Source organism: Streptomyces sp. NPDC027962, from assembly GCF_055566095.1.
This window is the reverse complement of record NZ_JBVHTA010000035.1, coordinates 1-56,734: the sequence shown is the minus strand read 5'-3', so window position 1 is coordinate 56,734 and position 56,734 is coordinate 1. Positions and strand designations below refer to the sequence as shown.

50 protein-coding genes and 2 pseudogenes (1 of these 52 cut by a window edge) are annotated in these 56,734 nt (G+C 70.9%); 20 read left to right on the top strand and 32 right to left on the bottom strand.

All coding sequences use genetic code 11. The features are described from left to right. Together ACZ4SA_RS27435 and ACZ4SA_RS27430 are read right to left on the bottom strand one after the other, a co-directional pair. Positions 1-311, bottom strand: partial view of a hypothetical protein gene (locus ACZ4SA_RS27435; protein ID WP_468279583.1) — the 5' end (the start) only. The gene continues 475 nt to the left of window position 1, outside the view; the window shows 311 of its 786 coding nt (coding positions 1-311); its start codon is at positions 309-311; the stop codon falls past the left edge of the window. 12 nt (positions 312-323) lie between these two features. Next, complete coding sequence (locus tag ACZ4SA_RS27430) at positions 324-2,711, bottom strand: ABC transporter ATP-binding protein/permease (protein ID WP_468279581.1); 2,388 nt, start codon at positions 2,709-2,711, stop codon at positions 324-326. A gap of 214 nt (positions 2,712-2,925) precedes the next feature. Between ACZ4SA_RS27430 and ACZ4SA_RS27425 the strand changes: the two genes are divergently transcribed. Then, positions 2,926-3,438, top strand: a complete 513-nt coding sequence (locus ACZ4SA_RS27425; RefSeq protein WP_468279579.1) for an ATP-binding protein — start codon at positions 2,926-2,928, stop codon at positions 3,436-3,438. A gap of 724 nt (positions 3,439-4,162) precedes the next feature. Here ACZ4SA_RS27425 and ACZ4SA_RS27420 read toward each other — a convergent pair. Further along, a complete protein-coding gene (locus tag ACZ4SA_RS27420; RefSeq protein ID WP_468279577.1) occupies positions 4,163-4,396 on the bottom strand; it encodes a hypothetical protein in 234 nt (77 codons plus the stop codon). Positions 4,397-4,523: 127 nt separating this feature from the next. Continuing rightward, positions 4,524-5,441, bottom strand: coding sequence for a S1 family peptidase (locus ACZ4SA_RS27415; protein WP_468279574.1), 918 nt, complete (start codon positions 5,439-5,441; stop codon positions 4,524-4,526). 718 nt (positions 5,442-6,159) lie between these two features. On the opposite strand from ACZ4SA_RS27415, the pseudogene ACZ4SA_RS27410 reads away from it, so the two are divergent. The 9 genes and pseudogenes from ACZ4SA_RS27410 to ACZ4SA_RS27370 all read left to right on the top strand — a co-directional run. Continuing rightward, positions 6,160-6,285, top strand: a pseudogene (locus tag ACZ4SA_RS27410) (DUF6629 family protein); the annotation flags it as partial. A 29-nt stretch (positions 6,286-6,314) separates the two neighbouring features. Next, complete coding sequence (locus ACZ4SA_RS27405; RefSeq protein ID WP_468279571.1) at positions 6,315-6,809, top strand: DUF6629 family protein; 495 nt, start codon at positions 6,315-6,317, stop codon at positions 6,807-6,809. A 301-nt stretch (positions 6,810-7,110) separates the two neighbouring features. Continuing rightward, positions 7,111-7,497 carry a hypothetical protein gene (locus tag ACZ4SA_RS27400; protein ID WP_468279569.1) on the top strand — a complete coding sequence of 129 codons (387 nt, stop codon included), beginning with the start codon at positions 7,111-7,113 and terminating at the stop codon, positions 7,495-7,497. A gap of 98 nt (positions 7,498-7,595) precedes the next feature. Beyond that, positions 7,596-8,999: an NADP-dependent succinic semialdehyde dehydrogenase gene (locus ACZ4SA_RS27395; RefSeq protein ID WP_468279566.1), complete on the top strand. Its 1,404-nt coding sequence runs from the start codon at positions 7,596-7,598 to the stop codon at positions 8,997-8,999. 2 nt (positions 9,000-9,001) lie between these two features. Then, the gene (locus ACZ4SA_RS27390) at positions 9,002-9,967 is read left to right on the top strand and encodes an LLM class F420-dependent oxidoreductase (RefSeq protein ID WP_468279564.1); all 966 of its coding nucleotides are present in this window, start codon (positions 9,002-9,004) and stop codon (positions 9,965-9,967) included. 9 nt (positions 9,968-9,976) lie between these two features. Continuing rightward, on the top strand, positions 9,977-10,513 hold the full coding sequence (locus ACZ4SA_RS27385; RefSeq protein ID WP_468279561.1) for a cysteine hydrolase family protein: 537 nt from the start codon (positions 9,977-9,979) through the stop codon (positions 10,511-10,513). Between the two features lie 200 nt (positions 10,514-10,713). Then, positions 10,714-10,995, top strand: a complete 282-nt coding sequence (locus ACZ4SA_RS27380) for an STAS domain-containing protein (protein WP_468279558.1) — start codon at positions 10,714-10,716, stop codon at positions 10,993-10,995. Continuing rightward, positions 10,992-11,915 (top strand): anti-sigma factor RsbA family regulatory protein, encoded by a 924-nt coding sequence (locus ACZ4SA_RS27375; RefSeq protein WP_468279555.1) that lies wholly within the window; start codon positions 10,992-10,994, stop codon positions 11,913-11,915. Before ACZ4SA_RS27380 ends, ACZ4SA_RS27375 begins: the two co-directional genes overlap by 4 nt. A gap of 170 nt (positions 11,916-12,085) precedes the next feature. Continuing rightward, positions 12,086-12,442 (top strand): hypothetical protein, encoded by a 357-nt coding sequence (locus tag ACZ4SA_RS27370; RefSeq protein WP_468279554.1) that lies wholly within the window; start codon positions 12,086-12,088, stop codon positions 12,440-12,442. A 99-nt stretch (positions 12,443-12,541) separates the two neighbouring features. On the opposite strand, the gene ACZ4SA_RS27365 is transcribed toward ACZ4SA_RS27370, so the two are convergent. The 26 genes and pseudogenes from ACZ4SA_RS27365 to nagB form a co-directional block, all read right to left on the bottom strand. After that, positions 12,542-13,414 carry a peptidoglycan-binding protein gene (locus ACZ4SA_RS27365; protein WP_468279551.1) on the bottom strand — a complete coding sequence of 291 codons (873 nt, stop codon included), beginning with the start codon at positions 13,412-13,414 and terminating at the stop codon, positions 12,542-12,544. A 25-nt stretch (positions 13,415-13,439) separates the two neighbouring features. Beyond that, positions 13,440-15,005: a DUF6519 domain-containing protein gene (locus ACZ4SA_RS27360; RefSeq protein WP_468279549.1), complete on the bottom strand. Its 1,566-nt coding sequence runs from the start codon at positions 15,003-15,005 to the stop codon at positions 13,440-13,442. A gap of 48 nt (positions 15,006-15,053) precedes the next feature. Next, on the bottom strand, positions 15,054-17,222 hold the full coding sequence (locus ACZ4SA_RS27355; protein ID WP_468279547.1) for a hypothetical protein: 2,169 nt from the start codon (positions 17,220-17,222) through the stop codon (positions 15,054-15,056). Beyond that, positions 17,219-21,010, bottom strand: coding sequence for a putative baseplate assembly protein (locus ACZ4SA_RS27350; RefSeq protein WP_468279544.1), 3,792 nt, complete (start codon positions 21,008-21,010; stop codon positions 17,219-17,221). The genes ACZ4SA_RS27355 and ACZ4SA_RS27350 overlap by 4 nt, the downstream gene beginning before the upstream one ends. Further along, entirely contained in the window at positions 21,007-24,273 is a 3,267-nt protein-coding gene (locus ACZ4SA_RS27345; protein WP_468279541.1) for a putative baseplate assembly protein, read from the bottom strand. Before ACZ4SA_RS27345 ends, ACZ4SA_RS27350 begins: the two co-directional genes overlap by 4 nt. Then, positions 24,270-24,647 carry a GPW/gp25 family protein gene (locus tag ACZ4SA_RS27340; RefSeq protein ID WP_468279539.1) on the bottom strand — a complete coding sequence of 126 codons (378 nt, stop codon included), beginning with the start codon at positions 24,645-24,647 and terminating at the stop codon, positions 24,270-24,272. Before ACZ4SA_RS27340 ends, ACZ4SA_RS27345 begins: the two co-directional genes overlap by 4 nt. Continuing rightward, positions 24,644-24,994, bottom strand: coding sequence for a hypothetical protein (locus ACZ4SA_RS27335; protein ID WP_468279537.1), 351 nt, complete (start codon positions 24,992-24,994; stop codon positions 24,644-24,646). The genes ACZ4SA_RS27340 and ACZ4SA_RS27335 overlap by 4 nt, the downstream gene beginning before the upstream one ends. Positions 24,995-25,015: 21 nt before the next feature. Then, entirely contained in the window at positions 25,016-25,543 is a 528-nt protein-coding gene (locus tag ACZ4SA_RS27330) for a phage baseplate assembly protein V (protein ID WP_468279534.1), read from the bottom strand. Positions 25,544-25,577: 34 nt separating this feature from the next. After that, positions 25,578-26,717, bottom strand: a complete 1,140-nt coding sequence (locus ACZ4SA_RS27325) for a hypothetical protein (RefSeq protein ID WP_468279532.1) — start codon at positions 26,715-26,717, stop codon at positions 25,578-25,580. After that, positions 26,710-27,087 (bottom strand): LysM peptidoglycan-binding domain-containing protein, encoded by a 378-nt coding sequence (locus tag ACZ4SA_RS27320; RefSeq protein ID WP_468279529.1) that lies wholly within the window; start codon positions 27,085-27,087, stop codon positions 26,710-26,712. Before ACZ4SA_RS27320 ends, ACZ4SA_RS27325 begins: the two co-directional genes overlap by 8 nt. 9 nt (positions 27,088-27,096) lie before the next feature. Further along, the gene (locus tag ACZ4SA_RS27315; protein WP_468279527.1) at positions 27,097-27,789 is read right to left on the bottom strand and encodes a hypothetical protein; all 693 of its coding nucleotides are present in this window, start codon (positions 27,787-27,789) and stop codon (positions 27,097-27,099) included. After that, complete coding sequence (locus tag ACZ4SA_RS27310) at positions 27,786-28,367, bottom strand: HEAT repeat domain-containing protein (RefSeq protein WP_468279524.1); 582 nt, start codon at positions 28,365-28,367, stop codon at positions 27,786-27,788. Before ACZ4SA_RS27310 ends, ACZ4SA_RS27315 begins: the two co-directional genes overlap by 4 nt. Then, positions 28,324-28,776 carry a hypothetical protein gene (locus ACZ4SA_RS27305; protein ID WP_468279637.1) on the bottom strand — a complete coding sequence of 151 codons (453 nt, stop codon included), beginning with the start codon at positions 28,774-28,776 and terminating at the stop codon, positions 28,324-28,326. The genes ACZ4SA_RS27310 and ACZ4SA_RS27305 overlap by 44 nt, the downstream gene beginning before the upstream one ends. A gap of 407 nt (positions 28,777-29,183) precedes the next feature. Further along, positions 29,184-29,555: pseudogene (locus ACZ4SA_RS27300) on the bottom strand (hypothetical protein); the annotation flags it as partial. 14 nt (positions 29,556-29,569) lie between these two features. Further along, positions 29,570-30,139, bottom strand: coding sequence for a HEAT repeat domain-containing protein (locus ACZ4SA_RS27295; RefSeq protein ID WP_468279522.1), 570 nt, complete (start codon positions 30,137-30,139; stop codon positions 29,570-29,572). An 8-nt stretch (positions 30,140-30,147) separates the two neighbouring features. Beyond that, positions 30,148-30,378, bottom strand: a complete 231-nt coding sequence (locus tag ACZ4SA_RS27290; RefSeq protein ID WP_468279520.1) for a hypothetical protein — start codon at positions 30,376-30,378, stop codon at positions 30,148-30,150. A gap of 158 nt (positions 30,379-30,536) precedes the next feature. Beyond that, on the bottom strand, positions 30,537-31,313 hold the full coding sequence (locus ACZ4SA_RS27285; RefSeq protein WP_468279518.1) for a hypothetical protein: 777 nt from the start codon (positions 31,311-31,313) through the stop codon (positions 30,537-30,539). Between the two features lie 29 nt (positions 31,314-31,342). Further along, positions 31,343-37,744, bottom strand: a complete 6,402-nt coding sequence (locus ACZ4SA_RS27280; RefSeq protein WP_468279515.1) for an eCIS core domain-containing protein — start codon at positions 37,742-37,744, stop codon at positions 31,343-31,345. Then, on the bottom strand, positions 37,741-38,106 hold the full coding sequence (locus tag ACZ4SA_RS27275; protein WP_468279512.1) for a hypothetical protein: 366 nt from the start codon (positions 38,104-38,106) through the stop codon (positions 37,741-37,743). The genes ACZ4SA_RS27280 and ACZ4SA_RS27275 overlap by 4 nt, the downstream gene beginning before the upstream one ends. Beyond that, on the bottom strand, positions 38,097-40,448 hold the full coding sequence (locus ACZ4SA_RS27270; protein ID WP_468279509.1) for an ATP-binding protein: 2,352 nt from the start codon (positions 40,446-40,448) through the stop codon (positions 38,097-38,099). The genes ACZ4SA_RS27275 and ACZ4SA_RS27270 overlap by 10 nt, the downstream gene beginning before the upstream one ends. A gap of 33 nt (positions 40,449-40,481) precedes the next feature. Then, positions 40,482-41,363 (bottom strand): Pvc16 family protein, encoded by an 882-nt coding sequence (locus ACZ4SA_RS27265; RefSeq protein ID WP_468279508.1) that lies wholly within the window; start codon positions 41,361-41,363, stop codon positions 40,482-40,484. 4 nt (positions 41,364-41,367) lie between these two features. Further along, a complete protein-coding gene (locus ACZ4SA_RS27260) occupies positions 41,368-42,075 on the bottom strand; it encodes a hypothetical protein (protein ID WP_468279507.1) in 708 nt (235 codons plus the stop codon). After that, positions 42,068-42,826 carry a T4 family baseplate hub assembly chaperone gene (locus ACZ4SA_RS27255; RefSeq protein WP_468279504.1) on the bottom strand — a complete coding sequence of 253 codons (759 nt, stop codon included), beginning with the start codon at positions 42,824-42,826 and terminating at the stop codon, positions 42,068-42,070. The genes ACZ4SA_RS27260 and ACZ4SA_RS27255 overlap by 8 nt, the downstream gene beginning before the upstream one ends. Before the next feature lie 28 nt (positions 42,827-42,854). Next, positions 42,855-43,379 carry a phage tail protein gene (locus tag ACZ4SA_RS27250; RefSeq protein WP_159694533.1) on the bottom strand — a complete coding sequence of 175 codons (525 nt, stop codon included), beginning with the start codon at positions 43,377-43,379 and terminating at the stop codon, positions 42,855-42,857. 29 nt (positions 43,380-43,408) lie between these two features. Beyond that, positions 43,409-45,259, bottom strand: a complete 1,851-nt coding sequence (locus tag ACZ4SA_RS27245) for a phage tail sheath family protein (protein WP_468279499.1) — start codon at positions 45,257-45,259, stop codon at positions 43,409-43,411. 775 nt (positions 45,260-46,034) lie between these two features. Next, the gene (nagB, locus tag ACZ4SA_RS27240) at positions 46,035-46,820 is read right to left on the bottom strand and encodes a glucosamine-6-phosphate deaminase (RefSeq protein WP_468279496.1); all 786 of its coding nucleotides are present in this window, start codon (positions 46,818-46,820) and stop codon (positions 46,035-46,037) included. Between the two features lie 279 nt (positions 46,821-47,099). Between nagB and ACZ4SA_RS27235 the strand changes: the two genes are divergently transcribed. The 4 genes from ACZ4SA_RS27235 (at position 47,100) to ACZ4SA_RS27220 (ending at position 48,892) form a co-directional block, all read left to right on the top strand. Beyond that, entirely contained in the window at positions 47,100-47,468 is a 369-nt protein-coding gene (locus ACZ4SA_RS27235; RefSeq protein WP_468279493.1) for a BTAD domain-containing putative transcriptional regulator, read from the top strand. Between the two features lie 79 nt (positions 47,469-47,547). Continuing rightward, positions 47,548-47,754 (top strand): hypothetical protein, encoded by a 207-nt coding sequence (locus ACZ4SA_RS27230; RefSeq protein ID WP_468279490.1) that lies wholly within the window; start codon positions 47,548-47,550, stop codon positions 47,752-47,754. 22 nt (positions 47,755-47,776) lie between these two features. Continuing rightward, complete coding sequence (locus tag ACZ4SA_RS27225; protein WP_468279487.1) at positions 47,777-48,355, top strand: DUF6245 family protein; 579 nt, start codon at positions 47,777-47,779, stop codon at positions 48,353-48,355. Between the two features lie 270 nt (positions 48,356-48,625). Next, complete coding sequence (locus tag ACZ4SA_RS27220; RefSeq protein WP_468279484.1) at positions 48,626-48,892, top strand: hypothetical protein; 267 nt, start codon at positions 48,626-48,628, stop codon at positions 48,890-48,892. Positions 48,893-48,947: 55 nt separating this feature from the next. Here the strand turns inward: ACZ4SA_RS27220 and ACZ4SA_RS27215 are convergent, their stop codons facing one another. Together ACZ4SA_RS27215 and ACZ4SA_RS27210 are read right to left on the bottom strand one after the other, a co-directional pair. After that, positions 48,948-49,364 (bottom strand): hypothetical protein, encoded by a 417-nt coding sequence (locus tag ACZ4SA_RS27215; protein ID WP_468279481.1) that lies wholly within the window; start codon positions 49,362-49,364, stop codon positions 48,948-48,950. Positions 49,365-49,380: 16 nt separating this feature from the next. Beyond that, entirely contained in the window at positions 49,381-50,310 is a 930-nt protein-coding gene (locus ACZ4SA_RS27210; protein ID WP_468279478.1) for a recombinase family protein, read from the bottom strand. Positions 50,311-50,588: 278 nt separating this feature from the next. Here ACZ4SA_RS27210 and ACZ4SA_RS27205 point away from each other — a divergent pair, with 278 nt between their 5' ends. The 6 genes from ACZ4SA_RS27205 (at position 50,589) to ACZ4SA_RS27180 (ending at position 56,672) form a co-directional block, all read left to right on the top strand. Further along, entirely contained in the window at positions 50,589-52,256 is a 1,668-nt protein-coding gene (locus tag ACZ4SA_RS27205) for a Mu transposase C-terminal domain-containing protein (RefSeq protein WP_468279476.1), read from the top strand. Continuing rightward, the gene (locus ACZ4SA_RS27200) at positions 52,253-53,167 is read left to right on the top strand and encodes a TniB family NTP-binding protein (protein ID WP_468279474.1); all 915 of its coding nucleotides are present in this window, start codon (positions 52,253-52,255) and stop codon (positions 53,165-53,167) included. The genes ACZ4SA_RS27205 and ACZ4SA_RS27200 overlap by 4 nt, the downstream gene beginning before the upstream one ends. Beyond that, positions 53,164-54,366, top strand: a complete 1,203-nt coding sequence (locus ACZ4SA_RS27195; protein WP_468279472.1) for a TniQ family protein — start codon at positions 53,164-53,166, stop codon at positions 54,364-54,366. Before ACZ4SA_RS27200 ends, ACZ4SA_RS27195 begins: the two co-directional genes overlap by 4 nt. A 156-nt stretch (positions 54,367-54,522) precedes the next feature. Further along, positions 54,523-55,152: a recombinase family protein gene (locus tag ACZ4SA_RS27190; RefSeq protein WP_468279469.1), complete on the top strand. Its 630-nt coding sequence runs from the start codon at positions 54,523-54,525 to the stop codon at positions 55,150-55,152. Between the two features lie 88 nt (positions 55,153-55,240). Further along, positions 55,241-55,558, top strand: a complete 318-nt coding sequence (locus ACZ4SA_RS27185; protein WP_468279466.1) for a trypco2 family protein — start codon at positions 55,241-55,243, stop codon at positions 55,556-55,558. Further along, complete coding sequence (locus ACZ4SA_RS27180) at positions 55,545-56,672, top strand: trypsin-like peptidase domain-containing protein (protein WP_468279464.1); 1,128 nt, start codon at positions 55,545-55,547, stop codon at positions 56,670-56,672. The genes ACZ4SA_RS27185 and ACZ4SA_RS27180 overlap by 14 nt, the downstream gene beginning before the upstream one ends. The last annotated feature ends 62 nt before the right edge of the window (positions 56,673-56,734 follow it).

Here is a 56,734-nt window from a genome sequence, read left to right as displayed (position 1 = left end):
TCCGCGGCGCGCCGGTAGCGCGACAGGGTCTCGCCGACCCGGGCGAGCAGCGGCCGCGGATCCGCCGTGCGGGCCAAGGGCCGGCCCGAGGCGGGCGGCTCCTGCGGCACGGGGACCAGCAGGCGCGCGTCGACCCACGCGGACCAGCCGTTCGCGCACACGATCTGTCCCCAGTCGCCGCGCCGCTCGGCCAGCAGGACCGGCAGCAGCGGGTCGAGCGGTGCCGTGGGCCTGGACACGTCCGGCGACTCCCAGGCGGGCATGCCCGCCTGCGGCACGACATGTGTGGCGCGGAAGTCCCAGGTGGCCATGGCGGTCCGCGCCTACTTCCGCATGATGGCGGGCTCGTGCCGGCGCAGCAGCCGGGCCACCAGGTAACCGAACACGGCCGACAGGACCACCAGCATCCCCATGTCGAGCAGCCACACCCCCGCCGAGTGCTCGAAGAGCGGATCGGCGGTCAACTTCCCGGGGACGATGCGTCCGAGGCCGATCGTGCCCGCCATCGCACCGAGCGCCCACCGGGACGGGACCAGCCACGCCAGCTGCTCGACGACCACCACGCCGTCCAGCTTGAGCAGAGCGCCGCAGAAGACCACCTGCACGATGGCGAGAAGCACCAGCAGCGGCATGGTGACCTCCTCCTTGCGCACCACGGCGGAGATCAGCAGGCCCAGCATCATCGCTGTGAACGAGAGCAGCGCGACGGCCGCCGTGATCTCGAGGAGGGGCGGCAGCAGCACACCCTTGCCGCCCGGCGCGTTGAGGTCGACGCCGACCAGGGCGACCAGGGTCAGCACGACCGCCTGCAGCACCGTGATCGTGCCCAACACCACGACCTTGGACATCAGATACGCGGATCTGGACAGGCCGACGGCGCGTTCACGCTGGTAGAGGGCCCGCTCCTTGACGAGTTCGCGTACCGCGTTCGCCGCTCCCGTGAGCACGCCGCCGACGCAGAGGATGAGCAGGGTGTTCAGCGCGGTCTCCCGGTCGAGCCGGCTGCCGGCCAGCGCGCGGGCCATGGCCCCCATCACGAACGGCAGCGCGATCATGATGACGAGGAAGGTCCGGTCCGCGCCGAGCGCGGCCGTGTACCGCCGCACCAGCGTGCGCAGCTGGGCGCCCCAGCTCTGCGTCTTCGGCGGCTCCGGCACCGGCTCCGGCGCCTCTCCCTCCGCCTCACGCGGCTGGGACGCGGAGCCCTCGATGTACCGCTGGTTGAAGCGGGAGTCGCGGTACGCCCCCGCCCAGTCACGGTCGCGCTCGCTCTCGAAGGCTTCGAAGGCCTCCGGCCACTGGGCGAAGCCGAAGAAACCGAGCGCCTCGTCGGGCGGCCCGTAGTAGGCGATCCTGCCGCCCGGCGCGAGGACCAGCAGCCGGTCGCAGACGTCCAGGCTGAGCACGCTGTGGGTGACTACGATGACCGTGCGCCCGTCGTCGGCCAGGCCGCGGAGCATATGCATGACCGACCGGTCCATGCCGGGGTCGAGACCCGACGTGGGCTCGTCGAGGAAGAGCAGGGACGGCTTCGTCAGCAGCTCGAGCGCCACGCTGACCCGCTTGCGCTGGCCGCCGGAGAGGCTGTGGATCGGTTGGCCGGCGCGCTGTTCGAGGCCGAGTTCGCGGATCACCTCGTCCACCCGGGCGTCCCGTTCCTCCCGCGCGGTGTCCTGGGGGAAGCGCAGCTCGGCCGCGTAGCCGAGGGCGCGGCGCACAGTCAGCTGGGCGTGCAGGATGTCGTCCTGCGGGACCAGCCCGATGCGTCCGCGCAGTTCCGCGTAGTCGCGGTACAGGTCGCGGCCGTCGTAGAGGACCGTGCCGTGCTCGGCGGGGCGCAGCCCGGTGAGGGCGTTCAGCAGTGTGGACTTGCCCGCCCCACTGGGCCCGACCACCGCGAGCAGGCATTTCTCGCCGACGGGGAACGAGACGTGGTCGAGAAGTGTTTTGCGCCCCCGGTCCACCGACACGGCCAGCCCCTGCACGTCGAGGCAGACCTCGCCGGTGTCCACGAACTCCTGCAGTTGGCCGCCGACCAGGGCGAACGCCGAGTGGCCGATGCCGACGATGTCGCCGGGCGTCACCGGGGCCCGGTCGACGGGCCGGCCGTTCAGGTAGGTGCCGTTGTGGCTGTCGAGATCGACGATCTCGTACGTGCCGTCGGGGAGCGAGCGCAGTTCGGCGTGACGGCGCGAGACGACCAGGTCGTCGACGATCAGCTCGTTCTCGGGCGCCCTGCCGATGCGCAGCCTGCGGGTCGGCAGCGGGCGCACGCTGGTCGGCCTGCGGAAGGCGCCGGTCACGGAGGGCAGGGAGACGGCGGAGGGCTGCTCGGGGGCGTGATCCGGTGGGACGGGCGACGGGGCGGGCTCTGGTGGGACGGGCGACGGGGCCTGGTCCGTCACGACGGCACGCGGGCCGTCCGCGGCGCTCCCGAAACGGATCTCCGTGCCGGGGCAGACTCCCCACGCCCGGATCCGGCGGCCTTCGGCGTACGTGCCGTTGGTGCTGTCCTCGTCCTCGAGGGTCCAGTGGCCGGCGACCGCGCGGAACACGGCGTGGTGCCAGGAGACGCGTGGGTCGTTGATGACGATGTCGCTCAGGGGGTCACGTCCGACGTGGTACGCCCGGGTGGGATCGATCACCGTGGAACCGCTGTCGGTCTCCACGACGAGTTCGGGCGCGGTCGGCGTGCCGGACCGCTCTGCCATGTTCGAATTCTAGCGATGTGTGCACCCTCCCGCCCTGTGGGAGGGTGCACACCACGGCGCCCAACTGGGACGGGGAGCGGACCAGTCGGGCCGCGTGTTGCGGGAATCGGACGTGCGGGGCACCCTGATGCTTACCCAGAAGCGACACAGGCTCACTCTTCGTACTCGGGGGCCGCATACGAATGACGGGCCGTCGCGGTGAGGAGCCACGGTCATGAACGTCCCGGTTGCCTGCCACTACAGAATCGAAGTGCCGGCCTCCCCAGAGCGCATTCCCCGGATACGGCGTATCCTCGCCGCGCATCTGCGGTACTGGGGCCTCGACACCCATGTCACACCGGTCTGCAACGCGGTCCACGAACTCGTCGACAACGTCGTCCACCACGTCGACGGAGACAAGACGTGTGTGGTGGAGCTGCGCTGGACGGGCCGTCATCTCAACGCCTCCGTCTCCGACCTGGACCGCACGCTGCCGAAGCTGCACACCTCGTCCCCCACTCGGGGCGGGCTCGCCAAGGTCGCGATGCTCAGCGACAGCTGGGGCACGTGTGCGACGGACGGGGGAAAGGTGATCTGGTTCAGCCGCCGGGTGAAGGAAACCCAGCGTGTGCTGTCCGGTCCCCCGGTGCCCAAGCCGCCGGTCCGTGAGTTCAGGCCGATTCCGCTGGAGTCAGTGCCCGCCGACCGGTTCGACGCACCCGCCCTCCACGTGGAGGCCGTGCGGTGACACATCGATGTCCTTCCCCGCGACGACGTCTCCCGTGACGCACGGACCTGTCTCCGGGACCGTCACCGTGAAGCGCACCTGGCCCGAACCCTCGGACACCTGCACACTCTCCTCGGGGTGGCCGAGCTCGATGAGCGCGCCCGTGACCTGACGGGCGCTCGGTGCGGCGATCCTTCGGCGAATTCGAGTGCCCGGGCGATCCGGTCCGCGTGGGCCCCGCCCCTGCACGGGGCGGCGCCGCCCAGCGGCACCTGCTTCTTGAAGGCGTGGTTCTCCGCGTACTTGGGGTTCTCCGGCTGCGGGCCGTCCTCCGCGGCCTGCGGCGGGCTCTTCGCCGCCGGGCGACCTCGGCAACGCGCCGCCACGTCCTTGAACATCCGGTCGTGCCGCGCCGACACCGCCTTCTCGGTCTCCGCCCGGTCCTGTTGCGCGGAGGGCGCGGGGGAGCCGTCCGTCACCGGTGCGGGGTGCGCGGCCCGGTCCCGCAGCCGGCCGGCGCCACAACGAGGAGCATGGCCACCGCGGCGGTCACGCGACCGGTCGCCACGGCGGCGGGCGCGAGTCGGGCCGTCGCGGGCCCGGCGGGTGGCGCGGCCCGGGCCGAGTGGGGTCGTCGCACGGCGAGTTGCTCCGTTTCCGGTGGCTGTCGGTGGGCGGGACGATGGTCCGGCACCGGAGCGGACCGTCGCCCGAGTACGCGTACACAGGCGACGGTCGCGGGTCTTCACGCCGCCCTTCTGTCCTGCCGCTCCGCGGGGTGCACCGACGCGAGCAGCCGGAAGAAGTCCGCCTCGTTGCCCGCGAGGCCGACGGCGCGCAGGGCGTCGTCCACCTCCGCCATCGGGGCGGCCAGCAGCGGGACCGCGAGCGGCGCCTGCTGCGGATCTGCGAGCACGGCCCTGGTGGTCTGCAGCAGTCGCACGTACGCCTGGGCGGCGGCGAGCTCGGGATCGTTCATCTCGCGGTTCCCCTCGTCAAGGTGTCGGTTCGTCAAGCATGTCCCGAGCCACTGACAACGGGCCTTCGGCAACGACGAAGCCGGCGGCCGCCCAGGGGGGCGGACCGCCGGCCCGACGCCGTTGGTACTAGAAGACGCTCACGCCGTACACGCTGAGAGCCTCGGTGACGGGCTGGAAGAACGTGGTGCCGCCCGAGGAGCAGTTGCCGCTGCCGCCGGAGGTCAGGCCGAGGGCCGTGCTGCCGGAGAACATGGCGCCGCCGCTGTCGCCGGGCTCGGCGCAGACGTTGGTCTGGATCAGGCCGTGGACGATGTCGCCGCTGCCGTAGTTGACGGTGGCGTTCAGGCCGGTGACGGTACCGCCGTGCAGGCCGGTGGTGCTGCCGCTGCGCTGGACGGACTGGCCGACGTACGCGTTGCCGGCGCCGGTGATGTCGCGGTAACTGCCGTTGTAGAGGTAGACACGGCCGTCAGCCGCCGAGGGGTTGGAGTGGCGGATGATGCCGTAGTCGTTGGTCGGGAAGCTGGAACCGGCCCTGGTGCCGAGCACCGTCGTGTTCGAGGAGTTGGTGTACCAGGTGCTGCCGATGTTGGTGCAGTGACCGGCCGTCAGGGCGTAGTAGGTGCTGCCGCTGCGGACGTTGAAGCCGAGCGAGCAGCGTCCGCCGCCCGCGTAGATGGCCTGGCCGCCCGCGATGAGCTTGTTGAAGGTGCCGGGCGTGCGCTTGATCTCCACGGCGCCGGCGCGGTCGCCCGCCGCCTTCTTGATCTTGGTGATCTCGGCGGCGGAGACGGTGGAGTCCGCCGTGACGACGAGCTTGCCGCTCTCCTTGTCGGTGTACCAGGCGGTGCCGGGCACGTCGGCTCCGAGCACGGCGTCACTTGCCTGGGCGAGCTGGGCGGCTGTGGCCCGCGCCGAGTCGGCCGGTTCGGCCATGGCGGACGGGACTGCAAGCGCGGAGGCGGCCACGAGTGCGGACGCGAAGGCGATCAGCCGCGCGCCTCTCGAGACGCTGCCGAGGGGGGACAGGCGCTTGATGTTCACTACATCCTCCGGTGGGGGATCCGGGGCCCGCTGGGTGGTCGGGCCCGTCGAACGCCGGCTGCCGGAACGTGACGGGACGTGCTCCGTCATGAGCCTGACAACCGTTGCGCAACGAATCCTGGGCTCCGGACCGTTCCGCGACAAGATCGCCTTTCGGCCGCTCTACGCGCGTCCAGCGGGCCCGTGCCGCTGGGGCGCCGGGGGGCGCCTTCGAGTCCGCTCCATGGCCTCGGGTGCGAGGGGGCCGCGCCGGGGCGGCAGAGGCCGTCGGTGACCGTTGCGCAAAGCCCGTGGATCGTTTGCTGACGGGTGGTCAATCTGCCGGTGGGTCAGGGGCTGTACCGACGTTGCGGACGCGCTGGGGGACGCACAAGCGGAATGGGGCTTTTCGTTTTGGCTGCTCAGCGTCGACAGGGCTGACCGGCGGGTGATTCCTGTCTGGATCTCCCGTCTCGATTGCCCGCTGCAACGACGGCGGGCGGCCGCCTGCCCGTTGCAGTGGCTTGCGCACATCTGCCGTCGCCCGGCCGGCTCCTGTGTCGCGGCCGCGAAAGCGCCACGCGCGCCATCCTGGCCCGGCCCCAGGCCGAGACTCGGAGGCGAAGGCGACGGCACCACACGCCCCGGAGGCCCCGGACGCCACCCCTTTATGCCTCAATCACTCCCGTTCGACCGGCGTGAGCGGGTGGCCGAATCCCGACCGTCGTAACGTGACGCCATGTGCTGGAGCGCGACGGCCGATCTCACGGCCGGCATGGGCATCGCGGCGGTCGGTGTGGCCTGCGCGGCAGCCACCCTGCGCCGCCGCCGGCCCCGGGACCTGCCCCTCGCTGCCCTGCCGCTGCTGCTCGGAGCACACCAGATCACCGGTCGGTGGTGTGGCGCTCGGGCGGCGGGGCCGGCCCGGCCACCACCGTCTGGGCCGTCATCGCTCTGCCGGTGCTCGCCATGTGGGTGCCGCTCGGCGTCCTCGTTGCCGCGTCGCCGCCCGTGTGCGGCAGGCTCGTCGCTCCGGCCTGCGTCGGCGTGATCGTCGCAGCCCTGCTCGCCCTGCGGCTGGCCGCGGGAAGCGTGACCGCAGAGGTCCGCAGCCATACCGTCGGCTACGCCGTCGACCTCCCGTACGCCACGCTCCTCGTCGCCGCCTACCTCCTCGCCACCGTCGGTTCCCTGCCCCTTGCCGCGGACCCGGTACTGCGCCTGCCGGGCGTGCTCGTGGGGGCGGGCGCGGTGATGTGCTTCGCGCCGTCGCGCACGGAGTTCGTCTCCACGTGGTGCGCGGTCGCGGCAGTCGTCTCCGTCGGTCTGCTCGGCTGGGCGGTGCGGCCGCCGGCGGGTGTGCCTGCTGGGCGGGACCTTGCGGACTGACTGGTCGCGGCCCGGGGCGGGCGGATGCAGGCGCTCGCCGTGTCCGCCCAAAGTACGTGAACCTTGAACGTTCTTGCAGTCGCAGGGTATTCCGGGCCGCTACACCTTTCTCCATGTTCCGGCCGGAGCGCGTGTGGGTACCCGAGGGACCCCGCGGTCGGCCTCGGGCATCCGGCCCCGGTCCGCTCGCACCTGGAAGGCCGCCGGGTCAGGCTGGAGTGGTTGCGGAGACTCCACGGCGGCGCGCCGGGAAGCAGGAGCAGGACACGCGGGGACGACATTCCGAGAGGCAGGAATCACGGTGAACAGTGCACAGGAATCCGCGACGTCCGTCGCGGTGACGCTCAGCGACTGCTCCAGGGAGGACGCCGACGCCGTCTTTCGCGCCCTGAGCCGGTCGTTCGATTCGGACCGTGAGGCGGGTGACACTCCCCAGTACGTGTCGCACGGCCATATGTCCGTGTGGACCTCGCACTTCGATGTGGCCAAGCCTCACGGCGACGCGGAGCCGGTGCGGCTCGCGGCACCTGTGACGGCGGAGCTGCAGGGCGGCTACTGGGCGGTGGACCGGATGCAGACGACGCTGGCCGCAGCCTTCGACCTGCTGGAGGAGGGCATGGCCGCAGGCGACCAGGAGAAGGACGTCCAGCTGCGGCTCTGCAGTGGAGTCCACCAGGACGAGATCTGACGTCGGCGCAACGTCCACGTCCCCGTCGCGGCACAGCACAGGACCCGCCCCGGCCCGGCACAGGAGCCGCCCGGCACAGCACACGAGGAGGACCGTTCATGCCCATCGCCACCGTCAACCCCGCGACCGGCGAGACCCTCAAGACCTACGAAGCGCTGGGTCCCGAGGAGATCGAGCGACGTCTCGCCCTGGCCCGGTCCGCCTTCGAGCACCACCGCACCCTGCCCTTCGGTGACCGGGCGGCCCTGCTGAACCGGGCAGCCGACCTGCTGGAAGAGGACCAGCAGGACATCGCCCGGGTGATGACCACGGAGATGGGCAAGCCGATCGGCGCCGCCCGCGCCGAGGCGGCCAAGTGCGTCAAGGCCATGCGGTGGTACGCAGACCATGCCGAGAAGCTCCTGGCCGACGAGCATCCGCCGGCCGCCGACGTCGAGGACTCCGGAGCCGAACGGGCCACCGTCCGCTACCGGCCGCTCGGAGTGATCCTTGCCGTCATGCCGTGGAACTTCCCCCTCTGGCAGGTCGTCCGCTTCGCGGCACCCGCCCTCATGGCCGGCAACGTCGGCCTGCTCAAGCACGCGTCGAACGTGCCCCGGACCGCGCTGTACCTGGAGGACCTGTTCAGCCGTGCCGGATATCCGCAGGGCTGCTTCCAGACCCTGCTCGTCGGCTCCGACGCGATCGAGTCCGTCCTGCGCGACCCCCGGGTGGCCGCCGCGACACTGACCGGCAGTGAGGGCGCAGGCCGGGCCGTCGCCACCGTGGCGGGCGACGAGATCAAGAAGACCGTGCTGGAGCTCGGTGGCAGCGACGCCTTCGTCGTCATGCCGTCCGCGGACCTCGAGCGCGCGGTGAGCACCGCGGTGACAGCCCGCGTCCAGAACAACGGCCAGTCCTGCATCGCCGCGAAGCGGTTCATCGTGCACTCCGACGTGTACGACGACTTCTGCGACCGCTTCACGGCCGCCATGAACGATCTCACTGTGGGCGACCCGATGGACGAGGCCACGGACGTCGGCCCGCTGGCCAGTGAGCGGGGCCGCGAGGATCTCGAGGAACTCGTCGACGACGCCGTGAACCGCGGCGCGACGGCACGGTGCGGAGGCCGCCGGCCGAGCCGGCTCGACCGGGGCTGGTACTACGAGCCCACCGTTCTGACCGGCATCACCGAAGAGATGCGCATCCACCACGAGGAGGCCTTCGGACCGGTCGCCTCGGTCTACCGCGTGTCCGATGTCGACGAGGCCGTCGCCGTCGCCAACGACAGCCCCTTCGGCCTCAGCTCGAACGCGTGGACCCGCGACGACGCCGAGGTGGAGCGGTTCGCCCGGGATCTCGAGGCCGGCGGTGTGTTCTTCAACGGGATGACCGCCTCCCACCCGGCGCTGCCGTTCGGCGGCGTCAAACGGTCGGGCTACGGACGTGAGTTGTCCGGTCACGGGATCCGCGAGTTCTGCAACGTCACGACCCTGTGGCACGGCCGGCAGAAGGAGACCTGAGCATGGTGCAGTTCGGATACACGATGATGACCGAGCAGGCCGGGCCGCGGGAGCTCGTGGGCCATGTGGTCGCCGCGGAGAAGGCCGGCTTCGACTTCTCCGTCATCTCGGACCACTACTTCCCATGGCTGGCCTCACAGGGCCACGCCCCGTACGCCTGGAGCGTCCTCGGAGCGGCCGCCCAGGCCACGTCGCGCATTCCGCTGATGAGCTACGTGACCTGCCCGACCATGCGCTACCACCCGGCGATCGTCGCCCAGAAGGCAGCGACGGTGCAGCTGCTGTCCGAGGGCCGCTTCCGGCTCGGACTCGGCTCCGGCGAGAACCTCAACGAGCATGTCGTCGGTGCCGACTGGCCCGCCGCGCATGTGCGCCTCGAGATGCTCGACGAGGCGGCCGGCATCATCCGCAGGCTCCTCGACGGCGAGCACGTCACCCACCACGGCGCGCACTTCGACGTCGTCGACGCCAAGCTCTGGGACCTGCCAGAGGAACGGGTGCCGATCGGCGTCGCCGTGTCGGGCGACAAGGCGTGCGCGGTCGCCGGCCGGACGGCGGACCTGGTCATCGCCACCGAGCCGAAGCGGGAACTCCTCGATGCCTTCGACCGGCACGGCGGCTCCGGCAAGCCTCGCGTCGGACAGCTGCCCGTCTGCTACGACACCGACCGCGACGCCGCGGTGAAACGGGCGCACGACCAGTTCCGCTGGGCCCTCGGCGGCTGGCGGGTCAACGCGGAGCTCCCGGGACCCCCCTCGTTCGAGGAGGCCACCGCACTGGTCACGCAGGACGACGTCGCCGAGGCGATCCCCTGCGGTGACGACGTCGGCGCCTTCACCGAGGCGGTACGCCCCTATGCCGAAGCGGGCTTCACGGATGTCGCCCTTGTCCAGGTCGGCGGCGACCAGCAACAGCCCTTCCTGCACTGGGCGCAGAGCACACTGCTGCCCGCGCTGCGCGCACTGTGAGGTGGTGAGATGGGCGGCAGCGCGGTCATCGTCATCGACATGATCAACACCTACGATCATGCCGACGCCGACCTGCTGCTGCCCTCCGTCGAAATGGTGGTGCCTGCTGTGGTACGCCTGCTCGAGAGCGCGCGCGGCCAAGGGATCCCTGTCGTCTACGTCAACGACAACTTCGGCGAGTGGCGTTCCCACCACGGCGAGATCCTGCGGACCGCCCTGTCCGGCGACCACGCCCACCTCGTCGAGCCCGTGCAGCCCGACGAGAACTCGCTGTTCGTCCTGAAGGCCCGCCACTCGATCTTCTACGAGACGCCGCTGGCCTATCTGCTCAGCCAGCTGGACGTCCGGCACGTCGTGCTCTGCGGTCAGGTGACCGAGCAGTGCGTCCTGTACTCCGCCCTCGACGCCCACATCCGCCGCCTGGACGTGAGCGTGCCGCGGGACGCCGTCGCCCACATCCACGAGGACCTGGCGGACGCCGCGCTGCGCATGATGCGGCGCAACATGGCCGCCGAGATCGTCACCGTCGACACCGTGCGCTTCTGACCGCCGGGTCCGTGCACTGCCGGGCGGTGCCGCAGTCCTCGCCCGACCAGGTGTCGAACCGTCGCACCGGCCCGCCCTGAGCCGTGGGATGATGCCCGAGTACCCCAGGTATTGGAGGTCCGCGGGTGGCTGACTCGTACGACGCGGACCCGCAGGAAGCACCGTTGCCCCAAAGGGTGGCCGCATTGAAGATCCGTCCGATGACGGACCCGCCGGGAATGCATGTGACCGGCGAGGTCGTCCTGACCACGCACGACGCGTGGGAGCATGCGCTCGAGGACCTGGTCGCAGGTGAAGGCGACGTCCACCTGGACCTCGCCGGAGTGACGTTCGTCGACGTCGCGGGCGCATCCGCGGTGGCCGTCGCCGCCCAGCACCTCGGCACCGGACGACGCATGGTCCTGCAGAGGCCGCCGCGCACACTGCGCCGCGCACTGGAGATGTTCTGGTCGGATCTGACGGTGATCAAGGTGACGCGATGACCCGCGTCGCCGATCCGTTCGTCCACCCTGCGCTGTTCTACCGGGGCACCGAGGAGTATCTGGCCGGGACGGTGCCGTTCATCCGGGACGGTCTCGCCGCGGGCGCGCCGGCGGCGGTGGCGGTCCCCGGCAGCAAGCTCGCACTGCTGAAGGCGGCGCTGGGGGCGGACGCAGAGGCCGTGCACTTCGTCGACATGGAGGACGCCGGCCGCAACCCGGGGCGGATCATTCCCCGGGTCCTTCGAGCCTTCGCGGACGCCCATCCGACCGGGCGGGTACACATCGTCGGCGAGCCGATCTGGCCGGGCCGTACGCCGGTCGAGTACCCCGCCTGCGTCCAGCACGAGGCGCTGATCAACGCCGCTTTCCATGGCCGGAGCGTCACTATCCTCTGTCCGTACGACGCCGCAGCGCTCGATGCCGAGGTCCTCGCCGACGCGTACGCCACGCACCCGGTCGTCGTCGAGGGAGGCAGGCGCGAGCGCAGCGGCACGTTCGACCCCGACGGCGTCGTTGCCGCCTACAACCGGCCGTTGGCCCGGCCACCGCACGCCGACACCTTGATGTTCGACGCCGAACGCCTCCCCGACGCGCGGAACTTCGCGGTCGAACAGGCAAAGGCCCTGGGCCTGGCCGGCGAACGCCTGGAGGACTTCGCCCTGGCCGTCGCCGAGCTGACCACCAACAGCGTGGTGCACGGCGGCGGATCCGGCACCGTGGCGGTGTGGGCGGACGACGGCCAGATCCTGTGCGACGTCAGGGACTCCGGGCAGCTGAGCGACCCACTGGCGGGTCGCCGCCCGCCCGCCCGCGACCAGATCGGCGGCCGGGGCCTGCTGATGGTCCACTACCTCTCGGACCTGGTCCGCGTCCATACCGGCCTGGAGGGCACCGCGATCCGTTTCCACCTTGCGACCTGACGGCCCCAGGTGGCGGCCTCAGGGCGAAGCACCAGGTGACGGCATATGTGGAGGACGCTGCGGCTATCCTGTGGGGCGCGCGCCGACGCGCGTGCAGCATGCCCGGGAACCGGGTGAACCCCCCGACATGCCGGAGCCTTGTTCGGTGGCACGGTGGAAACGGAGCCGTCATGGACCAGCAGCACTTCGAGACGATCACCTCGTTCGTCGAGGACCGGCTCCGCCCGCTCTTCGACGCCGAGACCGGCAGCGACCACGGCTTCGGCATGGACGACGCCTCCCGAGCCCTGCGCGCACTGCGCGGCTCCGTGTCGAGCGCGGCGGCAGTCAAAGGGATCCTCGAACAGCGCCCCACGGCAGAGGCCGAGCTCCGACAGGTCATGGACCAGACCATCGCGCACAACTGGGACCAGCTGGTCGCCGTCGCGCGGCACTGGGAGGACCACCCCGACTTCCGGCCCGCTTTCAAGCGCGGCTCCTGGGACTTCGACACCGAGCCGTCGGGCACGGCCGCCGCGCAGGGCTGAGCGGCACCGCCCGGCTCACCGCAATGACGGCGTGCGACGGCCGGGCGGCACCGTGCCCAGCGCACCGTACCGCCCGGCCGTTCGGCGAGGGGCCGCCGGTCAGACGTTGGGGACCTTGAGCTTGTCCCAGCTCGTCCGGCCCGGAATGCCGTCCGCGTCGCTGCCCGAGTAGCCGAGCTTGCGCTGCCACGCGGCGTACGACTTGCGGTCGGCCTCGGACCAGTTGGGCCCGGGGCCCACCTCGTAGCGGCCGCAGCCCTCGGCCACCAGGCGCTTGCCCATCGCCGTGATGATGGCGCTGCGCCGGCCCACCTGGAAGAACGCCGCACCGGGAAACGGCTCGTACGTCGGAGCGGGCGGATCCGTCGGCCCCGGCGGCCTGCCGCCGAGCCGTTCCTGGATACGGCTGCGCATCGAGTCCATGGTGAACCCGCGCGGATCGACCTTCCCCGGCTGCCATTCCTTGTGCCCGATCACCGAGCGGTGCGTCCAGCCGTGGGCGCGGCAGATCGCGGCCGCCGCCTTCTCGATGGCCTCCAGCTGCGCCCCCGGCCACGGGTCCTTCCCGTCGCCGAGGTTGATGCATTCGAAACCGTAGAAATGGCGGTTGCCATCGGTGTTGGCCTCGTTGTCCGGCGGCAGCGTCGACTCGTTGATCACGGCGCGCAGCACGTCGTCGTCGCCGAGCCCGGCGTGGTTGGCGCGGCCGTTGCCCACGAGGTACACCGTGCCGTCCTTGGCGATCACCCCGTGGCAGAGCGGGCCGGGCAGGCTCGAGTAGCCGTTGTAGCAGAGCTCGACGGAGCTCGTGGTGCCCGAAGTCACGGTGTGGTGGATCATCACGCCGTTCACCGGCCCCCAGGGGCCCTTGTGGTTGCGGTTGTGTGTGCGCCAACTGCGGTGCTCGACCACTCGCAGTCCCTCGTTGCGTAAGGCCCTGAGCAGTTTGTCCGCGGACAGAGGCGTTGCCATCGTGGTGCTCCTTCCCGGGAGACGGTCAGTTCTCGGGCCGTCCCTGATCGATTTGCCCGGTGGCGGGCCCGGCCGAACTCCCGGCGGCGGAACGCTCCGCCGCGACGGCCTCCTCCTCCGCGCTCGCCTCCGCGGCGAGCGCCTCCGCGTCCGCCGCGGGGATCGGCGCAGCCAACGCTCCGAAGACCAGGCGGAGATCGGCCACCGACCCTTCGCCGAGCACCCACGCCAGTGGTGCGTGGTGCACCCGGACGCCGTGCGGGGAGCGCAGCAGCGGGCGCCGGGCGGCGTCCGTCGGCCACTCGACACTGCCCGTCGCCGTCCGCGCCGGCACCGTCCAGAAGTCACCGCTACGGTAGGTCCGTCCCGGCTCGAAGTACACGAACACCCCGTCCTCCAGGGGCAGCCAGGTGCCCTCCTCGATCCGCAGCGCGCCGCCCCGCACCTTCGGCGCGCCGCCCTTGGACCGGGCGGAGCCCGCAGGGCGGGAGCCGGGGCGGTGGTCCCAGCGGCGGAGGTACGGGTTCAGTCCGGGACGGCGGCCCACCGAGGGGGGCGGTTCGGCGGACAGGCGCACCCGGCGTCCGGGCCAGTCGAGTTCCTCGATCCTCAGCAGCGGCAGGGGCTCCCGGCGGCTGGTGTAGGCGGTGTCGACGAGCTCGACCCAGTCGCCGACGTTCAGATCGAGCTTGTCGTCGCTGCCGAGCGACGCCAACTGCGCCCAGGTACCGTCGAGTTCATCGACCGGGAAGGTCACCGAGCCGTTCTCCCTCGACCACTTGAACGTCGAGTCCTTCGCCGCGCCGCCCTCGTGGATCTCCACCCGGTACAGCTGGTTCTCCGGGCCGCGGTAGCGGGCGTCCGGCTTCACCAGGCACGGGTCCTCGTCCGCGTGGTCCGGCCGCTCGCTGCGTGCGGCCAGCCGGGCCGTCGGCGCCTGCGCCGCCGCCCACTTGTCGAACGCCTCGCGCACCTGGTCCTTCGTGGCGCCGTCCGCCACGTCCAGCTCCGAGCCGGGCACGGGCACTACCTGCCACACCACCTTCAGCCTGGCGGCCGTGTCGGGCATCGCGGAGCCCAGGGCCACCTCGCGCAGCAGCGGATCCTCCGCCGCGGTGACCGTCCGTTCCCACACCTTGAGGCAGGCCAGATAGGGGAACTGGGTGGGCAGCCGGTCGCCCGGACGCTCGGGGTCGCGATAACCGTCGGGCTGGTCCCAGTACGTCCAAGTGGCAGGCGGCTCCGTGGTGTTCGGGGTCGCCTCGTCGGTACCGCCGTCGTCGACGACGGGGACGCCGGGCGCCGGGCGGGTCGCGTCGACGAGGATGCCGTCCACGTAGTAGCGGCCGGCGCCGATGGACAGGTCGTCGAGCTCCCGGCTGCCGCCGAGGAAACGCACCTCGAAACCGGCCGTGCCGCGCGGGCCGCCGTGCGCGCCGATCAGGTCGGACGCGAGGGTACGGGCCTGGTGCAGCTGGATCGCCGCCTGCTCGTTGGCGTCCGCGTCCAGCTGGACACGGCCCTGCTGCGCGACCACCGCCGAGTAGTGCCGGTCCGGCCGGAAGGTGTCACGGGAGATGTCAGCGTGCATGAGGAGGGGTCCCCCTAGATGAGATTCGCCAGTCGGAAGAAGGTGGTGTCAGGTGACGGGGATGATCCCGGCGTCCGTCCCGGCCGGGGTGTACTCGGCGAGCCGGGCCCGCAGGCTGTCCTCGCGCTGCGGCTCGTACAGATCGTGGAAGACGCCCATCTGCGAACCGTCGTCGGCGCCCCGCCGGATCTCGTCGGGGCAACCGTCCGACAGCCGGCCGTAGTCGGGAGTGCCGTACCGCTCGCCGGCCAGGAGCGGCCGCACCGGCGGCGCGCCGTCGTTCCCTGCGAGATCCGGTTGGCACCGATGGCGGCGGGGTGTGCGCGAGCCGGGTGGAACGTACGAGAAACGCAGACAGCCGACGCCTCGCCGGGCCACCCGCATCCGGCCGGTGAAGATGCTGTTCTCGCCGATCTCGACCGCGTGCGTGTGCACTTCGCCGATGACCGTGGTGCGGTACGCGTGCAGCACCGCGTGCGCGTGACGGCAGTCGGGGGCCGACAACGCGGCACGGTCGTGGCCCGTGGCGTCCAGGATGCTGTCCCGGATGTGGATGGGCAGCGGATCGTGGTTCACCTCGTCGCCGATCACCTCGATCGTGCCGAGGATGCTGCGCTCGATCTGCACGCACGCCGTGGTCCGGTCCAGGACCAGGCTCGGCTCCTCGGGGGAGTGCGGATCGCACTCCGGCTCCAGCGACCAGCCGGGCACCAGACTGCAGTGCCGCAGCACCACCGCGCCGACCGGACCGCTGACGTTGAGCCCCCGGCCGGTGACGAGCAGACCGTCCAGCACGATCCGCGGCGCGTCGGGGCCGGGGCCGCAGTCGTCCTCGCGGGCGCGGATGTTGAGGGCGTCCGGCCGGTTGCTGTACCAGTCGAGCAGCCGGATCACCGGACGGCAGCCCTCGGCGGCCCGCAGCTCCAGCCGGTCGCCTCGCTCCAGGTCGAAGTCCAGCTGCTCCTGGTAGGCCCCGCTGTGGGTGATCTCGATGACGCCTTCCGGACCGCTGCGCCCGGCCCGCCGGTCACCGCGCCACTGCTCGTACGCGTCCATGATCCGCTGGAAACGCTGCCCCGGGCCCACCCGGTAGAACTCCGCCGCCGGCGAGGTGTCGCGCTCGCGCGGGTACTCGCCGCCGCCGATGTCGTCGCCGAACGCGTGGTGGTACGTGACCCACACCCCTTGCCGGGGCGCCGTGCGCGAACCGAAGGCGATCCGCCCGAGCACCGGGTCGACGGCCACCTGACCGCGCCGGGGCCGGTAGCGCCACTGGGAGAGGTCCGCCACGACGAGGTCGGACATCGGCACCGGCTCGTCCTGGCCGTCCCGCCGGATGGTGAAGCTCTTGCCCGGCCCGTAATGGTCGGCGAGCCGTTCGCTGAGCTGCCGTCGGCGGATGTACGCGGGCACGTTGTCGATCGTCGCGATGTGCGTCGCCGACGGCTCCGGCACCGGCCTGGTCACCAGCGGGCTGTCGTTGCCGAGGATCGAGAACGTGTACAGGCTCCGCGCCCGGTCGATGCAGTACGCCGGCGCACGCGTGACCTGGTACGGCTTCAGCCGCCACACGAACAGCCCCACGCCCGCGGGGGACCAGCCGCCCTGCCGCCGGGCGGAGCCGGCCCTGCGCACATCGACCGACCGGGCGGCCGTGCCGAACGGGCCGCCTGCCAGGTCGAGTCCGCAGCCGTCCCGTACGTCTGCCAGCCGGCCGCGCTCCAGCCGGCGGGCATCGGCCGCGGCCGTGCTCGAGCCGTACAACCTGACCGGCTGCTGGTGGGCGACCAGCCGGGAGAACTCGACCGCGCGGGCCGGCCAACCCGCGACCTCCTGCGCCAGCTCCTCCAGCAGATGCAGTGTGCCCTTGCGGCGCCGGTTGGCGACGGTCCGGGCCACGTCACGGCGCGGCGCGAGCGCCTCGGCGAGCCGCCTGCGTGACTCGTCCTCGCCCGCGTCGCCCAGCCCTTGGGCCGGCACCCGTTCGTAGCCGGGCAGCGGGGTGTGGCCCACCAGATCGCCCAGATACGGCAGCACCCAGGGGGCCGCGGTCTCCACGAACAGGTCCTCGTAGCCCTGTTCCACGCCGTCGCGTACCCGGTCGACCTGCTCGGCGATCACCGCGAGGAGGGCGCGCAGCGGCTCCCCGTGCTCGGCGTCGCGGAGCCGGTGCCACTGCGGCAGCAGCTCCGCGAGCCCGTCCGGTTCCCTGCTCATGCCGTGACCTCCGTCAGAATCAGCGTGTCGGCGACCTGCGGTGTCAGCAGGGCGAGTTGGGCGGGCCGGATGCCGCGGAAGACGAACACCGCGCGCCCTTTCTCCAGCGGGCGTGTGTCGGTGATGTCCGGGTTGAGCCGCAGCAGCTCGGCGAGCGGGATGCCGTTCCGACCGGCGACGGCGGTCAGCGTCTCGCCCTCCTCCGCGGTGACGCGGTACACCACTTCGTCGTACTCGGCGAGCCGCGCGCCAACCGCGGTCCGGGGCTCACCCATCCGGTCCGCGAGACCGGCCAGCTCACCCGGGGTGACCGAGGCGGGCACCCCCTCGAACAGGTCCACGTCGACGAAGTCGACCCCCGGCACCCGGTGGGCGCTCGCCATCACCTCCGACAGCCGCGCCGGACGGCCCAGCTCCCTGCGGCCCGGCCCGAACTCCCGCAGCAGAGCCTGCCGCAGCCCGGGTTCGACCACCTGCCAGCTGTGGTCCGGGGTGACCTTCACCTTCGCCGCCAGCAGCAGGAGGACCAGCTCGCGGACGTCCACCCGCACCGGCAGCCGCGCGTCGCCGTACTGGGCGAGCGACGACCGCAGAGCCCGCAGCACGTCGGAGTCGCCTGAGAGGGGGATGTCGTCGACGCCTGACACCGTCACGTGCAGCACCCGGCGACGCCCGTCGAAGACCTCCCGCGCCACGGCGCGGCCGATGCCCGCCCGGGAGCGCGCGAAGTCCTCATAGTCCCGCACCGACACCAGCCGGTCGAGCGCCGAGACGGACAGCGGGATCGTGCGCCGGGTCAGGCCCGGCCCGTCGGCGTCCGCGCCGCCCGTCGCCGCCTGCGGGTTGGTGACACCGGTGACGCCGAGCGGGCGGGTGACGGCCTGGGTGATGCGGTTCGCCCGCACGTTCGCCGCCCGGCCCGTGCCGAAGCGGTAGCGGGCCCGGACGTTCTCGCTGCCGCTGGGCAGCCGGGCGCCGTGCACCCCGTCGCCGAACGTCACCGTGGGACGGCCGTCGCCGGTCGTGCCCGTCACATAGACGCGGTCGCGGGGGCCGCGCCCCGCGAGACTGTCCACCTCGTGCCACAGCAGGCCGTCCACGCGGACCTCCAGCGCCGGTTCGGCGCCCAGGGGATTGTCGGCGGGCAGCCACGTCAGCGGCGACTGCCACAGGGCGAACGTCTGATGGGCGCGATCGGCGTCGCCGCTGCCGATCGGTTCGTCCCTGCTCTCCCCGTGGGTCGCCGCCACCACGTTGCCGAGCACGCGAACCGTGTCGCGGCGGTAGCGGTAGGCCAGATCGGTGGTGAGCGTCAGCCTGGTGTGCACGTGATCGCCGGGCAGCAGCGGGTCCACGACCTGCTCGACGCCGGCGACGACGACCACCTCGGTGCCCGTGATCCCCGACCCGGTCGCCGCTCCCGGCAGCACGTCCGCACGCTCGCCCGACACCACCAACTGCCGGCCGGGCCGCAAACCGTCGTACAGCTCGGCCAGTTCCAGCTCGTTGCCGTGGACGTCCTCGCCCAGCGGCTCGTCGGCGAGCCGCAGCGGCTGACCGCCCGCGTGGACGGTGGCGTCACGGATGTTGGACAGCAGCACGTCGTGCTCGTCCAGCCAGGGGTCCGCCAGCGTCAGCTCCGTGCCCCGGCCCGTGACGCCGAAGTCGGTGTACACAGCGGTGCGCACCGCGGTGACCCTGGTGGTGACGAAGGCGAGCTCCGGGTCGCCGGGAATCCCGTCCGGCGGTGCCTGCCCCTTCCGGGGACGCTCCACGGCGACCCAGCTGCCGACCGTGATCGAGTCCTGGACGGAGTCGAGCGCGAGGACGTGCCGATTGGCCGGTTCCGGGACCGTGGCGATGCCGATCTCGACGTTCGCGGGCTCACTGCCCACCGTGTACCGGACCGTCAGCTCGTGGTCGCCGTGCCGGATCTGGTGGTGCTCGCCGGGCGCCAGCAGCCAGCTCTTCGTCTCACCGTTGTGCACGGCCACACGGACGCGGCCGTCGTCGCCCGGTCGGGACACGAACAGCGTCCGCTCGGGCAGACCGTCCTCCAGCCGGGCGGTGACCCCCGGCTCCTGCGAATCCGCCGGACGCCGGCTCAGCCAGCTCAGGTCATGGTCCTGGCCGGCCCGGGTGCGCAGCGTGATCCGCCCGGGGCCCAGGTCGAACGACTTCTCCGACGGCAGATTCTGCGAGAGCTGCACCGACGAACCCGTCTCGGTGTGCTGGAACTCGGCGCGTACCGGAACCCGCCCCGCCGGGTCGTAGACGACCCGCATCGACGTCAGCGCCGCACCCGTCAGCGGCCAGTCCGTCTGCCTGATCACCCGGCCGCGGGCGTCCTGCACCGGCCGCAGCGGGGCGGTCGAACCGAACGGGGCCGCCCGCACCCGCATCGCCAGCAGCTCGTGCAGCAGGGGCTGCGGCGCCGGGGCGGCCTGCCGCCACGCCGGGTAGAGGACGTCCGCCACCCGCGGATCCAGTGCCGACAGCAGCTGCGCCCCCAGGTCCGAGCCCGGCGCCGACGCAGGGCGGATGCCGCCCGAGCGCGCTCCCGCACCGAGCCGGACATTCCTGGTGCGCAGCGCGGGGAGTACGTCGCCGAGCGCCTTCAGAGCGGAGGCGCCCGGCGACAGCCGCGCCTGATCGGGCGGCGCCGGGCGGGACGGCTCCAGGTCGGCGGCCCGCTCGCGCAGATCGCCGACCACCGCCTCCAACTGCTCGAACCAGGCGGCCACATCCTCGTGGGCCGCGGACACGGCCTGGGCCTCCGCCAGCCGTTCGTGCGGGCCGGTGAGGCGAGCGGCAAAGGCGGCGGGCGACTTGACCGAGTCCAGATCCGCCCGCAAAGGGGCCAGCACCTGGGCGTCGAACTCCTCGATGTACCGGCTCACCGGACGCGGGTTGGGATTGTCCGGGGCCGGCTCCCCGTCCTCTACCTCCCGCTCGTCCTCGGTGATCCACTCCCGCAGTTCGTCGACGATCTCGCTCAGCATCGGCGGCGCCGACTGCGGCAGCCCGATCACGGTGACGTCGTCGTCCCGGTCGACCCGCAGCCGGGCGACGGTCAGGAGCCGGTGGTCGCCCTGTGTGGCGGCACGGCCCGCGTCACTCCCGCCCCGTTCACCGCCGAAGACGAACAGCAGCCGGTCCCCGGTGTTCAGCGCCGACGCCGTCCCCGCGATCTGGATCTGCGAGCGCCGCGCGAGGTCGGCCGGGACGAGCAGCGACGGCCTGCGCCGCCGCACCGCCAGTTCGTTCCACGACGCGCGGGCGGTGAGGTCCTCGCTCGTCTCGAAGACCTGCGACTGCTCGTCGGACGTCGTCGGCACGCTGTTGCTGCGTGCGCCCCGCGGAATCACCACGGAGACCTCGGCCTCCCGCGGATCCCGGTCCAGGGTGTACGCGAGATGCGTGTCGGCGGCGACACCCGGACGGGGCCGGTGTCCCACCAGCCGCCCGAGCAGCGCCAGCGAGCGGTGCTCGTTCGCCGTGCGCAGGTACGCCTCGTCAGCGTTGCGCTCCGAGTGGAACGTGAGGAGGTCCCCGACGACCGCCCACGACTGCAGCAGCCCGATCGCCGGATCGTCGGGCGTACGCACCGTCAGGCCCCGCAGCGCCGGATGGGCGGGCGAGGCCAGCCGGTCCAGCATGGCCGCCAGGAACGAGCCGTAGTCGCCGACCCGGTAGTCCAGCGACGTACGTCCGGGCGGGTTGTGCAGGGCCGTCGGGGCGTGGCGCTCGTCGTGGCCCCCGCAGCCGCACCCGCACACGCCGTTCATCGCACACCTCCGCCGAGCTCGATGGACAGCCGCCCGTTCTCGGGCCGGTCGGGGTCGTTGTCGCAACGCGCGATCTCCAGCGGGCCGAGCCTCAGCACGCCTGCCTCCAGTGCCGTGTCGTCGAAGTCATCGGTGTCGTACGCGGTGTCCGGCCGCCCCGCGTCGAAGAGCCGCGCCAGGCGGGTCACCCGTACGCTCTCCACGCCCTGGACGGCCGCCGCCGCGGCCACCAGGCGGCTCAGCCGCACCGGTTCGCCGAACGTGAGCGCGTCCGGATGGAAGAAGCCGAGCCGCCCGTCGGGCAATCGTCCGCGGCCCAGCAGCCGGTACAGTTCGGCAAGGATCTGCCCGTGCTGATGCCCCGGCGCGGCGCACACCGCGAGCGCGATGTCGAGCGGGACGACCCGTGCCGGTCCGACCACCAGGTCGTGCCCGATGCGCCGGCAGCTTTCGAGCGCGTACGACACCGAGTCGAGCAGCTCCGCGCCCGGCTCGCCGGCGCCCAGCGCGTCGACCGCCACATGCGCCTCCTGCACACTGCCCGTCCAGCGGATCTCCGCCGCCGCCCGCTGAACGCCGGGCAGGCCCGAGGCGAGGGCCGCGTAGTCCGCCGCAGTCACCGCCCGCATCCGGGTGCGCTTCAGATCGAGCGGGGCGAGCTGACGCACCCGCTCCAGCGGCTCCGGTTCCGTGCCGCCCACGGCGGGCAGCGGATTGCGCACCCCCGCGACCGGCAGCGGATCGCCCGCCTCGGACGCGCCCGGGTCGCGGCACAGCACCAGATGGTGGATCGCCTCCGCGCCGACATTGCCCGCCGTGCCGCCGCCGAGCCGGTAGTGCAACTCGAGACGCGTGCCGGGCCGGGGCCTGGCTCCGTGCCTGCCGTCGCCGAAACGCAGCGCGATCCGCCCGTCGTCCTCCAGTTCGCCCACGACGTGCCGGTCCCTGGCGCCGCTCGCCAGCAGATCCCGCCGCGGCGTCCACGCCTGTTCGCCGTCCGTGACGCGCACCGCGGGCAGCGCCTGGCGCGGATCCTGGGCCAGGGCGGACGCAGGGCCGCGCAGTTCTGCCTCATCCGGGTGCAGCCCGCAGGCGTACGCGGGCCCCCAGGTGTGCGCGATCTCCCACGCGATGTCCCCGCCGAGCACCGCGCCCGCACGCGCCCTGGCCGTCAGCACGCCGAGCCTGCGCAGCTTCGCCGCCAGCAGCCGCTCACTGCGGTGCAGCAACTCCCGCAGCGCACGCACCGGGTGGCGGCGAAGCTCGAACCGCTCCAGTACCTTCAGCCCGAACAGCACGGTCAGTTCGGCGATCTCCTCCTCCGTCAGCCCGTCGCAGTCACGGGCGCTGCGCCACAGCTCCACCAGCCGCTGCCGCACCCGTGCCCGTATGCCCGCCAGCCGGACGGCCTGCCCGGCACTGACATGGGCGGGCAGCGGGAACGGCACGCACTGGACGACGGGGGAGCGCTGCAGCCGGGGACGGAACCGAGGCCTGATCCCCGGGTACACGACCTGCGCCAGCAGCGTCTCCAGCGCCTGCGCCTGCTCGTACGAGGTGCCGGGGACCACCTTCTCCCTTCGCCGTCCCGCCAGTTCGAGGCCGAGTCCCGCACGGACCGTCTCCGCCTCGCCGACCACGGCGGCCAGCTCCCGTATCTGCTCGGCGGTGAGGAGCCGGCCGTGCCGGGCCCCGTCGAGCCGTGCCGTGATCAGGTCGGCCGTGGCGTTGCCGGCGTCCGGATCCCAGCAGCCGAAGCCGGACGGGTCGCAGGAGCCGAGCACGGCCGGATCGGGCGGTACCGTCACCGTCTCCGGCGACGTGCCGCAGAACGTCAGCGACCGCCCGTGGTCCACCAGCGCCACATTGGCCCGCGCCACACTGACATCGCCGACCGGTTCGCAGTCACGGCCCGCACGGGCGGCAAGGCACACCGGGAACGCGGGCGCGTCCTCGGCGGCCCAGGTCACCTCCAGCACCGGCTGGTCGCACAGCGCGTCGACGACCGGGGTGACGGAGGTGAGCCGTACGGCCTGTCGGTGCGCCGGGTCGGCGTCCCCCGGCGTTCCGGAGCGCGGCCCGCGCACCTCCTCGATCAACAGCACGTCCCCGGGCCGCAGCCGCAGCTTCCGCGTGGTGCACTCCTCGTCCGCCCACTCGTCGCGCAGGCTCGCGGACGTGGCACCCGTCGGCAGCGAGCACACCTCGTCGCCCCACGTCCAGAAGCGGATCGTGTTGTGTTCGGGGCGCAGGACCAGCGGCTCGCCCGCCACCACCGGCTCGAACACCTCGACGGAACCGCGTTCCCCGAGAACGGCCAGGTCACGGTCCTCGATCACCGCGCCGATCTCGGGACGGTCCCGCGGCCCCAGCGTGCGGACGTCGACGGCGGCGAACCGGAACGTGCCCGGCAGCAGCGTCAGCTCCCGCGCCACCTCCACCGTGACGAAGGCGCGCGCATTGCAGCCGTCGTGCATCGGATAGTCGATCAGCCGCACATGGCGCCGCACGGAAACCCGGCGGCGCGCCGTGTCCAGATAAGCCTCCGTCGCCACGGCGTCCTGCTGGTAGCTGATCCGGTCCCCGGTGTGCGCCAGCAGCTCCACCAGCGTCATTCCGAGATCCGCCGGGTTGCGTTCCACCCAGCCGGGGGTGGTCAGCGCCAGCCGGTCCAGGATCAGCCGGCGGATCGAGTCGTAGTCCCGGGCGGTGTAGTCGATGACCGGCGCCGCGCCGGGTGCGTGCGCCGGCTCCGGCGGCCGGCCCGCCATCTCGTCCTTGCAGTCGAACGGCGTCGGGCAGCCGGCACGGAAGTCGAACCCGGCCGAGAAGTACCGCTGGTCGAATCCGGGGAACGGCTCGGTTCCGGGACGCCCGTACGGGTCCGTGTCCACGACCGAGAGCCGGTAGCGGCTCGTGTCCCCGGACCGGTCCAATGTCACCAGCAGACGGTCGTCGAGTTCCGGGTCCTCCTCGCGCTCCACGGCGACGTCGACGGCCTCGATGCCGGTGATCCGGCGGCCGCCGTCGACACGGATGTTCTCCGGGCCGAGTCCGTGCGGAGCCTTGCCGAGGAACGTGACGGTCAGCGTCAGCCCGTCGTCACCCACCTCCACGGCGTCCACGCCGCCGAGCTGCGCGGCCCGTACCCTGCCGCGCCTGCCGCCACCGCCCCGGACGCCCTCGTGCCTGCCGTCGCCGCGCGTGCCGTCCCCGTGCCTGCCGTCCCCGCGGCGGGCGTGTTCCTCGCTCGTGTTGCTCATGCGGGGGCGCTCCCTTCGAACACCTCGTCGCGACGGCTCTGGGTGGAGCGCACCACGTAGCGCAGATACACCCGGACCACGTTCTCCTCACTCACCACGTCCAGCGCCTCCACCTCGATCAGATCGCCCAGCCAGCGCTGCAGCGACGCCTGCACGGACAGCTCGAGGGCGGAGGCCAGCTCGGGACTGTTGGGCGTGAACACCAGGTCGAGCAGCCCGCAGCCGAAGTCGGGGCGCATCACACGCTCCCCGGGGCTGGTGAACAGCACCTGCTCGACCAGGTCCCGCACATGCGCGTCGTACGAGACGTGTGCGGTGCGCCCACGCCGGTCGGGGCGGAACGGGAAGGCGATGTCGCCGCGTACGGTCCTCATCGGCACATCACCCCCTGCCGCGCCGCGAGGACGACCGGCGGGCCCTGCGGAACAAGGGCCGCACCGAGACAGACGGCCCCCGTGGTGTCCAGCAGCACCGGTTTCCCGTCCACGAGCACGCCACCCGCGTGCGGACTCCACCGGACGGAGGTGCATGGGTGCGGCACCCGGTCGACCGTGTGCGTGCAGCCCGACACGGCGAACGTGTCGGACGCGGTGTGAACAGGCAGCCCGTCGATCCGCACGGCACTCGGCGCGGACGTGGCGAAGACGCGCCCCCCGTGCGGGCAGTGGAGCGCGGCTGCGGCGCTGACGAAGGTCCCGGTGTTCCCGGAGTGTCCGGACAAGACTTCTCTCCCCCTGGTCGGTTACTGCTTCTTCGGCACGATCAGCCGGCCGTCGTTGATGTCGACCTCGCCACCGGTCAGCAGGATCGACGCGCCCTGCCCGTTGGCGATCGTCACGCCCTTCTCGTCGATCTGGATGTACGCCCCGGTCGCGGCCTGGAGCCGGATGCCGTTGCCGCCGGGCACGTCGCCCATCACGAACTTGTGCCGGTCCGAGGTCTGGATCACCACGTTCTGGTGTGCCGGCCCACCGGTCAGCGCGTCCGGCGGCAGCTCGGCACTGTCTCCGTACCAACAGCCGGTCCAGACGGGGTAGCTGGGGTCACCCTGCTCGAACTCCACCCATACGCCGGCCCCGGCCGAAGGAACCACGTACTGCCCGGACTCCCGTCCCGTGAACGGCAGGCACGGCAGCGCCCACGTGGACGTCTCGTCGCCGAGCACGTCCGGCACCTTGACCGTGACACGGCCGATCCGCAGCGGATCCTCGTTGCTCACCACCCGCCCCCGGAACTTGCCGAGAAACCGGTTGTTCGGTCCTGCAGCCATACGAAGTTCTCTCCCTGGTCCTTGCCTTTGCGGCTCACGGCCGTACGGTGGGGCTGCGGGCGATCAGGCCCTCGCGCGACAGCGTGAAGTTCTGCTGGTACGAGCCGGGCCTGATGTTGTGCGTCACCGACTTCACGTAGTAGTCGCCGTCGTACGTGACCCCGGCGCCGCGCACCCCGACCAGCTCGCGGGGCCGCAGGATGTAGCCGTGCCGGTTGACGTCCAGCGACCCCGAGCCGGAGACGGAGTCGGCCGACACGGCCGCCCGCGCCAGCAGCTCGGCCCTCGCCTGCGCCGACTCCTTCTTGGCCGTGCCCGACAGCGTCCTGCGCTTGAGGGCGGGAGTCGCACGGCGCCCCAGCGGAGGGCGCAACGGCCCGATGTCGGGCTGCGGCAGCAGCACGGTGTCGCGGGTCGCGGGATTCTGCACGCGTGCCTGGGGCTCCTCGCGGGCGGTTCCGTCGTAGGCGAACGTCAGCTGGTCGACGGTGGAGTTGGCGTCCATGTTCACGTTGAGGGCGTGCTGACGCTCCCCGATGCGGATCTCCGGCCCCCACACGGCGGTGGAGTGACCAGGGCGGGGCCCGGGCTCCAGACAGAAGATGTATCCGTTGGCGCGGGCGAGTTCGTTGACGTAGCTCAGATCCGTGCCCGTCTGGTACTCGACCCTCAGCTGCTCCCGCGGCGGCTGCTCGATCTTCTCCTGGAACACCCGGGACTCGATGCCGTAGTCCGCGTACTTGGCGAGGATGCGGGCCACCCGCTGGGACGGCCGCAGATTCGGATAGCGGTCGGTCCGCTCCTCCAGATCCATCAGAACCGTGAGATCCTCGCCGGTCACGGTGAGGGTCGAATGCCCGGGCTGATTGCTCGCGCCGACCTCCTGCCGCACGATCAGCCCGTCGAGCAGCACGACGGCCGTGCCCCTGACACTCACGGTGAGAATGACCCGGGTCTTCGGGTCGAAGAACCCCTCGGGGAGCAGTTGGCGCGACAGGGCGCCCTGCTTGGTGAGGTCGAACGCGATCTGGAACCCGCTGCGTTCACCCGCGGTCGTGGTGATCTGGGCCGACAGCAGAGCCTCCGTCACCTCCGGCGGAACCGGCCGGGTCAGCTGCGGGCCCATGTGCAGGGTGACGTGGATGGGCCCACGCCCGACGGGCTGATCAGGCATACCGGTCTCCCGGCGCCGGGAACCCGCCGGCGTGCGGGATCTCGATGACGTGGCCGGCCTCCTCGGTCAACTCCTGCGGATCCAGTACCGGGTTGGCGTCAGCGATCTGCCACCACTGGCCCGGGTCGCCGAAGTACCGCTGCGCGAGCAGGTCCGGCCGCTCGCCGCTGCTGACCGTGTGCGGGGCGCTCTCCCCGGTCGCTGCCTCCGCCAGCGGTGGCAGCAAGCGGCGTTTGGCGTACCGCACTTCGGTCCCGTCGGGCAGCCGGTGCACCCCGATCTCCACGTCGTGGTAGCGGCTGGAACGGGGATAGGGGTGGGCGCCGGGTATCGCGTCCAGCGCGTTCTCGTACGGCTCGATGCCTGCCATGTCCGCTGCTCAGCCCCTTCCCGGCCCGGCGTCCCGCCCGGCCAGCCCCAGCGCCGCGAGCCCGCCGCTGCGCGCGGCCCTCGCCAGGCGCTCCTTCTGCGCGAGATGCGCCATGTACAGATCCGCCCCGCGGTGCCCGGCCGGCAGATCACTGACGCTGAGCACCTTCATCCCGATGCTCAGCGAGGCCCGGATCGGATTCAGATTGACGTCGAACGCGGATTCGTTGATGGACAGCTCGGTCAACCGCACCGGCATGACGCGCTTGCTGCCCCAGGTGAAGAGGGTGAGCGGCATCTCGATCGGACTGATCTCGATGGTCCCCTTCTTCGTCAGCCGCGAGGCCTCCAGGAGCTGCGCGGTGGTCGGCTGCACGAGCATCTCGAGGGTGGCCAGCTCGGGATGGATCCCGTCGGGAGCCGGGACCTCGAACTGATCGGTCGCGTCGATCTCGGCCGTGAACTTCCACGTCTCCTCGGCGGGCCCCTTGAGCCTGAGCGCCTCGTTCCTGTCCCCTCCACTTCCCCCACCACCCCCGCCCCCGGCATCGGCCGCACCGCCGGCGGCCTGGGGGGCGAGGGAGCGCTCGAGGGTGTCGGGGTTGAACTGGAGGACGATGATGCGCTGGGGGGTGCCGCGTTCGGGGTCGACGACGACGATGCCGGAGCGGATGGGTTTGGGTATGCCGGCGTAGCGGGTCATGACTCGATCACCCCACTCTCTGCCAACTGTTCGAGTGCGAGCCCCGCTTCACGGGCAACCTGGGTGTCCGGGTCCTCGTCCGCGAGACATCGCAACGCGTTCTTGAATTCGGGCCAGGCGGCATAAACCATGGCCCACAGAGCAGCCCGGCGCACGGCGGCGTCCTTGTGCTGTGACGAGAAGACGAGGTGCTCGACGATGGGCTCCACTGCTTGCAGGGGTGCCCCGGCTCCCAGCCGAAGAGTGGCTCGCGCCCACCCGGCCGGGTACACGTGGACGTAACAGTCCTCGAGCAGCTCGTCGACGGTCCAGACTGCAAGACCCGTCTCGATAAGGGACAGTGTCGCTTCGGCTGCCGACCGATCCTCGTGCGACACGGCCAGGTAGCGGACGTCGGCGAATTCATCCACCACGTAGTGTGCCGATCCAGTATTTCCCGTGTCCCACTTGGCTTCGTAGAAAGTCCCCTTCTCGGGGTTGCTGTCGATATCGCCGAGAAAAGTCCATCCAGTCGTCTCTGTGAAGGAGCGGATCTCAGCGGAATCGACGTGATCTCTCAGGATGAGCCGACGGCTCATCCGCCTTGGGTCTGGCATCGGTGTGCTCCCTGTCAGTAGCTGCGGATCGTCGCTTGGCAGCTTTCGACTGCAGTTCCTTGAAGGCATAGTGAAGGTTGAGCTGGCGAGCCTCGCCTTGCACGCCCTTGGGTGCCAGCAGGAGTTCGTTCACCACTCCGTGCAGCGTGGTCATGCCGAACTTCTTCTGGTCCTCCGTGAAGTTCTTCGGGTCGGTGGCCGCCAGGTCGTATGCGAGTGCTCGGTATACCAGGTCGCTCCGTGATCTGTTCTCCTCGACGGCGCCGAGTGTGTGCAAGAACAACCGCTGGCTCTGCGGCACCTGGGCCCCTGTGGCCGGCTGGCTCGGCAGGTCGTCGAGCATCGACTGAGCCGCATCCCGTTGCTGGCCCTCGGGTATGTCCTTGAACATGCTCTCGTAGTCGGGCGGGAGCTTCTCTGCCTCGGGAACGCCCGTTGGGACACGCGCTGGTTGCGCGGGCTGTTGAACTCTTGTTTGATTCCGGCAGCGGCTCCGTCACTCGTGCCGATCCTGAGCGAACTGCCGTCGGCCAGTGCCTTCTCCCTCAGTTTGGCGGCGATGGTGTTCGACTGTGCCGTGTCGCCGACCGCCAGCTTCTTGCCCTCCGAGTCGAAGCCGAGGCCTTGTGACCTGTTCACGGAGGCGCTCTGCACCTCGTCCGCGACTTCCCTGATGAACGTGAGCAGTTCATCACGCTCAAGCGTCACGCCGGCCACGGCGACGTCGGAGGGATTGAGCGCCGCGGTGATGTTGAATCGGTGCCCGCCTTGCACGACAAGGCGCGTGAGACGGTTCCAGGTCAGTCGCGAGGCCTCCAGGAGCTGCGCGGTGGTCGGCTGCACGAGCATCTCGAGGGTGGCCAGCTCGGGATGGATCCCGTCGGGAGCCGGGACCTCGAACTGATCGGTCGCGTCGATCTCGGCCGTGAACTTCCACGTCTCCTCGGCGGGCCCCTTGAGCCTGAGCGCCTCGTTCCTGTCCCCTCCACTTCCCCCACCACCCCCGCCCCCGGTATCGGCCGCACCGCCGGCGGCCTGGGGGGCGAGGGAGCGCTCGAGGGTGTCGGGGTTGAACTGGAGGACGATGATGCGCTGGGGGGTGCCGCGTTCGGGGTCGACGACGACGATGCCGGAGCGGATGGGTTTGGGTATGCCGGCGTAGCGGGTCACGTCATGTCCTCACGTCAGTCTTCGTCATGGAGCTCCAGCCCTTCCAGCAGCACCTGGGCGTTGTGGCGGACATGCTCGACAGGGTCGTCGGCCGCCAGGTGCCGCACGAGGTCGACGAGGGAAGGCCACGGCAGATAGCCGGTCGCCACCACCACCGACTGCCGAATCCCGGGATCCTCGTCCTCCGTCAGTGCACGGAAGGTTTCGACCACGGATTCCGCTTGTTGTGCCGGAGCGGTGAATGCCGCTGCGTAGACGGCGATCAGCCGATCATCTCGGTTGTTCGCCTCATCGATTGCGTTCAGCGCTTCCTGGAATTCCCAGATGTCGCACCCGCCACGGACCAACTGGGCGGCGCTCTCGGATCCTTCGCCCCGGAAGGTGACGAAGGGGATGGTGGTCAGCGGGTCCTCCACGTAATGGACTTCCGTCCGGCCGTCGGGCGTCAGCCATTTGTCCACGTAGACTTCCGCGTTGCGATTCCCCATGATTCGTAGATCCCAGTCGTTCAGGGTGGCAACTCTGATGACGCTGGGTTCCGCCTTCGCGTGCTTCAGTGCAAGGCGGATGTCGAAGTCCGTCACGTGTTCTCCTACTGCAATCCGTAGTAGCGCCACATGTAGTCCTTCACGATGCGGCGTCCGGCATCGACTACGTCTTGCTCCGTATCGCCGAGAATTTCAGCCTGCCCGGTCTGCGCCTTCAGCCATCGCTCGGCGGCTTCCGTTTCGCGCCGCACCAGCTCATCGCAGAGAAACCTTAGATTTGCAGAGTTGCGCACAGATTCGCGCACGAGCAGGAGCCAATGCAGTTCGCGGATCATCTTCTTCTGCGCTCGTGTCAGGTGGTCCGATACTTTCCGGTGCGAGTGAATTTCAGCATGGCTGAGGCAAGGATCGGCCCGGAAGTCCCTCCTTCTCGAACTCGGCCGGCGGCCTGGGGAGCGAGGGAGCGCTCGAGGGTGTCGGGGTTGAACTGGGGTCACTGGATTCCCTCGCTGTCCTCTCGTAACAGACGCCGGACTTCTGCGGCCGGGTAGGGCGCTTCCTCGGGCCAGGAGGCCGCACGTTCTTGGACGAGGTCGCGGTAGGTGTCCATGTCATGGAAAGCGAGCGCCTGGACGGCCGTCACCTGAAGAGTCAGCTCATTCGCCGCCGAGGCCCGAGCGTGGACGGCCATCACATCGGGAGAACTCCCCTGGGCGAGTGCCTGCAGCGCCTCCAGCCGCTCGTCGAGGTCCGCAGATTCGTCGAACACGATGCGCTCCAGGGCGGCGACCAGGCGTCCGCCGGGTTCTGGGACAGAGCCCAGGATGGTGCCGGCGGCCAGCAGAGCCGCGGAGAACTCATCAGGCCAGGGATGTTCTTCCAGGCTCTCGGCGATTAGTTCGGAGTCCTCAGGCGTCGCCTCGTTCAGCAGGACGAGCAACGCGCTGGCACGGCCTGCCCGGTCCACCACGGTCCTCGCAGCAGGGTCGGCTGATGATGTTTGCCGGAGGATCACCCTGGCGCGGTTCAGTACCTCGGAAGCGTAAGGGGTGAAGAGGCCGGCAATTCCGTGCCGTTCGCCGGAAAGCGCGTAGTGGTAATGATCGAGCGCGATCCCCATCGCCGGAACGCTGGCGCTGTGCAGAAGTCGAGTGAAAGCGCTCAGTGCGGCATCGCTGCTCCGGGGCGCCACCAGTTCGAGTCGTGCCGCCTCGAGTTCGGGGTCCTCCATGCGGTGACCCTGCCAGTGGTAGGTGTCGAATTTTTCCATGCTCTTTCCTGGTTGGTGGTACGACCGCCTCAGCGAGTGACGCGCTTTCCGTTCTTATCGATGATGAGAGTGATGGCGCCGGGGGGGACGGTGCCACGGACGAGGACTTCCTGAGTGCGCACGACGTCGCGCAGTGCCTGTTGCCTGATTTTCTTGCCAGGTGCTTTGAGGTCCCACTCCTGCTGCCCCTTCCTCGTCGTGAGGTCGATAATGTAGTCAGGGTTTATGTGGGCGAGGTCGATCTTGACGGTGCCGTAGTACTTGAACCCCTCCGCGGTGCTCCACTCCTTCCCCTTCGGGTCGGTGATCTTTCCTTCCCCGATTTTCGTGGTGGATATGAAGGGGGAGTTCTTCGCGCCGGTGACATGTTGCCACGGAGCAATGTTCGCACGCTTCTTCCGCGCCGATATGCCATTGTCCTTGTAGTTCGCCAAGTCCGCCTCGGACATGTTGCGGGTCACGTAGCGAGGGACATACTGCCCCTTCTGATCCCGCACGTACTGACCTCCGTTGCTGTCCGTGAACACGCTCTGGGCAAGCACTTCACCGGTGGGTTCGTACAAGCTCTGCTTCTGAAAACGTCCAACTGCTGAAATGGCGGCGCCCGGGTGATCGAGCAACAGCGTCGACGCATCAGGCGATTCGTCGAGCCACTTCAACTGCTGAGCCTTGATGCCGCGTGACGTGTTCGCCAGGCGGGCGCACAAGCCCTTGACCTCGTTGAGAGTGGTGTCTTCCTTCAGATGCTTCAGCTGCTCGGCGATAGCCCTTCTGAACGCTGCAACGTCCGGGTCGTCCTCCTTGAGGTCCTTGTCCTTCCTGTCCGGTGGATTGGTCTCGAAAGGTTCGAAGCGGGCTACCTTGTAGCCGTCCTCGTCCGCGTCCCAAGTTCCAGGTGTGACAGTGCCACTGGGGTTCAGAGTCGCGGTGATACGGAAATCGGGCTGGCCGGACGATGTGAGACGCGTCAGGCGATGCCATATGCGGAGCGCCTGGAGCAGACCGTAATAGATCGGCCCCCGAAGATCCTTCTTCAGGAGGGGGACGATGGTGCGCCGAAGGCGCTCAACGATCAAAGAGAGACGACGCTGCTTCGACTCAGGAGATTGTTCATTCCTGCGTCGGTCATCACGGCGCCGTTTCCTGTCGTCGACACGCCGCCTGTGGCTATTACGCAGCTGGTCGCGCTTCTTCGTGAACGCGTTCCGCAGTTTCGACGCGCTGTTCTTCAGCGCCTTGCCCGGCCCGCTCTTCTTGAGCTTCTTGCCGAGCGTCTTCCCTGCGTTGCGGACCTTCTTCAGCGCAGACTTGACCGCGGACTTCGCCTTCCCCAGGGCGTTGCCGAGCGGCGACTTCGGCTTCTGCGGCTTGGTGGGCTTCCCGCCCTCGATCTCCTTCCTCTTTTTCGTGGGCGCCTCGGGGGTGGTGTCCTTCTGAGGGGTCTGCCCCTTGTCCGGGGACCGGTCCTTCGACGGCTCCTGCCTCGTGTCCTTCGGCTTCGCCGGAGACGGCGTCTGTGCCGGCTTCGCCGGCCCCTTCGGCGTCGCCGTGTCCTTCGGCTTGACCGGACTCTTCGGGTTCGGCGACGGCGCCGCCTTCGGCTTCGGGGCCGTCGCCGGCCTCCGCATCGCCGCCTTCGCGTTCCGTATCGCGTCCCGCGCCTTGTTGACCGCGGAGCCCGCCGCCTTCTTCGCGCCCTTGCCCGTCTTCTTCAGGCCCTGCATGATCTTCTGGGCCATCGCCTTCAGACGCTTGCCGACGCCCTTCGTCGCACCCGTCAGGCGGATCATCAGGAAGTTGGCGATGAAGTCCAGCAACGCCACGATGCCCGCCGCGACCGCCTCCGCGAACAGGCAGGCCGCCGGGCCCGCCTTCACCGCCTTCAGGTACGCCCAGAACTTGCCGAACGCCGTGAGGATCGAGCTCAGGCTCTGCCACGCGGCCATCAGACCCTGAACGATCGTCAGGATCGCGCCCGCCGCCGGCACCAGCATGGAGACGACCTTCTCGATGACGATCGACGCGATCATCATCGGCAGCGACGCGATGATCGCGTCCCACGCCATCCTGCCGATCTGCTTGACCGACACACAGCCCTTCACCAGCACGTCGATCACGGTCCTGCCGAGCCCGAGGATCCCCTCGACCTTCGTGTCGAACCACCGCTTGACGCCCGTCTTGATCGCGCCCCACAGATGGTCCTGGATACCGGACTTCGCCGAACTGCCCGCCTTGCTCAGCCAGCCGCCCGGGTCCGGCGCGATGTCCGCGACCAGTGCCGCGAACTTGCCCAGTGCCTCGATCGCCGCCTGCGCGAACTTGATGGCACCGAGGATCACCGCTTCGTACGCCTTGATGACGGCCTTGATGCCGGCCTCGAGGACGTCGAGCAGCTTGTTCAGCCCGGCCGCCAGTGCGTCCAGCAGCGCGTTGACGGCCTTCTTCAGGCCGTCCGCAAGCCTGTTGACCGCGTCGATCGCCTTGTCCCGCAGACCCTCGATCGCCTTGCGGAACTTGTCCCGCAGTTCCGGGAACGCCGCCAGCAGCACGTCCCCGATGGCGATCAGCGCATCCGCCAGCACGTTGATCGCCTTGATGGCGAGATCACGTACGAAGTCGATGGCCTTGTCGGCCCACTCCTTGAACGTGTCGATGATGCTGTTGACGGCCTTGCGCGCGGCGTCGAAGACCGCGGTGACCGCCTCCAGGAGCGCGTTGAAGAAGCCCTTGACCTTGTCGGCGATCCAGCCGAAGAAGCCTCCGGACGGCTTCTTCTCCTCCTTCTTCTTCTCCGCCTCCTTCTCCGCGTTCTCGCGCTCCGTGTCGATCTGCTGGTTGTCCTTGTCCTTCCTGTCGCTGACCTCCTTGTCCTTGTCGTCGCGGGCCTTGACGATCTCCTTGTTCTTCTCGCCGTGCTCCTTCTCGGACTTGGTGTCCGCGTCCTTGATCTTCTTGTCCTGCTCGGAGCGCCAGCTCTCCCGCTCCCGCTGCGCCTGCTCGGCCGACCTGCCCCGTTCCGCCGTCTGCTTCTCGGCGTTCTGCGCGACCTCACGGTCGATCTCGGTCTGCTTCTCCTGCTTGGCCTGCTGCTCGCCCTGCTGCTGTTCCTTCTCCTTGGCGACCAGATCGCCCTGCGCCTGGCCGGCCGCACCCTGGATCTCGCCGCCGCGCTCCTGCTTCGCGACCGCGCCCACACCCGGCTTGGCCGCCGCGCCCCTCTTCGTACCGCCGGCGCGGCCCTTGCCGCCCACACGGCCCGTCGCCTTGCCGACCAGCTGCTCGCGCGGAGCGTCGGGGAAGATCTGGTCCTCGCCCATCGGCTTGGCGGCGTCCTCGCGCCCCGTGCTCTGGATGTCGGTCTGCTTCTCCTTGAGGGCCCTTGCCTGGTCGTCCGTGCGTTTGGGGTCGCTCGCGCCCTCCAGACGGATCTTGGGCGCGGGGCCGACCGTCTTGTTGCGCAGCTCCGGGTCGACGGTCGGCACGGCGTCCGCCGCGGCCTCGACGTTCTTCGCCTCGTCGGCGCTCAGCTCCGCCGCGACCGGCGTGGGCGGCGCGGGAGTGCTCTCCGTGGGCTTCGCGCCCGCCGCCTTCTCACTGCCCTTCGCCCGCTGCTTGTCGCCCTGCTCCTCCGGTCCCAGCTTCTCGAGCTTGCCGGTCACCGCGGCTGCCGGCGGAGCCGCCTTCGGCGGGCCGGACTGCGTACGCGGCGCACCGGAAGGGCGCTCACGCGTGGGCGGGGCGGCGGCCAGCCGACGCTGCTCCTCGCCGACCTTCTTGTCCGCCGCCGCGTCCACGCCGGGCATGGCAGCAGCCGCCTGGTCCGGCGCCAGCTTGCTCACGGTGCCGATCGCGGCCTTGGGGTCCTGGCCGGAGACGTCCGGCGGCGCCTCGTCCTTCTTCTCCTCCGGCGCCGCGCCGCCCCCTCCGCCGCAACTGCCGCCCGCCTCTTCCTTCTCCGCCGCGGGCTCCGGCGGTGCGCATCCCCCGCCGTCCTTCTCCAGCGACGCCTCGGGCGCGGGCCGGGCGCCCTCCGGGGCGGGGGCGCCCGTCGCGCCGGGGCTTGCGGCCTGCTCGGCGACGGGGCTCACAGCGGCCTGGGCGGCCGACGGCGCGGCGCCGGGCCCTGCGGCGGTGGTCGGGCCCGCGGGTTCGTTCCGTCCGACGGTGCCCCGAGGGGCCGCTCCGGGGCCGGCCTCCTTCGGGATGGCGCTCTTGGGACCGGCCGCTTCCCGTTCCGGCTTGGGCGGCTCCGCCTCGCGCCGTGCCGCGGGGGAGGGGTTGCGGTCCTCGACGGACGTCCTCTGCGGCTCGGCACCGGCCGGCCGCATCGCCGCGGGGCCGGGAGACGACGTTCCGGCCGGGGACGGCCCGTCGGCAACGCTCTGCGGCCCGCCGACGGCGCCCCTGCGTGCCTCCAGCTGCCCGCGCTCGCCCAACTGCCGCTGCTCGTCCTGGGCGTCGGGCCCGTCCTCGCGCTCCGCCGGCTCGGCGGCCTGCTTCTCCTGGTCCTGCGCGGGCTCCGGCTTCTCGGCCTCCGGCTCCTGTTCCTCCTTGTCGGTCGTCTCCGGGTCGGGTCCGACCTCCTGCTCGGTCGACTGCTCCGTCTGCAGGTCCTTCGCGCTTCGGTCCTGTGCCTGTGCCGCCGGACCGCCCTCGGGCTGCGGGGCCTCGCCCTCGACGGGGCCCTCGTCCTGGCCGGGTGCCTTCGTCTCGGGAGCCGCGGTGTCCTCGTTCTGTTCCTCCTGCTCCTTCTCTCTTTCCTGCGCAACCCGTTCGGCCTTGGTCGGCGGCGGTGCCGGGAAGGCGGGCAGGGAGGGCTGGGCCTCACCGGGCTTCATCCGGTCCGCCGTCGGGACGCCGGAAAGATCCGGGTCCGTGTCCGGCAGGTGGTCCTCGGGCTTCAGTTCCTGTTCGCGACGGGCGGCACTGTCCCGGCCTTCTTCGTGCTCCTGGTCCGTGCCGACCTCGTCCTCTGCGCCCGCCTCCAGACCGAGCGGCTTCTCCTCCTCGCGCGGCTCGTCCTCGTCCTCGTCCCGCTCGTGAAGGCCGTGCTCGGACAAGGCACTGTCGCGCTGCTCGGCCCGCTCGTCCACCTTCTCCGGGCGTACGGGACCGGGCTGTGTCTTGGCCTTCGGGTCGACGTCCTCGCGTTGCGAACCGGCCGCGGGCTTCGTCGCGTCGTCCTTGCGCTTGCGTTTGTCCGCGCCGGGCGCATTGGCCTGCTCCGGGTCCTGCTCCTCCCGGTCGCGCTGAGCCTTTCGCTCCTCCCTCGCCTGCTCCGTGCCCTCCTGCTGGTCCCGGGCCCGTTCGTCGGAGGCCTCGTCGACCCGCTGCCGATCCTGGGACTGCTTCTCCTCCTCCTGCTTCTGCTCCTGGCCGGCACGCTTGCGGGACTCGGCGCGCTCCCCTTCCTGCTCCTGGCGCTGCGCCGCCTCCTGCTGCTCCGCCGCCGCGTCGGCAGCGGCACGGCTGCGGTCGCTGCTGCGTTTGGAGTCCCGGGCTCCGGCCTCCTTCGCCTCCTCGCGGGCGTCCGCCTCGCGCTGCTCGTCGGAGCCGCGCGCGCCCTCCTGCCCGCGCTTCCACCGTGTGCGCTCGACGCCCAGTTCCTCGAAGAGGTCGGTCTCGGGCGCGGGCACCTCGGCCGAGGTGAAGCTTTCCGGTCCGGTCTCCGACTCCGCCACGAGGTCGAGCAGCCGGTCGTACTCGGGCGTCAGGAGCCGGGCCTCCAGCCGGCCGAGCACAGAGTGCTGCAACTGCGGTGAGAGCCGGCCGAGTTCCCACCGCACACGGCCCGACAGGTCCTGTGGGTCGCCGCGCAGCGAACGCAGTACGCCGTTCGCCAACCGGTCCACCAGCGTCGCCGGATCCAGCTGCTCGAGCCGGGTGCGGTCGGCGTCCACGGTCGCGTACCGGAGCCAGCCGGGGGTCGACTGTCCCTCCTGGACGGCCTCTTCTGCGTCCGGCTGTGATTCCTCTCCCCGTACGACGGCCTGGGCCGCCGACTCCGCCTCGCGCTCCATTGCCTGCTGCGGCAGGCTCACCGCGCCGAGGTCACGCCCCGCGCGCAGCGCGCCCAGGCCGTGCGGGTTCTGCACCGTGTGCAGCAGTTCGTGGGCGAGCAGCCGCTGCCCGTCGAGCGTGCCGGCCCGGTACGCCCCCTCGCGGAAGAAGATGTCCTGCCCGACCGCGACCGCGTCCGCGCCCAGGATCTCGGTCAGCGCGCCCGCGTCCCGGTCGGTGTGCAGCCGCACCCGGCCGAAGTCGTGCCCGAGCTGCTCCTCCAGCTCCCGGCGCACACTCACGTCCAGCGGCTGGCCGGCACCGCTGACGATGTTCTTCGGCTCGGGGGAGTGCGAGGTGACGCGTTCCTTGCGCTTGCGCCGCTTGCCGCTCCGGTCGGCGTCGGTCTCCTGGGCGCGCGAGGTGCTCATGCCGTCACCTCGCCCCGGCCGCACAGCCCCTCGTGCACCGCGCGCGCCAGCTCCTGGCCGAGTCGGCGGGCCGAGGCCGTCGCAGGCAGCGGCGGCAGCCCGGCGAGTCCCTCCAGCGCCCGGCCGCCGTCGGCCGCCGTCGGAACGCCCCGCTCCCGCAGCAGCCGGGACAACTCGACCTGGAAGGCCGCCGACACCCGTTCCGGATCGACACCGCGGCCGAAACCGTCGAGCACCAGCGCACCGATGTCCACACGCACGGCGCGGACGTCCGCACGCACGTCGCGCGAGTCGGCCCGCACGTCGCGCGAGTCGGCCCGCACGTCGCGCGAGTCGGCCCGCCGCGCCTCGTTCAGACCCATCCGTGGACCTCCGAGGGTGTCAAGGAGCGGTCCAGCTTGAGGTATTCCGTGCGTGCCGCCTCCAGCATGTGGCGCATCTGGAGCCGGTCACCCTCCTCCGCGGCGAGGAACGCGCCCGAGAGCGCGATGTTGCGGATGGAACCGCCGGCCACGGTCAAACGTGCCAGCAGCTCCGGGTCCACACCCTTCACCGGCGCCTGCGCAGGCAGCACCCGGCGCCAGATCTCCGCCCGTTCGCTCTCGCTCGGGAACGGGAAGTCGACGACGAACCGGATACGCCGCATGAACGCCGTGTCCAGCGCCTGCTTCATGTTCGTCGTCAGGATCGCAAGACCGCGGTACGCCTCCATCCGCATCAGCAGATAGCTCACCTCGAGGTTGGCGTAACGGTCATGGCTGTCCTTGACCTCGCTGCGCTTGCCGAACAGCGCGTCGGCCTCGTCGAACAGCAGCAGCGCGCCGCCGCGTTCGGCCGCGTCGAACACCTTGCGCAGGTTCTTCTCGGTCTCCCCGATGTACTTGCTGACGACCTGGGACAGATCGATGACGAACAGGTCCAGGCCCAGTTCCTTCGCCATCACCTCGGCAGCGAGCGTCTTCCCGGTGCCAGACCCGCCGGCGAACAGGGCGGTCACGCCGAGACCGCGGCGCAGCGTCGCGGCGAAGCCCCACTCCTGGTAGACGGTCGGCCGCTGCCGCACATGGGCGACGATCTCGCGCAGCACCCGCAACTGCCGCTCGGCCAGCACCAGATCGCGCCAGCCCGCCCGCGGCTCGATCCGGCGGCCGAGCTCGTCCATGCCCATCCGGGCCTCGGCCAGCCCGGCCCGCCAGGCCAGTCCGGCCGCGTCCAGCTCGTCCTCACCGGGCAGATCCCGTACGACGGCCGCGCCCGCGGAGCGCACGAGATGCGGCGGCAGCGAGAACTGTTCCACCAGCGCGCGCAGATCACCCTCCGACACCTCTGGCAACTCGGCGAACGCATCGGCCCACACGCCGAGCCGCTCGTCCGCGTCCAGGTCCGGCACGGTCACCCGCTCACCGCGCGGCCGTGCCGTCCGGCGCGGATCGGGGCTCGCGACCACGAGCGGAACGGCGGCACTCTCGATGAACCCCTCTGCGGCGGCGGCCTGTTCACGGTCCATGTCGCCGACCTCGATCAGCAGCGCGGCGGGCAGCAGAACCGCCTCGCGCTGCCACAGCCGTGCGAGCCGGTCCCGTTCGGCCGGGTCGTTGGGGATGTCGTCCGCGGCCATTTCGTAGAGACCGAGCCCGGAACGGCGTGCCGCCACCGCCGCGATGTCGGTACGGGTCCGCAGATCGCCACCGACCAGCTCCACACGGCGCGTGCTGCCCGCCCATCCGGCCGCGACCCGGTCGGCGGCCAGGCCGTACGAGCCGGGGAGCGCGTCCGGCGCGGCGGTGCGGCGCAGCAGTCCGTGCAGCCGGGCGTCCAGATAGGGCGAGCCCACCAGGAAGTGCAGGATGCGTTCGTCGAGCCGGAGCCGGGAGGTGGTCAGCCGGGACTCGTCGTCGAGCTCGACGATCCGCCACCGCCGCAGGGGCGCCACGGGGGTGAGGGCGCTCCAGTGGGGGGCGTCGAGCGCGGCGAGCGCGAGGGAGAAGGTGGGGTAGGCCCGCTCCGGGTCGCCGCTCGCCGCGGCGCACCTCGCGTTGGTCGTGGGCTCCAACTCGGCTGCCGCCGCGAGCAGTACGAGGCCACGCTCGAACCCGCTGAGCCCGAAGCAGGCGACGAGCGCGTCGAGTGCGGCAGGCGCGGCGACCGGCGCGAGGGCAGCGTCCCGCCCTGTGACGGCCGCGCTGCCGGAGTGGTCGCTGCCGTGTGTTGCGTCGCGGGGTGTGTCCTGGGAGCTGTGGGGCGAGAGCGCCGAGTCGGTGTGGGTACGGGCGGCCACGGCCGCCGTCGGTGCCGTGGCCGCAGCGCCCTCCGGTCCCGGCGCGGGGGAGGGGCCTGTCGGGTCCTGCGGGGCGGCAGCACGCTCCCGGGCAGCGCCCGGGCCGCCGATTCCGCGTGCCGCAGCGCCCGCACGGCCGGTTCCCCGTGTCGCGGCGTTGGTGTGGCCGGTCTCCCGGGCCGCGGGGCGCGCGCCGCCGGCCCCAGGCGCCGCGGCACCCGCCCCGCCGGTCCCCGGCGCCGTAGCGCCCGCGCCGTCCGCTGCCGCGGCCTTCGCCCCGCGCCCCGCGGGTGCGCTCCCACCGCGCGAGGTTCGTGCGGCGTGGGCGTCGATGCGCGACAGGACCGCCTGGACCGCAGCCGCCAGCGCACGGCCGTTGGCCGCCGTTTCGGTGACGTCGCCCGCTCCCTCGTGCCTGCTGCCCATGTCCTCACCCGCCCCCGTCGTCCGTACCCCGGCTCAGTTCTTTCCGTCCTGCTTCGGCTCTTCCGTTCCCGGTTCGCTCGCCTTGCGGGCACGCGCCGGTGAACCCGCCCGTTTTGCCGCCGCCGCGCGGCCACCCCGCTGCGCCGTTGCGGCAGCCCGTTCGGCCCCGACCCCGGCCTTCCGGCGGGCCGTCACCGGCGAGGCCGCCACCTCGGGCTCACTCGTCCCGGAAGGGTCTGCGACCTCCTCGGCCCTGGGGCTGCCCCCGGCGGGCTCGCCTGCCCCCGGTGGTACGGGCGCGCCTGGCGCGCCGAACGGCAGCACCGCGACTGTGCGTTCGGCCACCGGCTTCGCCGGAACCGGCCGCTCGCGGCCCTCGACGAGCACGAGGGACGCCTGGTAGGCCACTGACAGCGAGTACGGGGTCTGGTGCAGCATCCCCCACAGCTTCGATGTCTCGTCGACGTCCATCACCGTCGGGGAGAAGCGCACCTTCTGGGCCGACGCCGCGAGGTCGCTGCCCGCCAGATACGGCCGCTCCGCCGCCAGTTCGATCAACTCCTGTGGGAGCACGGGCGTTTCGTGCAGCGTCCGGACGACGCACCCGATCAGCCGCTGGCCGACGAGCTCCGCCTCCTCCCCGTACGCGCTGATCAGGTAGTGCAGGTCGAGCGCCGCTGCCGGGCGCTTGCGCAGCGAGCCGTCAGGGCCGCGGGTCGGCAGATCGACATGGCGCATCGAGGCGTTCGGCGTCACCTGGTACAGGAAGACGTTGATCGTCGGTTCGAGCGGCGGCTCTGCCGGTGGCTTGCGTGTCTCCACCTTGACCGCGATGTCCATCTCCGGGCCGAGGCTGCTCTCGATGAGGAGGGCGAGCGCCTGGGTGACCGTCGCGAGGGCGAGTGCGTTGCTCATGAAGTCAGTCCCTCTTCCCACCGCGTGACAGATAGTCGTCCAGGGTCAGTACGGGCGCCGCCCGGCCGGGTCGGCTTGTGCCCGCGGGCCTGCGGTCCGCCCCCGGCGGCGGCGCCGCGGTGACCTCCAGGCGCCCGATCTGCACGTGCACGACCCGCTCCGCGGGCTTCGGCGCCCGGCGTCCCACGGAGCCGAGCGCGGCGCTTCGGGCGGCGGCCGTGTCGGAGCCGCGCGGCACGGCCGGGGCAGCGGGCGGTGCGGCGGCCGGCACCGCGGGGGCCGGGGCAGCCGGCCGCGAAGGCGTGTCGGCGGCTGCGTCGTCCGCCCGTCCGCGCCGCCCCGCACGCGGCGCAGCCGTTGCCGGCGCGGGCCGTACCGCAGGCGGCACGGCGACTACGGGCCGCGACAACCGCTCCCGAGCAGCAGGAGCCGCCTGCGGCGTGTCCGTCTCACGGATGTGTTCTGTGCGCACCACCGTGTGGCGGTCGGTGCGTATCTCGCGCTCGTGCCGCACGGTCCGGGCGGCCGTCGGCGCGGCCGGCGGGGTGGCAGGGATCAGGGCGGCGGGCTGGTCCGTTTCCGGCGGCCCGGACCGCAGGGCCTCGACCCGTTCGAACGGGCCGGGCAGGCGCGGTCGTACCCGGGTCGTCACGCCGTCCGGAGCGCCCACCGGCGTGTACCGGGCGAGCAGCCGGTCGAAGTGGTCAGACATCTGCGCACAGCTCCAGGTAGTAACGACGCCGCAGCGGGCTGAGCGCCAGGATCTCCGGCTCGCTCCAGCCGTAGGCCGTCGCGAGCAGATGGACGTCGAGCATCAGGTCCCGGGCCCAGGTGTCCAGTTCGGTCCACAGGTAGGAGGCGATGTCCAGCTCGGCCCGTGTCGCGTCACCGCACTCGGGGCACGACACGTTCAGCGTCACGTCCGCGGTCGGGTCGGCCTTCGCCGCCGTTTCCGCGATGCGCCGCTCCACCCGCTCGGGCAGCAGATCGGCCAGCTCCGGAAGAGGGACCGGCTTTCCGTCGCGCTGTGCCCGGACCGTGCATCGGGTCACCAGCAGCCGGCGTGCCTCGTCCGGCCCGTCGGCCGTGCCTGCCGCCGAGAGGTCGGCGACGGTGGGCAGCCGGAACTCGACCGCCCAGTCGTCCACCGCCACCCGCAGCGGCGCCTCGGGTGGCGCGGCCCTCGTGGCGAGTGCGCAGGCGTCGAGGTCGAACTCCATGGCCTCGCTGCAGGCACCGCACTCGACCCGGACCTGCATCCGCTCGCCGAACAGCGCCCGGCGCAGCGTGAACAGATCGGCCTCCCGTTCGCCGACCGGTACCGACAGCAGCTCGTCGGTACCGGCCCCGGGCCGGGCCGCCCGGTGCAGCAGCAGCGGCCGGTCACCGGCGTGCCCCGCGAGTCCGGCCTCCCAGGTGGCCAGCAGCTCCACCGGCCCCACCGGCCCCTTCGCGCGCGCCATGCCCCGTTCCTCCGTGCCCGTGCGGCGGTCAGGCCGGGTGGGTGAAGGACGGCTCCACCGGTTCCGGCACCTCGTAGTCCCGCTCCCAGCCCTCGCACTCGAGCTTGACGCTCTGGATGGCGACCGCGTTGGCGTTGGCGTCGAGCTCGCCGAGCACCTGGTACTCGCTGACCCAGGCCCGGTACAGCTTGTGCGAGACGGCGACCTGCCCGGCCTCGTTGAGGACCTGGATGATGATGTCCTTGCGGAAGTCGCGCAGCGAGACCTCGGAGCCGAGCCCCGCGCCGACCTGCCAGACCTTGTTGGCCCAGCGGTCGAACTCGGGATCGTGCGTCACTCCGCGCTCGAGGGTGACACCCTCGAACTCGGAGCGGCCGGGCGACTTGCGCGGGGAGCTGGGGTCGCCGCCGTGGCGGTGCTTGACCACTTCCGTGGTGCGCTTGAGCGGACTGATCTTGCTGATGCCCGCGACCGTTCGACCGTCCCACAGGACCAGGAACTTGAAATTCTTGTAGGGGTCAAAACGATGGGCGTTTACCTGGAACTCAGCCATCGGTTTCCTTCGCGTTCCTTTTCCTGTGGTTACGAGAGATCGAACTGACCGGCCATCTGCTGGATCTTGACGATCACGAACTCGGCGGGCCGGACCGGCGCGATACCGATCACGACATTCACCACTCCGCGCTCGATGTCGGCGTCCGTTGTGGTGTCCTTGTCGCATTTCACGAAGTACGCCTCGCGGGGCGTGCCTCCCTTGAACGCGCCTTGTCGGAAGAGGTCGTTGAGATACGCCGACGCCTTCAGCCGGATCTGCTGCCACAGCTGTTCGTCGTTCGGTTCGAAGACGACCCACTGCAGACCCCGGTACAGACTCTCCTCGACATTGAGCGCGAGCCGGCGCACCGGCACGTACTTCCACTCGCTGTCGAGTGCGTCCGCGCCCTGCAGCGTGCGTGCGCCCCACACCAGGGGGCCCACCACCGGGAATGTCCGCAGGCAGTTGATCCCGAGCGGGCCCAGCAGGCCGTTCTCCCTGTCGGTGAGTTTCACCGACAGGGACCTGACGCCGGCGAGGCGTGCCTCGGTGCCGGCCGGTGCCTTCCACACGCCCCGCTCACCGTCGGTGCGGGCGATGACCCCGGCGACGGCGCCCGACGGCGGGAACGACCGCAGCCGTCCGGTCAGTGGGTCGGTGAGCTGCAGATGCGGGAAGTACAGCGCGGCATGGTCGCTGCGCACCGGGTCGAACGCGCCGATCCCCGCGCGCGCCGCGTCCACGCCGCCCCAGGTCGACGGCGAGTCGACCAGCAGGAAGATCCGCCGCTCCCGGCACAGCTGCTCGGCCGCGGAGAGCACGGTGACCATGTCCTGCGAGGACTCGTAGGCGGCGAGCTCGGGCAGCGCCAGCAGGTTGACGTCGTCGACGTCGCGCAGGGCCTGGATGCCGGTCTTGCGCGCCTCGCTCCCGATGAGGTCCCCGGGGCCGGGCGCGTCGCCGTCCTTGCCGCCCTCCAGCGCGAAGACCGGAGGGTTCACCGAGGACTCGAGACCCAGGTCGTTCGCGCACTCCCCGACGAAGCGCACCACGTCCTTCGGGTCCAGGGAGCCTGCCACGACCTGGAGACGGCGGCCGAACGCGGTGACCTCCACGCCCGCGAACGCGTGCTTGCCCGGCGCGTCCGGCAGCGCCCGCAGCTTGCGCTCCAGCAGGAGGGCCAGCTCCGTGACGTCCGTCGGCGGTTCGCCGTCGAGGTCCGGCTCGAAGAGGGTGAACTCCCGCTCCACGTCGCCGATCTTGACCTTCAGCTCGACGTTCGGATCGGGCAGCTCGGCGGCGAACGGCTTGGACACGGTGCCCGACGGGTCGGGCCGGCCCTCGTCGAGGACCTTGACGCGCACCAGCGAGGAGCCGGAGCCGACGACGGTCTCGACGAAGCGGCCGTGACCGGAGTGCATCGAAAGCCCGGTGAACGACTCGCGGGCGCCGCCGCGCGCATCCAGGATGTGCAGGTTGAACGTCTTGTCGGGGGTCCGGGTGTCGTGGTCGACGGCCACCCGCAGCCCCGAGCCCCAGACACCGGGCTCCTTGGCGTGCACCTCGAGCACCGGGCACTCGCTGTGCCCCTCGGTGGACTGCAGGGTGACGCACGCCTCCTCGCCGGTGCCGGCCTTGGCCACGCGGACGACGACCGCGACCGTGCCGCCGTTGCCGAAGAACTGTTGCACCGCGTAGCCGACAGCGCTCTGCGAGGTGAGCCCGCCGAATCGGCGCTCGAAGTCGGCGAAGCCGGTGACCCGGACCGGATGGTTGAGCGGCCCCCGGCGGGTGTGGCCCACGAACGCGGTCACCGACGTGGTGACCGAGGCGATGGTACGGACGCTGCTGGGAAGTTCCTCGATGTATACGCCGGGATAGCCCATGTGCGTCGGCATTCCCCCTCCATTCCCTTCCGCGCACCAAGAGATGAGGAGAGGAGGTGCAGGAATTGCGCGCATGCGTCGTACGCATGCGAGATCATCACTGTTTTCCCCCGCCGCACACCCCGTGCGATATCGGTCTCGCAGGGCCATTTGCAAGCACAAGCGCTTGTGGCTCCTGATGCATGAGTGCCACTGCGAGTCTCGTTCGTCGCTCGAGTGATGGTCAAGAGACCGATTCAGTCATCGGCGTGGATATCGAATGTGAATGGCGCCTGCGCTGATACGTGTGGTCAGGGCGGCGCCGGCGGTCTGTTATGAAGGAGAATTCACGATCACTTCACATGATTCGGTCCGGTGGGGGGTGATTCCAGCCGATCCTCGGTGTCGTCGGCGCGCCGCCTTGAGTCCCTTTGGCGAGGAACGATCTGTTTGTTCGCACCTGTCCGGACGTGTTCGACTTCGCCGTTCGAGCCCGCGCCGCTCGAGCCCGCCCGGCCGGGGATCCGGCAACCACAACCGCACACCGCTCATTCGGCAGCCCGATCGAGCCGGCCCGTCACAACCGGCGGGCGTCAGAACCGGTCGGTCTTCTCCCTCCGGCTCGTCTCGAACCTGTCCGCCCAGTGCCGCGTCCGGTCCAGATACGCCGTCTGCGCCGCGGCACCTGTCGCCCCACAGGCGCCCGGGCACTGACAGCCGTGCCCCACGGGCGGGTCGCTCGCCGAGCAGGGCGGGCGGCGGCCGCGGGGGTGCCCGCCGCCTGCCCGGCCAGGTCCGAACGAGAGCCCTAGATTCCCTGCCACTTCGGCTTCGCCGCGTAGGTCGCGCGGAAGTAGTCGGCGAGCTTCAGGCCGGCGGCCGCCGCTTCGTCGACCACCACGGTGGCATGCGGGTGCAGTTGCAGGGCCGAGGCCGGGACCATGGCCGACAGCGGGCCCTCGACGGCCCGCGCCACGGCCTCCGCCTTTGCCTTCCCGGTCGCGAGGAGCACCAGGTGGCGCGCCTCCAGGATGGTGCCGATGCCCTGGGTGATGACGTGGTGGGGGACCTGCTCGATGTCGCCGTCGAAAAAGCGGGCGTTGTCGACGCGGGTCCGCTCGGTGAGCGTCTTGATGCGGGTGCGGGAGGCGAGCGAGGAGCACGGCTCGTTGAAGCCGATGTGACCGTCGGTGCCGATGCCCAGCAGCTGGAGGTCGACACCGCCGGCCTCCGCAAGGGCGCGGTCGTAGGCGACGCAGGCCGCGGCGACGTCCTCGGCCGAGCCGTCGGGGCCCATGAAGGAGCCCTCGTCCAGCCCGAGTGGTTCGACGACCTCGCGCAGCACCACGGAGCGGTACGACTCGGGGTGCCCGGTGGGCAGGCCGACGTACTCGTCGAGCTGGCAGATGCGGGCGCGGGAGGCGTCCACCTCCTTGTCGGCGACCTTGGCCGCGAGGGCCTGGTAGATCGGGAGCGGGGTCGAACCCGTGGCGACGCCGAGCAGGGCGTCGGGCTTGCGTCGCAGCAGGTCGGCCATGGCTTCGGCGATGAGCTCGCCGCCCGCGGCGGAATCCGGAACGATGACAACTTCCACGAAGATCCCTGTCTCTGAAAACACTCAGTGGTGTAGACCAATCTACCGCTACCTCGTCCTCGGCACCACCCGGGCCCTGTGCCCCGACGGCTCCGACGCACCCCTGAGCGGAGCCCGGCTGCGGGCGCTCCTCGCCGCGCTGGCCGCCGGTACCGGGCGGCCGGTGCCCGCACGGGAGCTGACCGCCCAGGTGTGGGGCGGCGAGGACCGGCCCGCCGACGGGACGGCGGCACTGCAGGCGCTGATAGGCGACTGCGTCGAGCGCTCGGGCGGGAGGCGGTGCACTCGACGCTCGCCGGCTACCGGCTCGACGCCCGGCGCGACGACATCGACCTGTTCCGGTTCGAACGCCTCACGGCCGAGGGTGCCGCGGCAGGGGAGGCGGGCGACCCGGCCGCCGCGGCCGCCCTGCTCGACGAGGCGCTGGCCCTGTGGCGCGGACCCGCACTCGCCGATCTGCCCGGACGCGACCACGACGCCCATGTCGTCCGGGCGGAACAGCGCCACGCGGAGGCACTCAGGCACCGCCTCGCCGCCGAGGTGGCACTCGGCCGAGCCCGGCCGGTGCTCGCCGAGACCGAGGGCTCCGTGCGCTCCATGCGCGACGCCGACCGGGCGCTCGCCCTCTTCGGGGTCCAGCCAAGGTGAGCCCAAAAGGGGCAGCGGGATGATCTTGAACCCTGGGGTGCGGGGAGAACGTTGATACCGGCTGATCGTTGGACTGGGCATGACCCTGCGGCAGGACTGTCCCACTTGTATCGGCTACGCCCTGGTTGATGCCGACCTGACGGAACATGAAGTCGAGGCTGGCGCTTTCTTCGATGATCAGTATGAGGTCATCACCGACTTGCGGGATGCCCACGTAGAGCGGGTGCACGGAGCGGTGCCGAACGAGGTACGGCTGAGGTTGTCGGCTTCGCCGTACGAAGGGTGAGCGACGTCGATAGCCTGCGGGGATGAGTGAGCAGATGGGGCGGGGCGAGGGTCCGGCCACGGTGGAGCAGGTTGCCGCGGCAATGGCCGCGCTGGGGTTGTACTCCGGGGATAACACCCCGGAGGAGCACGCTGAGGAGGCCGCGCGGCTCGGCGGGGCGGATGCGTACCGGGTGCGGATGGTCAACGCGCTGCTCGGCGTGGTCCAGGCCGAGGCGGCGATGGCCGACGGGGTGAAGCTGGACGGCGACGCGCGGCACGTGGCGTGGGAGGAACAGCTCAAGGCCGCCGGGGCGGGACTGGACGATCCGGTACGGCGGGTGGAGTTCATCCGCTGGCAGGTGCTGCGCGCCGGCACTCCGCTGCGGCTGATGGCGCAGAACCAGGGCGCCGGGCCCATCCCGCTGGCCGCCGCACACGGCGCGACCGGGCTGCACCTGCTGCTCGGCGTGATCGCCGCCAGCCAGGACGCCGTCGCGCTCGGGGACGTGGACACCCTGGCCGCGCAGGCCGAGCAGCTTCAGGCGGCCCGCGAGGCGCTTCAGAACGCGGTCGACAACACCGATCTGCTGCTGAACATGCTCAGGTCGGTCGGCTTGTAGGGAGACGCTGATGACGGGGATGCCCACGCCCGGCGACGTCCAGCAGGTCCGGGAGCGGCAGCAGCGGGAGGCTGCGGCGAAGAAGGCGCTGAAGGCGCAGCGCGGGAGGAGAACGAGCGGAACCGTGTTGCCAAGCTCGCCCGCCAGGCCCGTCTCGCCCTGCCGCCCGAGGAACGGCTGGGCGCGACGGCCGCGAGCATCGACGCGAAGTGAGCCATCCCGAAGGCGCAGGTCGACGCCGAGGAGGTCAAGGCCGCGCAGCGGGCCGCGATGACCCGCGTCGAGGTGGTACGCGAGATCACTGTCGAGGTGCCCGCGTCGCCGCTGCCCGCCGGCTCGTACACCGAGTGCGAGGTGTGTATCGGGCGGGGGATGCGCGACCGGTACGGGCAGGTGCCAGCCGCCGCCGAGCGCCTGGCCCTCGTCGACGCTGCCGGGGTGGAGGTCGCCGTGATTGAGACGTGCCCGACCCACATCCCGTACGTGCAGGCCACGGCCCGGCGCCGGGGGTTCACCGCGCAGAGCGCGGCGGCGTGACGGCCGAGCGTCAGACGGACCGGGATGGAGCGAGCAAGTAACCCGTCGGTAGGTTTCAGCAGTAGCGCTGACCTGGGGCTTCTCCGCGCGGGGCGGGCGTTGCGTGACGTCCACGCGTCGTACGCGTCGGCACGGCTCGCATTCCCGACGCCTTGACGTCACTGTACTGACGGTGGCGACGCCGGTAAGCGCGGTCCCGGCAGCGTGCGGAACAGTATTTCGCGTCCCGTCGGCGGGAGCCCGCCGCGTAGGTCATGCGTCCGTACACCGGGCACAGCAGCCGTCGCAGGAGGCGGTCGTTGTCGGTGGCCACGGCCTTCAGCAGCAGCCGGCCCAGGGCTCCGATGCGCTCGGTGGCCTGCCGGTCCCTGTACGCCTGGGCCCGGCAGGCCGGACCGCAGTACAGCCGCCGCCGTGTCGCTGTCTTCGGGAGCACGGCGCCGCACACGTAGCAGTACCGGCGGCGGGCCATACCTCCAGGATCGCTCTCAGCGCGGGTGGTCGGCCACGAGAGCGTTGACGCGGTTCTCGTACTCGCGACGGGCCTTGCGCTGGGCCGGGATGGCCGGGGCGCCCGGGGTGCCGTCGAGGGGCTGGCAGCGGATGAGGAGCTGGTGGTGGACCGTGGAGGTGGCGCTGACGCGCAGGGTGTAGCCCTGGCCGCGCCGTACGGTGACGCCCTGGTCGAGCGCGGCTCGCTCGGCGGGCTCCAGGTCGGCCGCGCGGAGGAAGTCGGCAACCTTGCCCGGCATGTCGAGGACGACCGGCAGCTCCGGAGCCGGGGCGTCCTGGACGACGGGGGTGTGCTCGGGCAGGAGGTCGGCGACGGCGGTACGGATGGCGCCGCGGCTGACGCCGTGGTCGCGGGCGAGCGCGGCGATGGAGCGGCCCTCCAGGTAGGAGGTGCGCACGTCGTCGGTCTTGTCGGCCGGGACGGCTGGGCGGCGCCCGCCCTTGTTGCCCTTGGCCTCGGCGGCCCGCAGCCCGTCGTAGGTCAGCTCGCGTTGGAGATCACGCTGGAGTTCGCCGGCGGTGGCGAGGGTCTGCACCATGAACTTCACGGTGGACAGCAGCTCTCCGGTGCGGGGGTGGCGGGCGGTGAGGTCCATGGCGGAGAAGGCGCCGTCGTGGATGCGTAGGGCGAGGCGGTCGCGGTGCAGGACGTCGAGCACGTCGAGGATGTGCCCGGTGCCGCGGACGAGGCGGAACATCTCGGAGATGTGCACGGTGTCGCCCGGCCGGGCGTAGGCGAGCAGGTCGCCGAACTTCGGCCGCTCCAGCGGGTGGAGGCGGCTGGAGGTGCCGGCCTGTTCCTCGAAGACGACCGGGTCCTCGATCCCGGCCTCGTGAAGGACCAGGTTCTGGCGGTCGGTCGACTGCTGGTCGGTCGAGACCCGCTTGTAGACCAGGTTGGCCATGCCGCTCCCCGCTCTCGGTGGTCGTATTCGACCCTAGCTGTCAGCAAACCCTGTCATCAGCCGCCATCGGATCTGATTGGATTCGAGCCTCCGTGAACCCCCGGATTGGCGGGGTTCATTGGACGCCCGCCGCGCCTTGTCAGTTTCCGAAGTCGCGTGCACAAGTGAGCTGGTGATTCGCCGGCGCGTGCAGGGAACTACGAATGCGCCGGACGGGCCGAACTCGCCTGCGTTACGGTCGAGTTGTCCGTAGTCGTGTGCGTGACGGGGGCTTCCGGATGGCACAGGAACCGGTGGCCGAGCGCGGGGTGCTGACCGCGCCGCCCCAGATGTGGGAGACCGCGTTGCGGCAGGCCGAGGTCATCGGGCCGCTCGCGGCGAAAGACATAGTGGGGCTGGCCGAGGCGGATAAGGCCGCCGAGCGGCTGCGGGTCTCCCGGCGCCAGGTGTATGTCCTGCTTGGACGGTGGCGCGCCGGTGAGGGAGTGGTGTCGGACCTGCTGCCTGGCCGTTCCAGCGGAGGCCGCGGCGGCGGGCGCCTGTCTGGGGAGGTCGAAACGATCGTCCAGGAAGCGCTACGCACCCGGTACTTGACGCGGCAGCGCCGCTCGGTGGCGGCGGTCTACAAGGAGATCACGCGCCAATGCCGGGCTCGTGGCCTGCGGACTCCTTCGCGGGGGTCGATACAGCGGCGGATCGAGCGGCTGGACCCGGTGGCTTCGGTCTCGGTACGCGAAGGACGAGAGGCGGTTCGTCCTCTCCGGCCCGCCGGGGGTGTGCCGCCGGCGGTCACCGGGCTGCTGGAGCAGGTTCAGGTCGACCACACGCCGGTGGATGTGATCGTGGTCGACGAGCGGCACCGGCTGCCGATCGGCCGTCCTTATTTGACGGCGGCGATCGACGTGGGAAGCCGGTGTGTGGTGGGCCTGGTGGTGACGCTGGAGGCGCCGTCGGCGACCTCGGTCGGGCTGTGCCTGGCCCACACTGCGATGGACAAGCGGCCGTGGCTGGAGATGCTGGGCGTGGAGGCGGTATGGCCGACGAGCGGCAAGCCGCGCGAGCTGTACCTGGACAACGCGGCGGAGTTCAAGAGCGAGGCCCTGCGCCGCGGCTGCGACCAGCACGGCATCAAGCTGCGTTACCGGCCGCCCGGCCAGCCCCACTTCGGCGGGGTCGTCGAGCGGCTGATCGGCACCATGATGCGGCTCGTACACGAACTGCCGGGCACCACGTTCTCCGGCACCGCCGAGCGCGGCACCTACGACAGCGACGGCAAGGCCGTGCTGACCGTACGGGAGTTGCAGGGCTGGCTGGCGTTGGCGGTGGCCTGCTATCACGGCCAGGTCCACGAGACACTGGGCCGCCCTCCGGCCAGGGTCTGGGCCGAGAAGGCCGCCGCGTCGGGGCCACTGGTGACGGTGACCAACGAGACCGCCTTCCTGGTGGACTTCCTGCCGGTGATCCGCAGGACCTTGTCGCGGTCGGGGTTCGTGATCGACCACGTGCAGTACTACAGCGACGCGCTCAAACCGTGGATCGCCCGCCGCGAGCGGTGGGGCCGGTTCGTGCTGCGCCGGGATCCGCGTGACATCAGCCGGATCTGGGTCCTGGACCCGGACGGCACCGCGTATGTGGAGGTCCCCTACCGGACGCTGTCACGACCGCCGATCAGCGCGTGGGAGCAGAAGGCCGCCGCCCGGCGGCTTCGTGAGCTGGGCCGTGCGGAGGTCGACGAGAACGCCCTTTTCGCCATGGTGGCGCAGATGCGGGAGATCACCGACACCGCCGCGACCACCACCCGCAAGGCCCGCCGCGACCGAGAGCGTCGCACCGAGGCACCCTCCCGGCCGCAGCCGAAGGTGACGCCTCCGAATGCGCCCACCTCCGACGTGGGCCAGGAAAGCAAGGCAGTGGCCAGGCCGTTCGAGGTGATCGAGCAGTGGTGAACGAGGACGAAGACGCTGTGGTGGACCTGTCGCATCTGCGCCCGGCCGCGCAGCAGATCGCGCAGCTGCCGGACGCGGAGCGGCTGCGCTACGTCCGGGCGGACCGGTGGATCGGCTACCCGCGTGCCACCGAGGCCCTTGGGCGGCTGGAGACGCTGCTGTCGTGGCCGCCCAAGCAGCGGATGCCGAACCTGTTGCTGATCGGGCCGACCAACAACGGTAAGTCGATGATCGTGGAGAAGTTCCGCCGCGGCCATCCGCCGGTGTCGCATCCAGACCGCGAGGAGATCCCGGTCCTGGTGGTGCAGATGCCGTCCGAGCCGTCGGTGATCCGCTTCTACACGGCGCTGCTGGCCGCGCTCGGCGCGCCGCTGCGTGCCCGCTACCGGGTGGCCGACCTGGAACAGGCGGTACTGCGGCTGCTGCGGGCGGCTGAGGTGCGGGTGCTGGTGATAGACGAGTTGCACAACGTCCTCGGCGGCAGCGGCGACAAGCGCCGGGAGTTCTTGAACCTGCTGCGGTATCTGGGCAATGAGCTGCGCATCCCGCTGGTCGGCGTCGGCACCCGGGACGCCTACCTGGCCATTCGCGCGGACGACCAGTTGGAGAATCGGTTCGCGCCACTGACACTGGCGCGCTGGGAGTCCGATGTCGACGCCTGCTCGCTGTTGGCAAGTTTCGCCGCCTCGTTCCCTCTGCGCAGACCCTCGCCGATCGCCAGCGCCGAGATGGCCGGCTACCTGCTCACCCGCAGCGAGGGCACGATCGGCGAGCTGGCCCACCTGCTCACCGATGCCGCCGTCGCAGCGATCGACTCCGGCGAGGAAGCCATCAACCAGCGCACCCTGTTGCTCGCGCCGTACGTCGGCCCGACCGAACGGCGCCGCCTCTTCGAGCGCGAGCTGACGTGAGCGCGGTCCGGCGCTGGCCGCTGCACCCGCAGCCCGGCCCGCTGCAAGCGCTGTCGTCGTGGCTGGGGCGGCTCGCGGACCTGTACGAGATGCCGGTGCATGACCTGCTGCGGCACAACCTCGGTCTGGTCGACCTGGCCCTGCCGGTCGATCTCGACCTCAACCCGCCGACGACGATACTCGTGTCGCTCGCCGAGAAGACCGGCGTGGACCTCAGCCACCTGCGGTCGATGACCCTGATCGGCTGGGTCCCCTGGCTCTTCGACATGCTCCCCGTGGATGTCCAGGACGCGCAGTCGGTCTTCGACGCTTACGTGAGAGACAACTCCGTTCTCTTCGCGCGCAAGGCCGCGACGCAACACGTGCTGCGCTTCAAGCCCGAATGGGCGGGGCCGTGGCTCCTTCCCCACCCCGGCGCTCTGCGAGCCTGTCCGGTCTGTGTCGCCGACCCGGACCGGGGCATGTCCCTGATGTGGCGGCTGGCACTGACGACCAGCTGCGTCGAGCACGACTGCCGTCTCCTGGACATCTCCGAGGTGAGGGCCGCGCGGATCCTGGGCCGGGAAACGCGCCGGGAGCCGCTGGAGCCGCCCCGTGCCGCCCTGGACCGCTACACCCACCAGGCACTGACCACCGGCCGAGTCGACTTGCCCGGCCGGAACGTGCACGCCGGGGTGTGGTTTCGCCTCCTGCGCTCCCTCCTGGACGAGGTCAGCCTCGCCGCGAGCAGCCAAGGCGCCCACGGCAAGAACACGTTGCAGCTGATCTGGCAGAACACCGGACACCCGGAACGCGCGGGGCTGAACGTCTGGCGCCCCTTTGAGCAGCTGAAAGACGAGATCCGAGAGGCGATGTGGGACGCCGCCGCCACCGCGCTCCAGATGGCCGCCGACGGCCTGATCACCGCCCGCGGGCGCCTCAGTTCCGCACTTCAGGCCCCACTCCACGACTACGTCTACGACGGCGACGAACCCTCCCCGCACCGCAACGCCTGGCAGGACTTCACGACCGCCTTCGAGGAAGCGCTCACCACGGCCCGCACCGACCCGCCCACCGCGCGGCAGCTTCTCGCCCTGCTGACCATCGGATGCCGCACCCTCGATCACTTCGAAAAGGAGCGCGCCTCCCTGCACGAGGAAGGCGTCCCCGCCGAGTTCCTGCCCAGCGCCGACGAACTGGGCCGCCTCGACCTCACCTGACGCCGTTCCACATCCATGGAAGTGGAACAGGGCGCCCGACAGGCCGTCAGGAGCCGTATGTCCTGGGCGGATCGCCAGGCGAGCCGTTCCGAAAGTCGTTCCAGAAAAGGTGTTCCGGAACTCCTGTACGGAGCCGAGTTCCGGTACGGTCCGGCCATGGGAACCGACAACCGCCACCCCGAGGGAGGACTCGAACTTGCCTACGCCCGGGTCTCCACCACCAAACAGAGCCTGGAACGCCAACTTGATGCCCTCGGAGCAGCGGGCATCCCCGACGAACAGATCTACGTCGACAAGAAGAGCGGCGCCAGTGTCGACCGCCCCGGCCTGACCGACCTGCTCGCCTACGCCCGCCCCGGCGACACCGTCGTCGTCTACACCCTCGACCGGCTCGGCCGGAACCTGCGCGAAGTCCTCAACCTCGTCCACGACCTGGGCGAGAAGAACATCGGTGTACGCTCCCTGGCCGACCCGCTGCCGATCAACACTGCCGACGAGGGCATGGGCCGCATCGCCTTCCTGCTGCTGGCGCTCTTCGCGGAGATGGAACGCACCTTTACCGCCGAACGCGCAGCCCATGCCCGCGCCGTCGCCGAAGCCGCCGGCCGCCACATCGGCCGCCCCGTCGCCCACCCGGACGACAAGATCGAGTACGCCCGGCTCCTCAAGCAGCAGGGCAGCAGCCTCGGCCAGATCGCCACCAAGACCGGCATCCCCAAGACCTCACTCCACCGCTACCTCGTAGAAGCAGAACCTGCTACCGCGCCGCTCGGAGACTCCCGATGACCCTCGTCTTGGCCCGCAAGCAAGGTGAAATCACCGACCGGAGCTGGCATCACCCACTTCCAAACCGCACAGTCGACGAGGAGTAGCTATGGCGACGATCGGGTTGGCCGCAGCCATCGAGGAGCTGCGGCAAGAGCTGTACCAGGCCCAGGCCCGGGGGGCGCATCAGCAGTTCGGCTTTCAGATCGAGGAAGCCGAGCTGGAGCTGCTGTTGGAACTGCGCGATGACGCCAACGGTGAGGGGAAGCTGCAGTTCGGGGTGGCGACCGTAGGCGGGGGTGGATCGCACTCCTCGGTCCGCGGGCACAAGCTGACGCTGAGGCTGCAGGTCAAGGATCGGGCTTTGGGCGGAGCCAGCCCTGAAATCGGTCGCCGACAGTCCGGCTCCTGGGATGGCGAGGGCTGAGTTGGACCGTCAAAGACTGGTCCTGATCCGCGGTGGTGACGCTGCTGGGTTCCTCCGCGTCGGTACCGGCTATCTGATCGGGCGTCGCCTAGTGCTCACGGCCCGGCACGTTGTCGAGAAGAGCCGGGGCGCCCCCTGGCCCAGGACCGACGTGTGCGTGGGGCACCCGCAGGACGCCGACGTAACGCGCTGCTGGGCATCGGTGTGCTGGACCGACCCGGAGGAGCGCGATGTTGCTTTGCTGCTGCTGGACAAGGAGGTCGAGGTGCCTGGGACGGTGCGCTGGGGCCGCCCCGTTGGCAACGCCCCGCTGCCCTATCAAGGTCTTGGGTACCCTTCGGCGGCCTTCAGGGATGGGCAGCACAAGGTGGAATACCTGAGTGGGAATCTGCCGCCTCAGGCCGGTGGCGTCGGCGCCCAGGATTTGTACGTCCTGGATCAGGAGTCTGCGCCGGACATGCGTGCGGACGGTGAGCAGGCGTGGTCCGGGGCTTCCGGCAGCGCGGTCTTCTGCCAAGATCATCTTGTCGGCGTCGTCATCCACGATGACCGCGCGTTCGCGAACCGCCGGCTGCACGCCTGTCCGGCCCGTACCTTCACCGGCGACCCCGCATTCGCCGCGCTCCTGCAACGTTACGGCGACGGCCCACTCGGGCTGGTCGACCTCTCAGCCAAACAGCCCAGCACCCCTAGCGAAAGAGCCGAGAACCGTTATACCCTCCGCGTCGGTGGCGTCACCGTGCGACTGCCGCCGAAGATCGCTCCGACGCTGTCCGGCCTGCCCCGCGCGTCGCCGACCTTTACCGCCCGTGAGAATGACCTTGAGGAAGTCCTCAAGCTGCTGAAGCCCGGCAGGCCTCGAAAAACGCCCCCGGTCGTGGCGGTCGCGGGCATGGCCGGTGTCGGCAAGACAGAACTGGCTGTGCAGATCGCCCAACAAGCGCTGGACCACGGCTGGTTCCCAGGCGGAGTACTGTTTCGCGATCTGCACGGTTACGATCCACGGCGGGCGTCGCCGAATGTGACCCTGGATAGCATCCTGCGCGATTTAGGTGTCCCGGGCAGCTGTATACCCCACGACCTAGTGTCTCGTGATCCTGTAGGCGTTACTTGATCTCGCGTATCTCGTTGTTACCGACATGGAGCTCTCCGTGGAACAGGCCGCAGAGTTGCGGG

Bases quoted from the DNA above. Each gene is read 5' to 3' on its own strand.
- ACZ4SA_RS27230 (WP_468279490.1), top strand. From the start codon at position 47,548: ATGACCCTGCGGCAGGACTGTCCCACTTGTATCGGCTACGCCCTGGTT.
- ACZ4SA_RS27430 (WP_468279581.1), bottom strand. From the start codon at position 2,711: ATGGCAGAGCGGTCCGGCACGCCGACCGCGCCCGAACTCGTCGTGGAG.
- ACZ4SA_RS27365 (WP_468279551.1), bottom strand. From the start codon at position 13,414: ATGGCAACGCCTCTGTCCGCGGACAAACTGCTCAGGGCCTTACGCAAC.
- ACZ4SA_RS27255 (WP_468279504.1), bottom strand. From the start codon at position 42,826: ATGGCGCGCGCGAAGGGGCCGGTGGGGCCGGTGGAGCTGCTGGCCACC.
- ACZ4SA_RS27205 (WP_468279476.1), top strand. From the start codon at position 50,589: ATGGCACAGGAACCGGTGGCCGAGCGCGGGGTGCTGACCGCGCCGCCC.
- ACZ4SA_RS27250 (WP_159694533.1), bottom strand. From the start codon at position 43,379: ATGGCTGAGTTCCAGGTAAACGCCCATCGTTTTGACCCCTACAAGAAT.
- ACZ4SA_RS27325 (WP_468279532.1), bottom strand. From the start codon at position 26,717: ATGCCTGATCAGCCCGTCGGGCGTGGGCCCATCCACGTCACCCTGCAC.
- ACZ4SA_RS27310 (WP_468279524.1), bottom strand. From the start codon at position 28,367: ATGAGCCGTCGGCTCATCCTGAGAGATCACGTCGATTCCGCTGAGATC.
- ACZ4SA_RS27290 (WP_468279520.1), bottom strand. From the start codon at position 30,378: ATGATCCGCGAACTGCATTGGCTCCTGCTCGTGCGCGAATCTGTGCGC.
- ACZ4SA_RS27360 (WP_468279549.1), bottom strand. From the start codon at position 15,005: ATGCACGCTGACATCTCCCGTGACACCTTCCGGCCGGACCGGCACTAC.
- ACZ4SA_RS27185 (WP_468279466.1), top strand. From the start codon at position 55,241: ATGGCGACGATCGGGTTGGCCGCAGCCATCGAGGAGCTGCGGCAAGAG.
- ACZ4SA_RS27355 (WP_468279547.1), bottom strand. From the start codon at position 17,222: ATGAGCAGGGAACCGGACGGGCTCGCGGAGCTGCTGCCGCAGTGGCAC.
- ACZ4SA_RS27220 (WP_468279484.1), top strand. From the start codon at position 48,626: ATGACCCGCGTCGAGGTGGTACGCGAGATCACTGTCGAGGTGCCCGCG.
- ACZ4SA_RS27260 (WP_468279507.1), bottom strand. From the start codon at position 42,075: ATGTCTGACCACTTCGACCGGCTGCTCGCCCGGTACACGCCGGTGGGC.
- ACZ4SA_RS27375 (WP_468279555.1), top strand. From the start codon at position 10,992: ATGACCCGCGTCGCCGATCCGTTCGTCCACCCTGCGCTGTTCTACCGG.
- ACZ4SA_RS27380 (WP_468279558.1), top strand. From the start codon at position 10,714: ATGACGGACCCGCCGGGAATGCATGTGACCGGCGAGGTCGTCCTGACC.
- ACZ4SA_RS27275 (WP_468279512.1), bottom strand. From the start codon at position 38,106: ATGGGTCTGAACGAGGCGCGGCGGGCCGACTCGCGCGACGTGCGGGCC.
- ACZ4SA_RS27420 (WP_468279577.1), bottom strand. From the start codon at position 4,396: ATGAACGATCCCGAGCTCGCCGCCGCCCAGGCGTACGTGCGACTGCTG.
- ACZ4SA_RS27390 (WP_468279564.1), top strand. From the start codon at position 9,002: ATGGTGCAGTTCGGATACACGATGATGACCGAGCAGGCCGGGCCGCGG.
- ACZ4SA_RS27395 (WP_468279566.1), top strand. From the start codon at position 7,596: ATGCCCATCGCCACCGTCAACCCCGCGACCGGCGAGACCCTCAAGACC.
- ACZ4SA_RS27315 (WP_468279527.1), bottom strand. From the start codon at position 27,789: ATGACCCGCTACGCCGGCATACCCAAACCCATCCGCTCCGGCATCGTC.
- ACZ4SA_RS27330 (WP_468279534.1), bottom strand. From the start codon at position 25,543: ATGGCTGCAGGACCGAACAACCGGTTTCTCGGCAAGTTCCGGGGGCGG.
- ACZ4SA_RS27190 (WP_468279469.1), top strand. From the start codon at position 54,523: ATGGGAACCGACAACCGCCACCCCGAGGGAGGACTCGAACTTGCCTAC.
- ACZ4SA_RS27425 (WP_468279579.1), top strand. From the start codon at position 2,926: ATGAACGTCCCGGTTGCCTGCCACTACAGAATCGAAGTGCCGGCCTCC.
- ACZ4SA_RS27340 (WP_468279539.1), bottom strand. From the start codon at position 24,647: ATGAGGACCGTACGCGGCGACATCGCCTTCCCGTTCCGCCCCGACCGG.
- ACZ4SA_RS27305 (WP_468279637.1), bottom strand. From the start codon at position 28,776: ATGTTCAAGGACATACCCGAGGGCCAGCAACGGGATGCGGCTCAGTCG.
- ACZ4SA_RS27345 (WP_468279541.1), bottom strand. From the start codon at position 24,273: ATGAGCAACACGAGCGAGGAACACGCCCGCCGCGGGGACGGCAGGCAC.
- ACZ4SA_RS27285 (WP_468279518.1), bottom strand. From the start codon at position 31,313: ATGGAAAAATTCGACACCTACCACTGGCAGGGTCACCGCATGGAGGAC.
- ACZ4SA_RS27225 (WP_468279487.1), top strand. From the start codon at position 47,777: ATGAGTGAGCAGATGGGGCGGGGCGAGGGTCCGGCCACGGTGGAGCAG.
- ACZ4SA_RS27370 (WP_468279554.1), top strand. From the start codon at position 12,086: ATGGACCAGCAGCACTTCGAGACGATCACCTCGTTCGTCGAGGACCGG.
- ACZ4SA_RS27270 (WP_468279509.1), bottom strand. From the start codon at position 40,448: ATGGGCAGCAGGCACGAGGGAGCGGGCGACGTCACCGAAACGGCGGCC.
- ACZ4SA_RS27350 (WP_468279544.1), bottom strand. From the start codon at position 21,010: ATGAACGGCGTGTGCGGGTGCGGCTGCGGGGGCCACGACGAGCGCCAC.
- ACZ4SA_RS27245 (WP_468279499.1), bottom strand. From the start codon at position 45,259: ATGCCGACGCACATGGGCTATCCCGGCGTATACATCGAGGAACTTCCC.
- ACZ4SA_RS27265 (WP_468279508.1), bottom strand. From the start codon at position 41,363: ATGAGCAACGCACTCGCCCTCGCGACGGTCACCCAGGCGCTCGCCCTC.
- ACZ4SA_RS27180 (WP_468279464.1), top strand. From the start codon at position 55,545: ATGGCGAGGGCTGAGTTGGACCGTCAAAGACTGGTCCTGATCCGCGGT.
- ACZ4SA_RS27215 (WP_468279481.1), bottom strand. From the start codon at position 49,364: ATGGCCCGCCGCCGGTACTGCTACGTGTGCGGCGCCGTGCTCCCGAAG.
- ACZ4SA_RS27210 (WP_468279478.1), bottom strand. From the start codon at position 50,310: ATGGCCAACCTGGTCTACAAGCGGGTCTCGACCGACCAGCAGTCGACC.
- ACZ4SA_RS27280 (WP_468279515.1), bottom strand. From the start codon at position 37,744: ATGAGCACCTCGCGCGCCCAGGAGACCGACGCCGACCGGAGCGGCAAG.
- ACZ4SA_RS27385 (WP_468279561.1), top strand. From the start codon at position 9,977: ATGGGCGGCAGCGCGGTCATCGTCATCGACATGATCAACACCTACGAT.
- ACZ4SA_RS27320 (WP_468279529.1), bottom strand. From the start codon at position 27,087: ATGGCAGGCATCGAGCCGTACGAGAACGCGCTGGACGCGATACCCGGC.